47 protein-coding genes and 3 pseudogenes are annotated in these 57,086 nt (G+C 57.7%); 14 read left to right on the top strand and 36 right to left on the bottom strand.

The window, feature by feature from the left end; genetic code table 11:
• Positions 1–150 precede the first annotated feature (150 nt).
• The 5 genes and pseudogenes from FBX99_RS29560 to FBX99_RS12175 form a co-directional block, all read right to left on the bottom strand.
• Positions 151–666: pseudogene (locus FBX99_RS29560) on the bottom strand (methyl-accepting chemotaxis protein); the annotation flags it as partial.
• A 342-nt stretch (positions 667–1,008) separates the two neighbouring features.
• Positions 1,009–1,794: pseudogene (locus FBX99_RS29555) on the bottom strand (HAMP domain-containing protein); the annotation flags it as partial.
• A gap of 635 nt (positions 1,795–2,429) precedes the next feature.
• Complete coding sequence (locus FBX99_RS12185) at positions 2,430–3,854, bottom strand: gamma-aminobutyraldehyde dehydrogenase (RefSeq protein WP_145131702.1); 1,425 nt, start codon at positions 3,852–3,854, stop codon at positions 2,430–2,432.
• Between the two features lie 165 nt (positions 3,855–4,019).
• Entirely contained in the window at positions 4,020–5,360 is a 1,341-nt protein-coding gene (locus tag FBX99_RS12180; RefSeq protein ID WP_110625310.1) for an APC family permease, read from the bottom strand.
• Between the two features lie 393 nt (positions 5,361–5,753).
• Positions 5,754–8,108, bottom strand: coding sequence for a N,N-dimethylformamidase beta subunit family domain-containing protein (locus tag FBX99_RS12175; RefSeq protein ID WP_144931576.1), 2,355 nt, complete (start codon positions 8,106–8,108; stop codon positions 5,754–5,756).
• A gap of 852 nt (positions 8,109–8,960) precedes the next feature.
• Between FBX99_RS12175 and FBX99_RS12170 the strand changes: the two genes are divergently transcribed.
• Positions 8,961–9,929 carry an AraC family transcriptional regulator gene (locus tag FBX99_RS12170; protein ID WP_124388881.1) on the top strand — a complete coding sequence of 323 codons (969 nt, stop codon included), beginning with the start codon at positions 8,961–8,963 and terminating at the stop codon, positions 9,927–9,929.
• 125 nt (positions 9,930–10,054) lie between these two features.
• On the opposite strand, the pseudogene FBX99_RS12165 reads toward FBX99_RS12170, so the two are convergent.
• Positions 10,055–10,385: pseudogene (locus FBX99_RS12165) on the bottom strand (SDR family NAD(P)-dependent oxidoreductase); the annotation flags it as partial.
• Between the two features lie 279 nt (positions 10,386–10,664).
• Between FBX99_RS12165 and FBX99_RS12160 the strand changes: the two are divergent.
• On the top strand, positions 10,665–11,030 hold the full coding sequence (locus FBX99_RS12160) for an XRE family transcriptional regulator (RefSeq protein ID WP_144931578.1): 366 nt from the start codon (positions 10,665–10,667) through the stop codon (positions 11,028–11,030).
• An 85-nt stretch (positions 11,031–11,115) separates the two neighbouring features.
• On the opposite strand, the gene FBX99_RS12155 is transcribed toward FBX99_RS12160, so the two are convergent.
• The 22 genes from FBX99_RS12155 to rpmH all read right to left on the bottom strand — a co-directional run bounded on the left by FBX99_RS12155 (position 11,116) and on the right by rpmH (position 32,636).
• Positions 11,116–12,219, bottom strand: coding sequence for a TniQ family protein (locus tag FBX99_RS12155; protein ID WP_144931579.1), 1,104 nt, complete (start codon positions 12,217–12,219; stop codon positions 11,116–11,118).
• Between the two features lie 160 nt (positions 12,220–12,379).
• Positions 12,380–14,212 carry a glutamine--fructose-6-phosphate transaminase (isomerizing) gene (gene glmS, locus FBX99_RS12150; protein WP_144930045.1) on the bottom strand — a complete coding sequence of 611 codons (1,833 nt, stop codon included), beginning with the start codon at positions 14,210–14,212 and terminating at the stop codon, positions 12,380–12,382.
• A 1-nt stretch (position 14,213) separates the two neighbouring features.
• Entirely contained in the window at positions 14,214–14,990 is a 777-nt protein-coding gene (locus FBX99_RS12145; RefSeq protein ID WP_144930044.1) for a DeoR/GlpR family DNA-binding transcription regulator, read from the bottom strand.
• A 210-nt stretch (positions 14,991–15,200) separates the two neighbouring features.
• Positions 15,201–16,568: a bifunctional UDP-N-acetylglucosamine diphosphorylase/glucosamine-1-phosphate N-acetyltransferase GlmU gene (gene glmU, locus FBX99_RS12140; protein ID WP_144930043.1), complete on the bottom strand. Its 1,368-nt coding sequence runs from the start codon at positions 16,566–16,568 to the stop codon at positions 15,201–15,203.
• Between the two features lie 114 nt (positions 16,569–16,682).
• Entirely contained in the window at positions 16,683–17,108 is a 426-nt protein-coding gene (locus FBX99_RS12135) for a F0F1 ATP synthase subunit epsilon (RefSeq protein WP_024777790.1), read from the bottom strand.
• A gap of 45 nt (positions 17,109–17,153) precedes the next feature.
• Positions 17,154–18,530 (bottom strand): F0F1 ATP synthase subunit beta, encoded by a 1,377-nt coding sequence (gene atpD / locus FBX99_RS12130; RefSeq protein ID WP_042727805.1) that lies wholly within the window; start codon positions 18,528–18,530, stop codon positions 17,154–17,156.
• Positions 18,531–18,557: 27 nt separating this feature from the next.
• Complete coding sequence (gene atpG, locus FBX99_RS12125) at positions 18,558–19,418, bottom strand: F0F1 ATP synthase subunit gamma (protein WP_030139034.1); 861 nt, start codon at positions 19,416–19,418, stop codon at positions 18,558–18,560.
• Positions 19,419–19,468: 50 nt separating this feature from the next.
• Positions 19,469–21,013 carry a F0F1 ATP synthase subunit alpha gene (atpA, locus tag FBX99_RS12120; RefSeq protein ID WP_024777788.1) on the bottom strand — a complete coding sequence of 515 codons (1,545 nt, stop codon included), beginning with the start codon at positions 21,011–21,013 and terminating at the stop codon, positions 19,469–19,471.
• 21 nt (positions 21,014–21,034) lie between these two features.
• The gene (locus FBX99_RS12115) at positions 21,035–21,571 is read right to left on the bottom strand and encodes a F0F1 ATP synthase subunit delta (RefSeq protein ID WP_144930042.1); all 537 of its coding nucleotides are present in this window, start codon (positions 21,569–21,571) and stop codon (positions 21,035–21,037) included.
• A 12-nt stretch (positions 21,572–21,583) separates the two neighbouring features.
• The gene (locus FBX99_RS12110) at positions 21,584–22,054 is read right to left on the bottom strand and encodes a F0F1 ATP synthase subunit B (protein WP_144930041.1); all 471 of its coding nucleotides are present in this window, start codon (positions 22,052–22,054) and stop codon (positions 21,584–21,586) included.
• Positions 22,055–22,112: 58 nt separating this feature from the next.
• Complete coding sequence (atpE, locus tag FBX99_RS12105; protein WP_003097235.1) at positions 22,113–22,370, bottom strand: F0F1 ATP synthase subunit C; 258 nt, start codon at positions 22,368–22,370, stop codon at positions 22,113–22,115.
• A 134-nt stretch (positions 22,371–22,504) separates the two neighbouring features.
• Positions 22,505–23,374 (bottom strand): F0F1 ATP synthase subunit A, encoded by an 870-nt coding sequence (gene atpB, locus FBX99_RS12100; RefSeq protein WP_047703951.1) that lies wholly within the window; start codon positions 23,372–23,374, stop codon positions 22,505–22,507.
• Positions 23,375–23,390: 16 nt separating this feature from the next.
• Positions 23,391–23,798, bottom strand: a complete 408-nt coding sequence (locus FBX99_RS12095) for a F0F1 ATP synthase subunit I (protein ID WP_041023020.1) — start codon at positions 23,796–23,798, stop codon at positions 23,391–23,393.
• Between the two features lie 148 nt (positions 23,799–23,946).
• Entirely contained in the window at positions 23,947–24,819 is an 873-nt protein-coding gene (locus FBX99_RS12090) for a ParB/RepB/Spo0J family partition protein (RefSeq protein WP_144930040.1), read from the bottom strand.
• A 9-nt stretch (positions 24,820–24,828) separates the two neighbouring features.
• Complete coding sequence (locus FBX99_RS12085; protein WP_024777783.1) at positions 24,829–25,626, bottom strand: ParA family protein; 798 nt, start codon at positions 25,624–25,626, stop codon at positions 24,829–24,831.
• 18 nt (positions 25,627–25,644) lie between these two features.
• Positions 25,645–26,280, bottom strand: a complete 636-nt coding sequence (gene rsmG, locus FBX99_RS12080; RefSeq protein WP_178111922.1) for a 16S rRNA (guanine(527)-N(7))-methyltransferase RsmG — start codon at positions 26,278–26,280, stop codon at positions 25,645–25,647.
• Between the two features lie 5 nt (positions 26,281–26,285).
• On the bottom strand, positions 26,286–28,184 hold the full coding sequence (gene mnmG / locus FBX99_RS12075) for a tRNA uridine-5-carboxymethylaminomethyl(34) synthesis enzyme MnmG (protein WP_145131699.1): 1,899 nt from the start codon (positions 28,182–28,184) through the stop codon (positions 26,286–26,288).
• 526 nt (positions 28,185–28,710) lie between these two features.
• A complete protein-coding gene (gene mnmE, locus FBX99_RS12065) occupies positions 28,711–30,081 on the bottom strand; it encodes a tRNA uridine-5-carboxymethylaminomethyl(34) synthesis GTPase MnmE (RefSeq protein WP_144930037.1) in 1,371 nt (456 codons plus the stop codon).
• A gap of 79 nt (positions 30,082–30,160) precedes the next feature.
• Entirely contained in the window at positions 30,161–31,843 is a 1,683-nt protein-coding gene (gene yidC, locus FBX99_RS12060; RefSeq protein WP_144930036.1) for a membrane protein insertase YidC, read from the bottom strand.
• A gap of 2 nt (positions 31,844–31,845) precedes the next feature.
• The gene (gene yidD / locus FBX99_RS12055; RefSeq protein WP_010465488.1) at positions 31,846–32,091 is read right to left on the bottom strand and encodes a membrane protein insertion efficiency factor YidD; all 246 of its coding nucleotides are present in this window, start codon (positions 32,089–32,091) and stop codon (positions 31,846–31,848) included.
• Entirely contained in the window at positions 32,084–32,485 is a 402-nt protein-coding gene (gene rnpA, locus FBX99_RS12050) for a ribonuclease P protein component (protein WP_218570580.1), read from the bottom strand. The genes yidD and rnpA overlap by 8 nt, the downstream gene beginning before the upstream one ends.
• Before the next feature lie 16 nt (positions 32,486–32,501).
• A complete protein-coding gene (rpmH, locus tag FBX99_RS12045; protein WP_003213577.1) occupies positions 32,502–32,636 on the bottom strand; it encodes a 50S ribosomal protein L34 in 135 nt (44 codons plus the stop codon).
• Positions 32,637–33,200: 564 nt separating this feature from the next.
• On the opposite strand from rpmH, the gene dnaA reads away from it, so the two are divergent.
• The 5 genes from dnaA (at position 33,201) to gabP (ending at position 41,095) form a co-directional block, all read left to right on the top strand.
• On the top strand, positions 33,201–34,718 hold the full coding sequence (gene dnaA, locus FBX99_RS12040; protein ID WP_144930034.1) for a chromosomal replication initiator protein DnaA: 1,518 nt from the start codon (positions 33,201–33,203) through the stop codon (positions 34,716–34,718).
• A 39-nt stretch (positions 34,719–34,757) separates the two neighbouring features.
• Positions 34,758–35,861, top strand: coding sequence for a DNA polymerase III subunit beta (gene dnaN, locus FBX99_RS12035; RefSeq protein WP_145131697.1), 1,104 nt, complete (start codon positions 34,758–34,760; stop codon positions 35,859–35,861).
• Positions 35,862–35,878: 17 nt separating this feature from the next.
• Complete coding sequence (gene recF / locus FBX99_RS12030; RefSeq protein WP_144930033.1) at positions 35,879–36,982, top strand: DNA replication/repair protein RecF; 1,104 nt, start codon at positions 35,879–35,881, stop codon at positions 36,980–36,982.
• A gap of 5 nt (positions 36,983–36,987) precedes the next feature.
• Entirely contained in the window at positions 36,988–39,405 is a 2,418-nt protein-coding gene (gene gyrB / locus FBX99_RS12025; protein ID WP_144930032.1) for a DNA topoisomerase (ATP-hydrolyzing) subunit B, read from the top strand.
• Between the two features lie 295 nt (positions 39,406–39,700).
• On the top strand, positions 39,701–41,095 hold the full coding sequence (gene gabP / locus FBX99_RS12020) for a GABA permease (RefSeq protein WP_144930031.1): 1,395 nt from the start codon (positions 39,701–39,703) through the stop codon (positions 41,093–41,095).
• A gap of 53 nt (positions 41,096–41,148) precedes the next feature.
• Here gabP and FBX99_RS12015 read toward each other — a convergent pair whose 3' ends face one another.
• Positions 41,149–41,883, bottom strand: a complete 735-nt coding sequence (locus FBX99_RS12015) for a response regulator transcription factor (RefSeq protein WP_145131695.1) — start codon at positions 41,881–41,883, stop codon at positions 41,149–41,151.
• A gap of 214 nt (positions 41,884–42,097) precedes the next feature.
• Between FBX99_RS12015 and FBX99_RS12010 the strand changes: the two genes are divergently transcribed.
• Positions 42,098–43,636, top strand: coding sequence for a HAMP domain-containing sensor histidine kinase (locus tag FBX99_RS12010; RefSeq protein ID WP_145131693.1), 1,539 nt, complete (start codon positions 42,098–42,100; stop codon positions 43,634–43,636).
• Positions 43,637–43,789: 153 nt separating this feature from the next.
• Here FBX99_RS12010 and FBX99_RS12005 read toward each other — a convergent pair whose 3' ends face one another.
• The 4 genes from FBX99_RS12005 to glyQ all read right to left on the bottom strand — a co-directional run bounded on the left by FBX99_RS12005 (position 43,790) and on the right by glyQ (position 48,191).
• Complete coding sequence (locus FBX99_RS12005; RefSeq protein WP_144930028.1) at positions 43,790–44,569, bottom strand: 1-acyl-sn-glycerol-3-phosphate acyltransferase; 780 nt, start codon at positions 44,567–44,569, stop codon at positions 43,790–43,792.
• An 80-nt stretch (positions 44,570–44,649) separates the two neighbouring features.
• The gene (gene gmhB, locus FBX99_RS12000; protein ID WP_144930027.1) at positions 44,650–45,183 is read right to left on the bottom strand and encodes a D-glycero-beta-D-manno-heptose 1,7-bisphosphate 7-phosphatase; all 534 of its coding nucleotides are present in this window, start codon (positions 45,181–45,183) and stop codon (positions 44,650–44,652) included.
• A gap of 3 nt (positions 45,184–45,186) precedes the next feature.
• The gene (gene glyS / locus FBX99_RS11995; protein WP_145131691.1) at positions 45,187–47,241 is read right to left on the bottom strand and encodes a glycine--tRNA ligase subunit beta; all 2,055 of its coding nucleotides are present in this window, start codon (positions 47,239–47,241) and stop codon (positions 45,187–45,189) included.
• Positions 47,238–48,191 (bottom strand): glycine--tRNA ligase subunit alpha, encoded by a 954-nt coding sequence (gene glyQ, locus FBX99_RS11990; protein ID WP_144930025.1) that lies wholly within the window; start codon positions 48,189–48,191, stop codon positions 47,238–47,240. The genes glyS and glyQ overlap by 4 nt, the downstream gene beginning before the upstream one ends.
• A gap of 81 nt (positions 48,192–48,272) precedes the next feature.
• On the opposite strand from glyQ, the gene FBX99_RS11985 reads away from it, so the two are divergent.
• From FBX99_RS11985 to FBX99_RS11965, 5 genes are all read left to right on the top strand, one after another.
• Positions 48,273–48,830, top strand: a complete 558-nt coding sequence (locus FBX99_RS11985; RefSeq protein WP_144930024.1) for a DNA-3-methyladenine glycosylase I — start codon at positions 48,273–48,275, stop codon at positions 48,828–48,830.
• 43 nt (positions 48,831–48,873) lie between these two features.
• Positions 48,874–49,761, top strand: coding sequence for a lysophospholipid acyltransferase (locus tag FBX99_RS11980; protein ID WP_144930023.1), 888 nt, complete (start codon positions 48,874–48,876; stop codon positions 49,759–49,761).
• A gap of 595 nt (positions 49,762–50,356) precedes the next feature.
• Positions 50,357–50,713 (top strand): DUF6124 family protein, encoded by a 357-nt coding sequence (locus tag FBX99_RS11975; protein ID WP_145131689.1) that lies wholly within the window; start codon positions 50,357–50,359, stop codon positions 50,711–50,713.
• Between the two features lie 166 nt (positions 50,714–50,879).
• Positions 50,880–51,668: an SDR family NAD(P)-dependent oxidoreductase gene (locus tag FBX99_RS11970; protein ID WP_144930021.1), complete on the top strand. Its 789-nt coding sequence runs from the start codon at positions 50,880–50,882 to the stop codon at positions 51,666–51,668.
• Between the two features lie 322 nt (positions 51,669–51,990).
• The gene (locus FBX99_RS11965) at positions 51,991–52,698 is read left to right on the top strand and encodes an NYN domain-containing protein (RefSeq protein WP_144930020.1); all 708 of its coding nucleotides are present in this window, start codon (positions 51,991–51,993) and stop codon (positions 52,696–52,698) included.
• Between the two features lie 494 nt (positions 52,699–53,192).
• Here FBX99_RS11965 and FBX99_RS11960 read toward each other — a convergent pair whose 3' ends face one another.
• Positions 53,193–53,939, bottom strand: coding sequence for an SDR family oxidoreductase (locus tag FBX99_RS11960; RefSeq protein ID WP_145131687.1), 747 nt, complete (start codon positions 53,937–53,939; stop codon positions 53,193–53,195).
• 121 nt (positions 53,940–54,060) lie between these two features.
• On the opposite strand from FBX99_RS11960, the gene FBX99_RS11955 reads away from it, so the two are divergent.
• A complete protein-coding gene (locus tag FBX99_RS11955; protein ID WP_144930064.1) occupies positions 54,061–54,963 on the top strand; it encodes a LysR family transcriptional regulator in 903 nt (300 codons plus the stop codon).
• A 329-nt stretch (positions 54,964–55,292) separates the two neighbouring features.
• Here FBX99_RS11955 and FBX99_RS11945 read toward each other — a convergent pair whose 3' ends face one another.
• On the bottom strand, positions 55,293–56,420 hold the full coding sequence (locus tag FBX99_RS11945; protein WP_144930063.1) for a diguanylate cyclase: 1,128 nt from the start codon (positions 56,418–56,420) through the stop codon (positions 55,293–55,295).
• 268 nt (positions 56,421–56,688) lie between these two features.
• Positions 56,689–57,063 carry a lysozyme inhibitor LprI family protein gene (locus FBX99_RS11940; protein WP_144930017.1) on the bottom strand — a complete coding sequence of 125 codons (375 nt, stop codon included), beginning with the start codon at positions 57,061–57,063 and terminating at the stop codon, positions 56,689–56,691.
• Between the last annotated feature and the right edge of the window lie 23 nt (positions 57,064–57,086).

Below are 57,086 nucleotides of genomic sequence, written 5' to 3'. Positions count from 1 at the left end.
CCCGTTGAGTATCGTGAGAGCCTGGGCTTCGCGGCATAACCAGTCCAAGTTTTTGTCCGCATCCCCACTGGGTCAGTTTTCGGTCAGCGGCAACAACACTATATGGCTGCGAGACGGCTTATCAAACGCAAAGGGTGCCTTAGGGTGGAGCTACACCCTGAACTGTTCCATCAATTTCATCTGTTGAGTGGTCAGGCTATGTAGCTCGCTGGCAACCTGCGCCGATTCGGTGGCTTGCTCGGTCAGGGTTTCGGTCACACTGCGAATTGCCGAGATATTGCGATTGACCTCTTCGGCGACTGCACTCTGCTCTTCCGCCGCGCTGGCGATCTGCAGATTCATGTCGCTGATGACCGTGACCGCGTCACTGATCTTGCCCAGCGCCTGAAGTGCCTTTTGGACTTGTCCTACATTACTGTGAGCCTTGGTTTGGCTCACGTGCATCGCCACCACGACACCGCGAGTACCGTTCTGGATGCGCTCGATGACCTGGCGGATTTCCTCAACGGAATCCTGGGTTCGTCTCGCCAAGTTGCGCACTTCGTCGGCGACCACCGCGAAACCACGCCCGCTTTCGCCCGCACGGGCGGCTTCGATAGCCGCGTTGAGGGCAAGCAGATTGGTCTGTTCAGCAATGCTGCGGATGACTTCCAGGACCGTGCCGATCTGTTCGCTATCGACCGCCAGCGCTTCGACTTCGGCCACTGCCTTGCTGACGTCCTCGGCTAGGATGCCAATGTCACGGGTACTGCGCTCAATTATGCCGACTCCGTCCCTGGCCGATTGGTCGGCCGCGCGGGCAGCCTGAGCGGCATTTGACGCGCTGTTGGCAACATCATGGGCGGTCGCGCTCATTTCGTTTGAAGCCGTGGCCACCTGATCGATCTCACGAAACTGAACCTGCATGCTTTCGCTGGTCTGCCTAGCAATTAACGAAGACTGATCGGCGGTGCCGCGGGCATCGAGGGTGTTTTGCTTTATCCGGGTGATGGTTGGTTGCAACTTGTCGAGAAAGCGGTTGAACCAGTTGACCAGTTCGCCCAACTCGTCTTTCTTGCTGTATTGCAAACGTTGGGTCAGGTCGCCATCGCCGCTGGCAATTGCCTTGAGCATACCTGCTACGCAAGTGATCGGCTGGGTCACGCTTGAGGCGGACATCCAGATCAGTAAGCACCCCAGCAGGCAAGCCCCAGTGGCCATCAACAGGGCTTGGAGGGTGCCGCTGGATTGGGCTTTATCGAACACCCTTTGAAGTTTATCCGCATCGGCCAGCAATACTTGGTGCGGTACGTCGATGGCCACGCCCCAGGCTTTTGCATCAGCAATCGGTTTGACCGGATAGACCGCCCGGATCAGCCCCCCTTGGTGAAGGATCTTCGGCGTATCACCGTCCAGCGACGCAATGATTTGTTTACCCTCCGCGCCAAGCGCTTTCCCCATATTTGCGCCAACCTGGGTGGCGTCGAAGCTGAAGGCGGCGAGTATGCCCGTGTCGGAGAGAATCAGCATACGACCCGAGCCATTAAACAAGCTGCTCTGCGCGGCACTGGCAGCTGCCTGCAGTGAGTCCAGCGCGATGTCCAGGCCCACTACACCTATGACCTTGTCGCCGACGATCAAAGGCAGGGAGATGGTCGTCATCAATATTCGCTTACCGTCGACGATGTCTGCGAAAGGAGCCATAAGACAAGGTCGCTTGCTGTCCCGAGGGCATGTGTACCAGCTGTTATAGGGAGCACCACTGATGCTGAGCGCCGTGCTGCCAAGGTCGCTCTCGTTGATCTGCAGACTCATCACCTGACCGGTGCCACGGTTCCAGGCACTGGCGAAGCGCCCCGACTCATTCGACGCACGGGCCGTATCATGGGCGAACTCGGCGTCCTTTCCATCTAAGGCATTACGTTCATAGACCAGCCATACACCCAGCACTCCGGGATTGCGCTCGAATGTGGTCTTGATGCTTTGATTGAGTTCTTCCCGCAGTGCTGCGGCTGTTAGTCCACGATGGTTTGCCATATTGCGCAAATCGTTCGCCTCGTCGGCCAGAGCAGTGATGACGGTCAGGCCGGTACCGAAGGTCTTCTGTAAATTCGCAGCCTGCTCAGCAGCTTTTGCCAGTAGCAGGTTCTCGCCACTGCCGGTCAGCATCTGGCTGCTGGATTGACTGATCATCTGCTTGTTCAGATTGCTTTGATAAAGATTCATGCCGACGATCAGGCCCATTACCCCGAGCAGGCAGAGCCCGGATAAAAGCACGATCTTCAAGCGAATAGACATGGGACTGCCTCATGGATGAACAATATGTTTTGTCAGTCAGATAAGTGCTTCCACCTACTCGGCGTTGGCACTACGCGCAGCCTGCAAAAGCAAGACTGCGCGCTTGTGCGTTTCAGCATTCGTGTGGCCGCAGAGTCGGCGCCACTGTTCGGTCAGTGCTTGACCATCACGTGGCGAATCACGGTGTAATCCTCCAATCCGTACATCGACATGTCTTTGCCGTAGCCGGATTGCTTTACACCACCGTGTGGCATCTCGCTCATCAGCATGAAATGGGTATTGACCCAAGTGCAGCCGTACTGCAGGCGCGCCGCAAGACGGTGAGCTCGCCCTACGTCTGAGGTCCACACCGATGATGCCAGGCCATAATCAGAGTCGTTTGCCCAAGACAGTGCCTGCCCCTCGTCTTCAAATTCGGTCACGGAAACCACCGGGCCGAAAATCTCCCGGCGCACCACTTCGTCGTCTTGTCGCGCGCCGGCAAGTACCGTGGGTTCGAAGAAGTAACCGGGACCTTCCACGCGTTTCCCGCCCGTCACGACTTCTATGTGTGGCAGTAACCGTGCTCGATCCACGAAGCCGACAACACGGTCCAAGTGCTGTTGGGTGATCAGAGGCCCCAGCTCAGTCTCAGGATCATCCTGAAGACCAAACTTGATACTGGATACGGCGATGCCGAGCTTTTCAACGAGGCGAGCGTAAATGCCTTTTTGCGCATAGATCCGGCAGGCTGCGGTGCAATCCTGGCCGGCGTTATAGAAACCGAAACTACGTATGCCCTCTACAGCCGCATCGATGTCTGCGTCGTCGAAAATGATGACGGGGGCTTTGCCTCCCAATTCCATATGCATACGCTTAACGGTGTCAGCGGTGCCGGCGATGATATGACTGCCGGTGGCCACTGACCCCGTCAGTGAGACCATCCGCACTTTCTCGTGGGTAGTGAGCGGCTTGCCTACATTGGGCCCTCGTCCGAACACAACATTGACCACGCCAGCAGGGAAAACCGTGACCATTAACGAGGCTAACTTAAGCGCCGTCAGCGGTGTCTGTTCGGAAGGTTTGAGGACAACGGTATTGCCGGCCGCCAAGGCGGGAGCCAGCTTCCACGCGGCCATCATCAGTGGATAGTTCCAAGGCGCGATCGAGGCGATGACACCCACGGGATCGCGCCGAATCATCGAAGTATGGCCTAGCAAATACTCGCCCGCCGCAGAGCCTTGCAAACACCTACTCGCACCCGCGAAGAAACGAAACACATCGGACACTCCAGGCAGTTCGTCGCCCAAGACGGCCGCGTAAGGCTTGCCACAATTATTCGATTCCAGCCGGGCCAGTTCTACGGCATGGCTATCGATGAGGTCAGCCAGTTTGAGCAACAACAGCGAGCGATCCTTTGGCGTGGTCTGGGACCAGCTTTCGAAGGCGGCGTCAGCGGCTTGCACTGCGCAATCAACCTGCGCGGGCGTAGCCTCAGCAATGTCCACTAGTGCGGTCCCCAGAGAAGGGTTCATTACCGCGAGTCGCTCGCCTTCGCCTGCGACCAATTCGCCGTTGATGAGCATTTTAATGTGCATAGGCGTCTCCAATGAGTGCAGGCGCCAGATGCCTGCACTCAGAAAGAATTTAGATTTAACGGACAATAAGTTGCTGACTAAGTCAGCCGTCCAGTTGGGGAGTCACGACAGGTTTGCGTATCGGCCACATGGTTTTTCATGCAGCCTTAAAGTCACAGAGGGGCTCTATACGGGTATGTCCAACGAGTTCTTGCCTTTCAGAATCCACGCGACGATGCCACCGAGTACGAGCCATGCGACACCGACGAGTTGGGCGTTCGAGTTCGCGCTGAACAGTGCGTAGCAGAGGACGGCCGCACCCAGTACAGGGGAAACGAGATGTCTGAAGAAAGAGCGATCAGTCTTACCCCTGAAAAAAGCGATGACAGAAGCATGCAACATCACATAGGCACACAATGCGCCGAACGTGACCATCGTTACGATGGTTTCAATCTGGTCTTTGCCGACAATGGCAATCACCAGCGAGAGCGCAGCGACCAGGTATAACGCGGTCGTTGGTGCTTCATTTTTATTAAGTTTGGCGAGCACACGAGGCAGCTTTTTATCGCGTGCCATGCAGTAGATGACTTTTGTCGTGGTGGCCTGGGAGATAAGTGCATTAGCCAGCAAAGCTATCAGTGCATTCGTCAACGTGATGACCGGCAGGAACCACGTCCCCACCACTTGGGTGCTGACCGTGTAAAAGGCAACATCAACGGCGCCGTCCTGATATTTCGACCCCAGGGGAACGAACACAGACGCCAGGTAGACTTGCGCAACGAACAGCACGGTCACGATCACCAGCAACAACATCGTCGCCCGCGATACGGTTTTACCGCCCCCCTCGGCCTCCTCGTTCAGCGTCGAAACAGCATCAAAACCGATAAAGCTCAGAGCGGCGATTGGTACGGCGCCAAACACGGCGGACATACTGAATTGCGACGGGTTATAGAAAGGCGCTAACAGTTGCTCCTTGGAAACCGTTCCTCCGGCGATAAGGCCAACCGCAAACACGACGAAAATCGAGAGGACAACCAGCTGGATGACCAGCAGCACCTTTCCCACATTCACATTAACGGTGATACCGAACAGATTAACGATCATGGGCACAGCGACGAAAATCCCTAACCAAACCACCTTGTCGATGCCGGGAAACAAAGGTTGCAAGGCCGCTGCACCTAGAACCGCCAGCAACGCGGGAAGCAACAGATAGTCCAGCAAGATGGCCCATCCCGCCATAAAGCCGAATGTGGCATTGGTGCCCTTTGTCACATAGGAATAGACCGATCCCGAAAGAGGAATTCGTTTCGCCATTTCACTGTAGCTGATCGCACTGAACACCATCGCGATGGCGGCCAGCGTATAGGTCAGCGCGGTCAGTCCATTGGACGTGTTATGAATCGCTCCAAAGACAGAGACAGGAGCAATCGGAACGAAGTAAAGCAACCCGTAGACAAGGACGTCCGTCAGCGAAAGTTTCTTGCTGAGTTGACCATTATCACTGGGTACGACCAAGGTATCGCTCATTTTTGTTGCCCCTTGACGATTGGCCCGGATTTTCACCCGGACATTATTTAGGTACGGTTGCCGCGTGTCGCCAGCATTTGCTGTGGAACCGCGTACCGCTTTTGTTATTTGCACATCGGGACTGGAAAGGACCTATTCACTCAAACACCAAGATGGGTCTTTTGACGTTCGATGAATTCAGTTTAGGAGCCCCTCTTACTGTCGACTATCGAACCAGCGAACCGCGCTTTTCGTGTGAGTGCACGGCGCCTTTATTGCCATGAACTTGTCGCGCCCAAAGAGCAGCCGGGCGTGGCTGCCCCTTGGGTCCGATCAATGTATGCACCGCAGCATGGTCCGCTCCCCGAAGCCAAGCATCGGCCGGGCTCCGCACTCATGCATCTGAATGGACGGTCAATTGCAATCGATGATGACGTCCAGCGCTTCAGGGTGCAGGAACCGCTTGAGCACATTGCCGGTGAGTCGCGCGACATTGTTGTCGTAACGGTTGTGGGAAAGTGAACCGGTGTAGGCAATTGATCCCACTGAGAACACGCCGCCCCCTCCTGGCAATGGACACAGAACGATGTCCGCGCGAACGCGAGACTGCTCGGTCCCGCCAATGCCAGGGATTGATTCGTAGACGTCCTCGGCGGCGAGAAGATAGGCATCCGACAATGGCCCGGAAGTCGCCAGGACAAGCGCACCCGGTGGGGCCCCTAATGACGGATCGTACCGGTCGATCTCCGCGCCGGCGGCACCACCGCCCATGATTCCAAAGTCGCCAATGCGCTCGTCACTGCCAATCCCTTCAAACGCAAATGCGGCGAGTGGGTCGTAGCTGTCGGTGAGGCGTTCGTAATACGTGCAGCGGTCGAAGCCTTGCGCGGCGAACCCCACGCCTAGCAGTCGCTGCGGCGCCTTACCCTTGTTGCGCCATAAGCCGGCCATTTCACCGGAGGTCTGGTGGCGGCGATCGCCAAACGGCGACTCGTGGGGGCGTGTACCCGCATCTGACCTGCGCAACTCCATGACATGCCGCTCTTCCGGATCAAATGAAACAGTTGCGAAAAAACCGTTTCCGCCCAAGTACATCAAGCGTCCGCCGTTCCCGGTGAAAGCCTCGATCGCGTTGAGTTCGTTGCGTGTCACATATTCTGGATGACTGCCCGTGATTAGAACCTTGTAGTCCTTGAGCAGGTCGACGCCTTCGCGATCGAGGTCTTCATCCGTCAGCGCGTCGAATTCACAACCGATTGTGTCGAGCCAATGAGCGATGCAGAGATCAGCAGGAAGCCCCCATACGCCCTCTGCCTGGAACCAGGCGCGGTGTTTGGGGTTGAGCGTCAGGATGGGGCGCCGAGTGCTGCCGAAGACGACGCCAGAGCCATCGTTATGGATTTCATAACAGGAACGACCGAATTCAGGATGGTCTTGAAGCGTCAGATCTTGACGATCAATGATCGGTGTCCGACTGACGATGATTTCCGCGCCATTGGCTTCAAAGGCTATTCGGTCGTTGGCGTACGCCAGATAAGTCGCCGTAGAGAAAAGCACCGCCACTTCGCGTTTCTGACGTCCCGGCCTGACGAAAAACGGGATGTATTGTTCAACGCCTGCACTGCTCAGTTTCGCGGCGTATACACCACTCGCGAGATCGTCCGGGACCTGAATCTTGAACGCCGTTGGCCACTGGGCGTCGGTGATGTCATCGTCGTGAAAATGGATCGCATCAAACTCGTCAGGTGCCCGCCGAAAGTCGTCGCTCAACCCCTTAAACCTATGGCCCGCCACTCCCCGTGTCGGCGCGTTGAAGCAGCGTCCATGCAAACCGTTTCCGGACACGTCTACAACATCGCTGAGTAACAGGCCATCGTCACGAAGGCTCTTGCCAAAGTGCCAGGCGGCCAGCTCGGAAACAGCCGCATCGCCGAGAGAGGGACGCAGAATGCGGACTCCACCGATTTTTCCGTTGTAGGCGGCATTCGCCAGCCATCGACCGTCTTGCTGACAGGCCAGCGCCCCGATCCTGAAGGGGGGTTGGCTTTCAGTCAGTCTCGTGCCGAACCTGAAGGGGGCTTGGCTTTCAGTCAGTCTCGCGCCGAACGGGACAGTACGTGATTCTGCGCGCAAGGCACTGGCACTCGCTGAGAGACGGTTCATGATGTTGTCGATTGGTGTCTGCTCCAGGCAGACCGTCCCGGCATCCGATTTGACACTGACTATGACGCGATACCACTGGTGTGCAATAAGTGGCGTTGCCAATGAAACTTTCTTTGTCTCACCATCTGCCACCCATATAAACGTTGGCCGCCCTTCCTCCAGTACAAGGGCGTAGCCAGAACAACTTGCCACGGACCAGTTTCCCAAAATGGCCTGTAGACTCGAATCACTCTCAAATGAGTTCTGCGTTACGTGGTAGGCCCCGAAGTTGCCCGAGCGTGTGCCTTGCGGCAGTGTCGGATAGACATGGGCTTCAATAACCAAACCGTTAGGGGATCGCAGAAGTCCTTGCGTGTCAGTGATTTCCACATAAGAGCCCGGCTGGCACACATGCTGGATACCCTCGTAGCTTCCTTCGAACGACGACTCAACAGGCGTCTCAAGGAAACCGGGGCCCGACTCCCCCGTAAACCCGTGTCGAAGCTTCACAAGCGAGGCGTCATATCGCGCGACCCCTTCGCAACTTACCTTGAAAGAAAGACTTTCACCCGGCGACACAGAGAATCCGTCGCTATAGCCGAAAATTTGCTGACTGACCTGGTTCATTCTCATTTCATCCGTTATGCGACTGAGAATCCGTTTCGCGCGACTCGGCAGCGAAAAGGGCTCGGCATCGAAGCGAAAAAACGTGACGCAATGCGTCGTCGTAAGTCAGGAAAATGCCTGGACTTCGAACGAAGTTGCCTGGCTCTCCAATCACAATGTTCCCGACGCCCCATGGCCCGTCGATACCCAGCGAAATGACAATCGCCTTGCCGGCTATAGACGCCCCGCCTAGCCCACGCACGACCCTTCGAGTCTTGTCATCATGTGGCCCGAGCGGAGACCGTTCGTAGGCGCCGATCACGCCAGAGTCGCAGTCGTCACGCAGGCGTTCAAAAAACCGAGCCTGGAACAAAGCGGCCAATTCAGCTTCGCGATCTGAGGAGGTACGCATGGTCATTCCCTCAGTGCGGTAGTTATTGTTGTGTTCATACTTTTCTCTTGCTTGTCAGTCGATTGCGCAGATATCCAAAAATGCGCCTGGCCGCGTTGCGGAGCGCTGGTCCGGAGGAGATACGCTGACCCCCCTGTACCGGTAGCGATATCGTCCGATGGACCGCGCCCCGCGATCTATCGCATGAGAGAACCAAGATTTTCGTCAGCGTGCACGGTGCGCAGAGTGGGTGCACGAGTCTGGTCTTTGCTCGCAACCGGCTCACCTACAGAGCAACGGCTCATGGCATACCTTTGCTTCCGCACCATTGGTCCGCTTTAACTGGACTTATGCATCCACCGGTTATTATCGAAATATGACACGGCGCTTCCGATGGCTGACTAGGCTGACTAGGCTTGCCTGGAAGTCATGGCATAGGGCTTGCTTGAGCTTCTAAGGCAGTGATTTTTTCAGGAGGGCGTGTGGATTCGTTACATTTGATAACCCGGTTCTCGACGGGCGAGGTTCATCCACAAAGACGTCTTGCTGCCTGGCAGGATTTCATGAGCGATGTCTACTACCCGATAGATGTGGCGGCCTACAACCCGGCATCGTTCTGCGGAGTCATTGAATCCACCCAGATCGGCGCGGTCGGAATTACTCGCTTTGCCGCTGATGCGCAACGGGCTGTGCGCCGCAAAGTACATGCCGGACGCGATGATTCGGATTTTTTCGCGCTAGTCATGCCGACCATGCAAACTGAGCAGTTCACTCACCTGGGTCGATTTGGAGACGTTGCGCCAGGCCAGGTCTCTGTCTTCAATTCCGCAGAAACCTATCAGCTGGATATCCCCAACGGCACGAGAAACGTCACAGTAAAAATACCGGCCGACCAATTCAGGGCGATGTGTCCGAAAATTGATGCGCGTTGTGGCCGCGTCGACGTCGCCAATTCGCGTTTCGTGCCACTGCTAACGCAATTCGCGTTGCAAGCATTGGAAAACGCCTCCTGCCTTTCCCCCGAGCATGTCAGAAGCTTGGAGAGAGGATTGCTGGAATTGGCTTTCTTGATGATGGATGTACCGGAGACCGATGCAGCGGGGGATTCACGAACGGTCATCGATCACTTCTTTCACCGTGTCATGGCGTATATCGCGGCAAACTTTCACGACCCGGATCTTGCACCTGAGCGAGCAGCTCAAGCTCACCGCGTTTCCATCCGCTATGTCCACAAGGTTTTCCAGGCTCACGATACGACGTTCGGGCGAGAACTTCGTCTTGCTCGGCTCAGGCACGCTCAAAAGCTTCTGCGCGAGAATGCGCTGCACAAGGCTCGGCCCACGACCATTGCGGAAGTGGCCTACAACTGTGGTTTTTCCAGCCAGGCGCTTTTTTCCGTCCGGTTCAAGGAAGCTTTTGGGTACTCACCTCGAGACGAAAAAAGCCATTAGTTCCACGCTATCTCCCATCAAATGGATGGCACTCATCGTAAAGTGTCTTTTTTGGCGCCTTCTGCGCCATGCCCTCTATGTTTCGTCGCATTAGGGTGAGGCAATGAACTGCGTCAGCACATGTGCGCGGCTTCCAGCGCCAAGCTCATGTTCATCCCCACGAGCCCGGCTTTTGGCGCCGCATAGGCTGCCTCACCCAGGTTGCTGACGCGGGTGCCGGTCGTAGAGCTGATATGGACGATGCGTCCATAACGACGATTCTGCATCCCCGGCAACACTGCTCGGGTCAGCAAAAATGCAGTGGTCAGATTACAAGCAATAGAGTTGTTCCAGACATCGACGCTCGTATTGGCTACGTCGGAGAACACCTCGGCCTCACCCCTTAATCGCCATACCCGCGTTGTTCACGAGCACATCGATTTGCCCCCATAGCGATTCAGACCATTTCACCAGTTCGACGCCTTTACCAGTATCGTTGAAGGTGGGACGGACTATCTATAGTGGGTCGTTTTCTGCCTCTCGCGACGGGCAGAAAACGTACAGAAGCCTTCATTCACTTTCCATGTAAAGCCTCGCATGGCCTAGCCGATGATCATCACAATGCAGTTCATTCATGTCGCAGTGATCTGGGGATTCAACATAGGCGGCAAGTAGATAAATGTTCTTTCCTATTATGTCTAGAATTCCTGACGTAAAATGCATTTTGGCCAGTTAATGTCTAGGAAATTAGATGCTATGCGACTCAACATTCAATCGGATCAAGTGCTCGCCGCCACAGTAGGAGCACATCTTCAAACGCTGCGGTTGAAGAGGAACATCAGCCTTGAGACCGTAGCGGAGAACGCGGCGATCAGCCGGCAGACCCTGCACCTGATGCTAAATCAAGGCAAAGGCACCTTGATCAATCTGATCGCCGTTTTGCGCGCCCTCGGCGAGTTGGAGCGCCTGAGTTCGTTGTTGGAGGAGGTGCGGCCCAGTCCGCTTCAAATCATGCGCATGGAAGGCAAAAAGCGACAGCGCGCCTCCGGCTCTCGTTTTACCTCCGAGGAAGCCAGGGCGGAAGTTGTTCACTCCAGCAAGCACAAAAACCGCGATTGGTGATGAAAAAGCGTGCAGTCCATCTCTGACTTTTTGATGATAGTGAGTCGTGCATCTTGCCAAAATCAACGTGGCTGATCTCGTAAACCTATTGCCGCCTGTAGATACCCGGCGGTGCATTCTTAACGCGTTGAGGTTGGGGTTGAGGACCTTTTTTCTTTGGTCGCTCAAAATTACAGCAGGGATAATACACCGGCCGCCAATCCCACATCCCCCAAACTTCTTTAGCGGGGAAAGGGCAACTCCAATATCCCACACCAAATTCATAGTTCTCTTCAACGAAATGTGTTGATTCCTGTTGGCCTGCGATATAAGTCGACCACAGAGACTCGATCGGCCGAATTTCGTCCCCGTAAGCTTTCACATCAGAGACGAAGTCAGCAAAACTTTCATAGGTTTCGACTATCGCTTTAATTATAAAATCAGTGGGTTCATCAAGAGGGAGCCTGTTTTTAGACCTAGATTTTTTGACAACTCCAAGCCGCCTTTCAATATTATCTCCAATATTCCTGTCGGATAAAAAATTCCAGATTTTTTGCTCAAATACTCCGTCTTGATGGATTTTTTCATTTAAGACCGCGAGAACCGCCTCCTCCGAAAGGTGATGGGTGAATGACAGAATCTCCTGAAAAATCTGCGCTTTCTTCAACTCAAATGGGTCTGTGTTCAGCGTCACAGGGCTATCTTTTAGATGTCGTCCCTCACAGGTCTTCCACATCACCCCCAGACTATGACCTCCATGGGAGAACTGTTTGTCACAAGCCGGGCAGCGTTTGACTAGCTCTACATTGTGCTCCGCACAGACTTTAAGCTCACAACAGTGAGCACGCCGCCAGAAAGAAAATCCTAAGCGTTCAATATCTTCTGCAACACAAACCGGACAAAAACCTGAAGGTTTTCTAATTGACTCATAGCAACGTGAATAGCTTATATATTCGTTCCTTGAGTAAGAGACATCTTGAGTATTTTTAAAAACTGCCGTGAAAGGATAGTTAGTATGCGTGTGCAGAATTTTGTTCAAGCCGTAACAGCCAGACCATCCCAGCAATTCGGCAAGTGTCAAAATATCTGCCCGTGAGGGACTATTTGGAAACGTCCGAAATACGTCCTCGGAAGAACGTTTTCCTTTAATAAAAAGAGTCCGCTCCACAAAGGAACGCACAGTCTCCTCTGGCTGAATCGCTAGGATCATTTTGGGCTTTCAAACGTTGAGCTTCGCCCAGAGTAGGGAGGAGCGGAGGAAAGCGTCGCTAGCTACCGAACCCGTGGGGCACAGGCGCTAGCGACAGACTTTATTTAATTCCGACAGACTTTATTTCGTAGGATCAGGTCCTGTTCGACAGCTGCACTCTTTACTCCACCGTCACAGACTTCGCCAGGTTCCGCGGCTGGTCCACGTCAGTACCCTTGAGCACAGCCACGTAGTACGACAGCAACTGCAGTGGAATGGTGTAGAGAATCGGCGCCAGGCTGTCATGGATGTGCGGCATGTGCACCACGTGATTCCCTTCGCCATTGGTCATGCCGGCCTTTTCGTCGGCGAAGACGATCAACTGGCCGCCACGGGCGCGCACTTCCTGGAGGTTGGACTTGAGCTTTTCCAACAGCTCGTTGTTCGGCGCCACGGTGACCACCGGCATGTCGTTGTCCACCAGGGCCAGCGGGCCGTGCTTGAGTTCGCCGGCCGGGTAGGCTTCGGCGTGGATGTAGGAGATTTCCTTAAGCTTCAGGGCGCCTTCCATCGCCACCGGGAATTGCGCGCCACGGCCCAAGAACAGCGTGTGGTTCTTCTCGGCGAACAGTTCGGCGATTTTTTCCACAGTGCTATCCATCGCCAGGGCTTCACCCAAACGAGCCGGCAGACGACGCAGTTCTTCCACCAGTTTCGCCTCTACGCCCTCGGCCAAAGTCCCACGCACCTGGCCCAACGACAAGGTCAACAACAACAGGGCGACCAACTGGGTGGTGAAGGCCTTGGTCGAAGCCACGCCGATTTCACGGCCGGCCTGGGTCAACAGGGTCAGGTCGGATTCGCGCACCAGCGAGCTGATGCCGACGTTGCAGATCGCCAGGCTGGCAAGGAAACCCAGGGCCTTGGCATTGCGCAGGGCCGCCAGGGTGTCGGCGGTTTCACCGGACTGGGAGATCGTGACGAACAGCGTATCCGGTTGCACCACCACCTTGCGGTAACGGAACTCACTGGCAACTTCCACCTGGCACGGGATACCAGCCAATTCCTCCAGCCAGTAACGGGCGACCATGCCGGCGTGATAACTGGTGCCGCAGGCGACGATCTGCACATTGCGCACCTTGGCAAACAATTCGGCGGCCTGTGGGCCGAAGGCCTGGACCAATACCTGGTTCTGGCTCATGCGGCCTTCCAGGGTACGTTGCACCACAGCCGGTTGTTCGTGGATTTCTTTGAGCATGAAGTGACGGAACTCGCCTTTGTCGGCGGCTTCGGCACCGTCCTGGTACTGCACCGTCTCGCGCTCTACCGCTTTGCCATCAAGATCCCAGATCTGCACGCTGTCGCGGCGAATTTCAGCGATGTCGCCTTCTTCCAGGTACATGAAACGGTCGGTGACCTGACGTAGCGCCAACTGGTCCGACGCGAGGAAGTTCTCCCCAAGACCCAGGCCGATCACCAGCGGGCTGCCACTGCGGGCCGCCACCAGGCGATCCGGTTGTTTCGCACTGATCACCGCCAGGCCATAGGCACCGTGGAGCTCCTTGACGGTCGCTTTGAGGGCCAGCGTCAGGTCTATCAGCTCCTTGAGCTTGTGATTGAGCAGATGGGCGATGACCTCAGTGTCGGTGTCCGAGGTGAAGACGTAGCCCGAGGCCTTGAGCTGCTCGCGCAGGGCTTCGTGATTCTCGATGATGCCGTTGTGCACCACCGCCAGGTCGCCGGAGAAATGCGGGTGGGCATTGCGCTCGCACGGCGCACCGTGGGTGGCCCAACGGGTGTGGGCAATGCCCAGGCGACCGATCAGCGGCTCGGCTTCCAGTGCCTGTTCCAACTCACTGACCTTGCCCGGCCGACGCATGCGTGCAAGCTGCCCGTCGTGGGTGAGCACCGCCACACCCGCGCTGTCATAGCCACGGTATTCCAGGCGCTTGAGGCCTTCGAGCAGGATGGCTGTGATGTTGCGTTCAGCAACGGCGCCGACAATTCCACACATGTTATTTCTCCTGGCTGACAGATGCGCAGATCACCTGGATGCCACGCGCCTGAATCTGATCGCGGGCCTCCACGGGCAGGCGATCATCGGTAATGAGGGTATGGACGCTGCTCCACGGCAGTTCCAGGTTGGGGATCTTGCGGCCGACCTTGTCGGCCTCCACCATCACGATCACTTCGCGGGCAACTTCAGCCATGACACGGCTCAGCCCCAGCAGTTCGTTGAAGGTGGTCGTGCCACGAACCAGATCGATGCCGTCGGCACCGATGAACAACTGGTCGAAGTCATAGGAACGCAGGACCTGTTCGGCGACCTGACCCTGGAAGGATTCGGAATGCGGGTCCCAGGTACCGCCAGTCATCAACAATACCGGTTCGTGTTCCAGTTCGTTCAAGGCACTGGCAACGTGCAGCGAATTGGTCATGACCACCAATCCCGGTTGCAGGCCGAGTTCGGGAATCATGGCGGCGGTGGTGCTGCCGCTGTCGATGATGATCCGTGCGTGTTCGCGAATCCGCTTCACTGCAGCCCGGGCAATGGCTTGCTTGTACTTCGAGACGGTCAGTGCGTTATCGGCGACCAACTCCTGCGGCATTGGTATCGCGCCACCGTAGCGACGTAATAGCAGGCCATTGGTTTCCAGGGCGGCCAGGTCCTTGCGAATCGTAACTTCCGAGGTTTCGAAGCGCTTGGCCAGCTCGTCCACACTCACTTCACCCTGGTCCTGGAGCAAGGCTAGGATGTTGTGGCGGCGTTGGGGAGTGTTGCGCTTCGACATGACGGTTTAAGTTTCGATTCGAAAGATAACGTAAGCAATCAAAACCTATTGTGCTGCGATCGTCAAGGCCGAGGGAGAAAAATTCAGAAATGATCGAGTACATGTGGGAGCGGGCTTGCTCGCGAAAGCGGTGGGTCAGCTTGCATCTAATTCGAATGTGCCGACGCCTTCGCGAGCAAGCCCGCTCCCACAGGGTGACTGTGGATAACTTTAAGGTTTCTTGATTTTTTCCGGACGTTTCCAGCCGTCGATATTCTTCTGGCGCGCACGCCCCACAGCCAGTTGTTGGTTATCCACATTCTGCGTAATGGTCGAACCAGCCGCCGTGGTCGCACCGCTGGAAATATCCACAGGCGCCACCAGGGAGTTGTTGGAGCCGATGAACACGTCCTCGCCCAGCACCGTCCTCCACTTGTTCGCGCCATCGTAGTTGCAGGTGATGGTGCCGGCACCAATGTTGGTGCGGGCGCCGATTTCAGCGTCACCCAGGTAGGTCAGGTGACCGGCCTTGGCGCCTTCACCCAGATGGGCGTTCTTCAGTTCGACAAAGTTCCCCACATGGGCGCGGGCTTCCAGCACGGAGCCAGGACGCAAACGGGCAAACGGGCCAGCATCGCTGCCCTCACCCATCACCGCACCGTCCAGGTGACTGTTGGCCTTGATCACCACGCCTTTGCGCAGGGTGCTGTCCTTGATCACGCAGTTCGGACCGATGACCACGTCGTCTTCGATAACCACCTTGCCCTCGAGGATCACGTTGATGTCGATGACCACGTCGCGGCCGACGCTGACATCACCTCGAACATCGAAACGGGCCGGGTCACGCAGGGTTACGCCCTGGGCCATCAGGCGGCGAGCGGCGCGCAACTGATAGTGGCGTTCCAGCTCGGCCAGCTGCCGACGGTCATTGGCACCCTGCACTTCCATCGCATCCAGCGGTTGCTCAGTGGCAACCACCAGGCCGTCTGCCACCGCCATGGCGATGACGTCGGTCAGGTAGTACTCGCCTTGGGCGTTGTTGTTCGACAGGCGACTCATCCAGTCACCCAGGTGCCCGGCCGGCAGCGTCAGGATCCCGGTATTGCACTCGGTAATGGCGCGTTGGGCTTCGTTGGCATCCTTCTGCTCGACGATGGCAGTGACCTGGCCGTCGGCGTCGCGCACGATGCGACCGTAGCCGGTAGGGTCGTCCAGCTCGACGGTCAACAGGCCCAGTTGCTGCGGGCCTACATGCTTGAGCAGGCGCAGCAAGGAGTCGACTTCGATCAGCGGCACATCACCGTAAAGAACCAGCACCGTGTCAGCGGTAATGAACGGCACCGCCTGGGCCACCGCGTGACCTGTCCCGAGTTGTTTATCCTGCAGGACAAAATTCAAGTCATCGGCGGCCAGCCGTTCACGCACGGCATCGGCACCGTGGCCGATCACCACGTGAATGCGCTGTGGATCGAGTTGGCGAGCGCTGTGGATAACATGACCGAGCATGGAGTTGCCAGCGATCGGATGCAGTACCTTGGGCAGCGCCGAACGCATGCGAGTGCCTTGGCCGGCCGCGAGGATAACGATTTCGAGAGACATGACTGGTACCAATCCTGGGTGGTCAACGACTGCGACCAGATGATGAGAGTCGTGAAAAGAAAAAAGGGTAGCCGAGGCTACCCTTTTTAATCAATCGCACAGAAAGCAGACGGCTTAGCCGCCGAACTTCTTGCGGATCTGCTGGACGGTGCGCAGCTGGGCTGCGGCCTCGGCCAGACGTGCAGCAGCAGAACCGTAGTCGAAGTCTGCGCCTTTTTCATGCAGGGCCTTCTCGGCAGCCTTGACGGCTTCCTGAGCGGAGGCTTCGTCCAGGTCGGCAGCACGTTGCACGGTGTCGGCAAGGACCTTGACCATGTTCGGCTGAACCTCGAGGAAACCACCAGAGATGTAGAACACCTCTTTTTCCCCGCCCTGCTTGGTCAGACTAATCGGACCTGGCTTCAAGCTGGTGATCAGCGGTGCGTGCCCCAGAGCGATACCAAGATCCCCCAGCTCACCATGCGCAACCACAAACTCGACCAGACCGGAGAAAATTTCCCCTTCCGCACTGACGATATCGCAATGGACTGTCATAGCCATCTGATTGCCTCAACCTAAATTAGCGCCCGTTGCCGGGCGCCGGGATTACAGTTTCTTGGCTTTCTCGATCGCTTCTTCGATGCCGCCGACCATGTAGAACGCTTGTTCTGGCAGGTGGTCGTAGTCACCGTTGAGGATGCCTTTGAAGCCAGCAATGGTGTCTTTCAGGGAAACGTATTTACCCGAAGCACCGGTGAAGACTTCAGCCACGAAGAACGGCTGCGACAAGAAGCGCTGGATCTTACGAGCACGGGCTACCAACTGCTTGTCGGTTTCCGACAGCTCGTCCATGCCCAGGATCGCGATGATGTCCTTCAGCTCTTTGTAGCGCTGCAGCACGTACTGAACGCCACGAGCGGTCTCGTAGTGCTCGGTGCCGATCACGTTCGGATCCAGCTGACGGGAAGTCGAGTCCAGTGGGTCTACCGCTGGGTAGATACCCAGGGAAGCGATGTCACGGGACAGTACGACGGTGGCGTCCAAGTGGGCGAAGGTGGTCGCTGGCGACGGGTCGGTCAAGTCGTCCGCTGGTACGTATACCGCCTGGATCGAGGTGATCGAGCCTTGCTTGGTCGAAGTGATGCGCTCTTGCAGCACGCCCATCTCTTCAGCCAGGGTCGGCTGGTAACCTACTGCCGAAGGCATACGGCCCAGCAGTGCGGATACTTCGGTACCGGCCAGGGTGTAACGGTAGATGTTGTCGACGAACAGCAGAACGTCGTTACCTTCGTCACGGAACTTCTCGGCCATGGTCAGGCCGGTCAGGGCTACGCGCAGACGGTTTCCCGGCGGCTCGTTCATCTGGCCATAGACCAGTGCCACTTTGTCCAGAACGTTGGAATCCTTCATCTCGTGGTAGAAGTCGTTACCCTCACGAGTACGCTCACCCACACCGGCGAACACGGAATAACCGCTGTGCTCGATGGCGATGTTACGGATCAGTTCCATCATGTTTACGGTCTTGCCTACACCGGCACCACCGAACAGACCGACTTTACCGCCCTTGGCAAACGGGCAAACCAGGTCGATAACCTTGATGCCGGTTTCCAGCAGGTCGTTGCCGCCCGCTTGCTCAGCGAAGGACGGCGCAGGACGGTGAATGCCCCAACGCTCTTCTTCGCCGATCGGACCCGCTTCGTCGATCGGGTTGCCCAGTACGTCCATGATCCGGCCCAGGGTCGCTTTACCGACCGGTACGGAGATGGCTGCGCCAGTGTTGTTGACGTCCAGACCGCGCTTCAAGCCCTCGGTGGAGCCCATCGCAATGGTACGAACCACGCCGTCGCCCAGCTGCTGCTGAACTTCGAGGGTGGTTTCGGCGCCTTGAACCTTCAAGGCGTCGTAGATGCTCGGTACGCTGTCGCGTGGGAATTCCACGTCGATAACGGCGCCGATGATTTGAACGATACGTCCGCTACTCATAGCTGGATCCTCTGAATATTTGAACCGTTAAACCGCGGCAGCGCCGCCGACGATTTCCGAGATCTCTTGGGTGATCGCAGCCTGACGCGCCTTGTTGTAGATCAGCTGCAAATCGCTGATCAAATCACCGGCGTTGTCGGTAGCGTTCTTCATCGCGATCATCCGCGCGGCTTGTTCAGCTGCGTTGTTCTCGACCACCGCCTGGTACACCTGCGACTCCACGTAGCGGACCATCAAGCCGTCGAGCAGCTCCTTGGCATCCGGTTCGTAGAGGTAGTCCCAGTGGTGCTTGAGTTCCTGTTCCGGGGTTGCAACCAATGGAATCAACTGCTCCACGGTCGGCTGTTGCGTCATGGTATTGATGAATTTGTTGGATACCACGGACAGGCGGTCGATCCGGCCTTCCAGGTAAGCATCCAGCATCACCTTGACGCTGCCGATCAGGTCATTGATCGACGGTTCTTCACCCAGGTGGCTGATAGCGGCGACGACGTTACCGCCGAAGTTACGGAAAAAAGCCGCACCCTTGCTACCTACCACGCACAGATCGATCTCGACGCCTTGTTCGCGGTTTACCGCCATGTCCTTGACCAGGGCCTTGAACAGGTTGGTGTTCAAGCCACCGCACAGACCACGGTCACTGCTCACCACAACGTAACCGACGCGCTTGACGGCGCGGTCGATCATGAAGGGGTGGCGATATTCCGGGTTGGCGTTGGCCAGATGACCAATCACCTGGCGGATGCGCTCCGCATAAGGACGGCTAGCAGCCATGCGCATTTGTGCCTTGCGCATTTTGCTGACCGCCACTTTTTCCATGGCGCTGGTAATCTTTTGCGTGCTTTTGATGCTCGCAATCTTACTGCGAATCTCTTTTGCGCCTGCCATGTAACACCTATCAGGTTAGCAAGCGGGAGCCTTGCGGCTCCCGCTGCGGCTTACCAGGTTTGGGTGGCCTTGAACTTCTCGATACCGGCTTTGAGGCCAGCGTCGATTTCGTCATTGAAGTCACCCTTCACGTTGATCTTGGCCATCAAATCGGCGTGATCGCGGTTGAAGAAAGCAATCAGCGCTTGTTCGAAGCTGCCGATCTTGGCGATTTCAATGTCAGTCAGGAACCCACGCTCAGCGGCATACAGCGACAGCGCCATGTCAGCGATCGACATCGGTGCGTATTGCTTCTGCTTCATCAGCTCGGTAACGCGCTGACCATGCTCAAGTTGCTTACGGGTCGCTTCGTCCAGGTCAGAAGCGAACTGGGCGAATGCCGCCAGTTCACGGTACTGGGCCAGGGCGGTACGGATACCACCGGACAGCTTCTTGATGATCTTGGTCTGAGCGGCACCACCTACACGGGATACCGAAACACCGGCGTTCACAGCAGGACGGATGCCCGAGTTGAACATGGCCGATTCCAGGAAGATCTGACCGTCGGTGATGGAAATCACGTTGGTCGGAACGAACGCGGAAACGTCGCCAGCCTGGGTTTCGATGATTGGCAGAGCGGTCAGGGAACCGGTCTTGCCAGTCACGGCGCCGTTGGTGAACTTCTCGACGTACTCTTCCGAAACGCGGGATGCGCGCTCCAGCAGACGGGAGTGGAGATAGAACACGTCGCCTGGGTAGGCTTCACGTCCTGGCGGACGGCGCAGCAGCAGGGAAATCTGGCGGTAAGCCACTGCTTGCTTGGACAGATCGTCATAAACGATCAGCGCGTCTTCACCGCGGTCGCGGAAGTATTCGCCCATGGTGCAACCGGAGTACGGTGCCAGGAACTGCAGCGCGGCCGATTCGGACGCACTGGCAGCAACGATAATGGTGTTAGCCAGTGCACCGTTCTCTTCCAGCTTGCGAACCACGTTGGCGATGGTCGATTGCTTCTGACCGATTGCCACGTATACGCAGAAGATGCCGCTGTTTTTCTGGTTGATGATCGCGTCGATCGCCAGAGCGGTCTTACCGATCTGACGGTCACCGATGATCAGCTCACGCTGGCCACGGCCGACAGGGATCATGGCATCGACAGCCTTGTAGCCAGTCTGTACAGGCTGGTCTACCGACTTACGCCAGATCACGCCTGGAGCAACTTTCTCGACCGCGTCGGTCTCGGTGTTGTTCAGCGGACCTTTGCCGTCAACAGGGTTACCCAGTGCATCGACTACGCGACCCAGCAGTTCCTTACCAACCGGAACTTCGAGGATGCGGCCGGTGCACTTGGCGCTCATGCCTTCAGCCAGAGTCGTGTAAGCGCCCAGTACAACGGCACCTACGGAGTCTTGCTCCAGGTTGAGGGCCATACCGTAGACGCCGCCCGGAAACTCGATCATCTCGCCGTACATGACGTCGGCCAGACCGTGAATCCGCACGATACCGTCAGATACGCTGACGACAGTGCCTTCGTTACGGGCTTGGGAGGTCACATCGAGCTTTTCGATGCGGCCCTTGATGATTTCACTTATTTCGGAAGGATTGAGTTGCTGCATTGCTCTGCTGCCCCTTCAAACTCAAGATTTCAATGCTTCGGCAAGTTTCGCGATTTTGCCGCGAATCGAGCCATCGATAACCAGGTCGCCGGCGCGGATGACAACGCCCCCAATAAGGGATTTGTCTTCCTCGACTTGCAGGCGCACTTCCCGGTTGAGTCGTGCACTGAGAACCTTGGCGAGTTTGTCTTGCTGTTCTTGGTTCAATGCAAAAGCACTGGTCACTTCCACGTCTACCGACTTCTCTTGCTCGGCCTTGTACAGGTCGAACAGGGCGGCGATCTCCGGCAGAAGCGGGAGACGGTCGTTTTCAGCAACGACATGGATGAAATTCTGTGCCTTGGCATCGAACTTGTCGCCGCACACGTCAATGAACGTGGCGGCCTTTTGTGCGCTCGTCAGTCGCGGGGCCTTGAGCACGCGCTGCATGGTGTCGTCTTGCGACACCGCTGCTGCCAGGCCGAGCATGGCTGACCAATTGGCCAGTTGCTGGTGGGCCTGAGCGTGCTCGAAGGCCGCCTTAGCGTAAGGTCGGGCCAACGTGGTCAGTTCTGCCATGATCGCCCTCGCTTAGATTTCAGCAGCCAGTTGGTTAACCAGCTCTGCGTGCGCGCTTGGATCGATTGTGGCACCCAGGATCTTCGAAGCACCGCCAACGGCCAGGCTACCCACTTGGGCGCGCAGGGCGTCTTTGACACTGTTCAGTTCCTGTTCGATCTCGGCTTGAGCCTGAGCCTTCACACGGTCAGCTTCGACGCGAGCCTGTTCACGGGCTTCGTCGACAATCTGGGTACCGCGTTTCTTGGCTTGCTCGATGATTTCAGCTGCCTGGGCTTTCGCTTCGCGCAGTTGCTGACCCACTTTTTCATGGGCCAACTCCAGGTCGCGAGCTGCACGGCTGGCAGCGTCCAGACCATCTGCGATCTTCTTTTGACGTTCGTGCAGAGCCGCGATGACCGGAGGCCATACGAACTTCATGCAGAACAATACAAAAATCAGGAACGCAACGGACTGGCCAATCAGGGTCGCATTAATGTTCACGCCAACACCTCGCAGTTACGTTGTCCATCACATCAAACTACTCGAGAAATCCGAGTAATTAGCCAGCGATCTGACCAACGAACGGGTTCGCAAAGGTGAAGAACAGAGCGATACCAACACCGATCATGGTTACGGCGTCGAGCAGACCGGCAACGATGAACATTTTGACTTGCAGCATTGGAACCATTTCTGGCTGACGCGCAGCGCCTTCCAGGAACTTGCCGCCCAGCAGGCCGAAACCAATTGCGGTACCCAGTGCGCCCAGGCCGATCAACAGTGCAACAGCGATAGCGGTTAGACCAACTACAGTTTCCATCTTTCCTCCCGACTTTTACGTCGTATGGTTTAGGTTTTTTTAATTTAAAGCGGTAAAACAAATCGTTTCATCATGGCCTGTTCGGCCCCCTTCCCGTTTGACCGGGAAGGACATCAGACTAGTCGAGACTGGCCTTAATGGTTTTCTTCGTGCGCCATCGACAGGTAGACGATGGTCAGCATCATGAAGATGAACGCCTGCAGGGTGATGATCAGGATGTGGAACACAGCCCACGCCCATTGCAGTGCGACGCCCAGGCCGCTGAGCCAGAGCAGGCCGCTGCCGAACATCACGGCGATCAGGATGAACACCAGCTCGCCGGCATACATGTTGCCGAACAGACGCAGAGCCAGAGAGATCGGCTTGGCGATCAGAGTCACGAATTCCAGCAGGAAGTTCACCGGGATCAGCAGGGCCTGAACGAGGATGTTCTTGCTGCCGAACGGGTGCAGGGTCAGTTCGCCGATGAAGCCGCCGATGCCCTTGACCTTGATGCTATAGAAAATGATCAGTGCGAAAACCGAGAACGCCATACCCAGGGTCGCATTCGGGTCGGTGGTCGACACGGCGCGGAACGGGATGTGGTGGTCACCGGAGATCAGGATGGCCAGTTGAGGAATCCAGTCGACCGGTACCAGGTCGACGGCGTTCATCAGGAACACCCAGACGAAGATGGTCAGGGCCAGCGGTGCGATCACCGGGCTGCGACCATGGAAGCTGTCCTTCACACTACCGTCGACGAACTCGACCAGGACTTCAACGAAGTTCTGCAAGGCACCTGGCTGGCCCGAAGTCGCCTTCTTGGCTGCCATGCGGAAAAGGAAAACGAAGATCAGACCCAGCGCGACCGACCAGCCGAGGGTATCGACGTGGAAAGCCCAGAAACCCATTTCCTTGGCTTCTGCTGCGGAGTGGGCAAAGCCCCAGCCGCCGTTGGGTAGCTGACCGAAGGTCAGGTTCTGCAAGTGGTGCTGGATATAGCCCGAAGCGGTTGTCTCTGCCATGGTTGCCTCAAACGCCCTAAGGTCTCGAAAGTCTTGTTCTCATTAGCAGGGGAGCGAACCAGCTGACCATCTGGGTCAACAGGAAGACACCGAATACAGCCAGTGGTGCCAACGGCTTCACACCTGCGAACGTCAATGCAAACAGCACTGCCGTCAAAATCAGTTTCCCCGCCTCACCGGCATAAAAAGACCGGACGATGGCTTGGGCTGCTCGGGCGCCGGAAAACCGAAATGCCCTGTGAGCGAAATAAATATTGGGAAGCAAGGCTATCAGGCCTCCGCAAAGACCCGAGTATCCGGCGACGACTCCTTTCCATTGCCAGAGCGCCAATGAGGCGATCAGTACAACGACCAACTGAGTCATCAACACCGGGAAAACAGCCAGACGATGGAATGGCAGGCGGTTTGGCGTGCGGGTTTCCATCGCTTTTGCTCTCCAATGGTCGGCTGCCTGAAATCAATAACTTGGCATAATTTGTGCCGACAAAATGCGCGCAGAGTATAGGGGCGGTTCTGCCCCTATTCAACTGCCGGGTAGTGATTTCCGATCGCGCGCTACAAGAGCAATTGTTTCAGCGAATGTGCGCAAGGACGCCTTGCAGCTCATCGAGGGAGTTGTAACCGATTACCAATTGCCCCTTGCCCTTCTTGCCGTGGCGAATCTGCACCGTAGAGCCCAGCCGCTCGGCCAGGCGCTGTTCCAGGCGGGCGATATCCGGGTCCGGTTTGGGGGCTTCGACGGGGGCCGGTTTACCGCTCAGCCACTGACGAACCAGTGCCTCGGTCTGGCGCACGGTCAGGCCTCGTGCGACAACATGTCGCGCCCCTTCAACCTGTTGATTTTCCGGCAATCCGAGCAAGGCCCGGGCATGACCCATTTCCAGGTCGCCATGGGACAGCATGGTCTTGATGACTTCCGGCAACGCAATCAAGCGCAACAGGTTGGCCACGGTGACGCGGGACTTGCCCACCGCTTCGGCGACTTGTTGCTGGGTCAGCTGGAATTCCTGCTGCAGACGTTGCAGCGCGACCGCTTCCTCGATCGGGTTGAGGTCTTCGCGCTGGATGTTCTCGATCAGCGCCATGGCGATGGCGGTTTCATCCGATACGTCACGCACCATCGCCGGAATGGTTTCCTGGCCGGCCTGCTGGCTGGCGCGCCAGCGGCGTTCTCCGGCAATGATCTCGAAGCGCCCATTACCGATCGAACGAACCACGATCGGCTGCATCACGCCCTGGGCCCTGATCGACTGAGCCAGTTCTTCCAACGCCTGCGGGTCCATGTCCCGGCGTGGCTGGTACTTGCCGCGCTGGATCAGATCCAGCGGCAAGTGTTGCAGCTCGCGCTGGTCGGCCTGTACGGCCTGCTCTTCCAGCGCACTGACGGTGGGACCGCTGAGCAGCGCGTCCAGTCCACGTCCGAGACCACGTTTCTTGATGGCCATGGGGTTTCCTTAAGTTGGCTGGGCGGCAGCGGTGCGTGGGTTGCGGCGCTGGCGGCGAACCATTTCGCCCGCCAGGGCCAGGTAAGCCAGCGCACCACGGGATTGTTTGTCGTAGGCCAGGGCGGGCATGCCATAGCTCGGTGCTTCGGCCAAGCGGATGTTACGTGGAATGACCGTGTCGTAGAGTTGCTCGCCGAAGTGCTCCTTGAGCTGCACCGATACGTCGTTCATCAGGCTCAGGCGCGGGTCGTACATGGTTCGCAACAGACCTTCGACCTTCAGGTCCGGATTCAGCAATTCGGAGATGCGTTTGATGTTATCCACAAGGTCGCTCAAGCCTTCCAGGGCAAAGTACTCACACTGCATGGGGATAATGACCCCATCGGCGGCCACCAGGGCGTTAAGGGTCAGCATCGACAGCGACGGCGGGCAGTCGATCAGGATGTAATCGTAGTTTTCCCGGATCGGCGCCAATGCGCTGCGCAGACGGCTTTCCTTCATCTGCATTTCCAGCAGCACCACTTCGGCCGCCGTCAGGTCACGGTTGGCCGGCAGCAGTTGATAACCGCCGTGTTCGGAGAAATGCATGGCCTGGCCCAGATCGCATTCACCGATCAGGACGTCATAGATGGAGTTTTCCAGGCCATGTTTATCCACACCACTGCCCATGGTGGCGTTGCCCTGTGGATCAAGGTCGATCAACAGCACCCGTCGCTTGGTCGCGACCAGGGATGCTGCGAGGTTGATGCAGGTGGTGGTCTTGCCCACACCACCCTTCTGGTTCGCTATCGCGAATACCTTAGCCATTCTTGCTTGTGTTCCCAATCATGCCGTGCGGCGCAGTATCAGCAGATGGCGTTGGCCTTGGCAACCGGGTACGGCCAGGGCGTGTTCGCTATCGAGGTGGAAATCCGACGGCAATGCTACCAGCTCATCGGCCGGATGGACGCCCTTCATTGCCAGCCAGCGTGTTTCGACATCGCCCAGGTGGCGAGTCCAGTTGCTGAAGTTCTCCATGCTGCTGAAGGCCCGGGAGATGATCCCGTTGAACGGCTGTGCAGGTTGGAACGCTTCGACCCGGCTGTGGATAACTTGCAGGTTGTCCAGCTTGAGCTCGAGTTTGACTTGGGTCAGGAAGCGGGTTTTCTTGCCGTTGCTGTCCAGGCAGGTCACTTGCGAAGCCGGAAACAGGATCGCCAGCGGTATTCCTGGCATGCCACCGCCGCTGCCGACATCGAGCCAGCGACCGTTTTCGATGAAAGACATCACGCTGAGACTGTCAAGCAGATGTCTCGAGACCATTTCATCCGGATCCCGCACGGCGGTCAGGTTGTAGGCCTTGTTCCATTTGATCAACAACGCCAGGTAACCCAGCAGTTGCGCATGCTGGGCTTCGCTCAGGCTGACCCCGAGTTGACGGGCACCTGTGGATAATTCTTCGGCGTGTTGTGAGGTGACCATCGAACTCAAGCGCTTTGCTCCAACTGACGGCCCGCGCCGCGTTTTTTCAAATGAATCATCAACAGGGAAATCGCCGCTGGGGTTACGCCGGGGATGCGCGATGCCTGGCCCAGGGTCTCTGGACGGGTCGCACCGAGCTTGCTCTGGATTTCTTTCGACAACCCGGAAATACCGGTGTAATCGATATCCACAGGCAGTTTCGTGTCTTCGCTGGCGCGCAGCCGGGCGATCTCGTCCTGCTGGCGGTCGATGTAGCCTGCGTACTTGGTCTTGATCTCGACCTGTTCGGCGACCTGCGGATCTTCCGCGCCCTGGCCCGTTACTTCCACCAGCCCGGCGTAGTCGATTTCCGGCCGGCTCAACAGGTTGAGCAGATTGTATTCGTGCGTCAGCGGCGTGCCGAATTTCGCCGCGATGGCGTCGCCCTGTTCGGTACCGGGACGTACCCAGGTGCTTTTCAGCCGCTGTTCTTCCAGTTCGATCCCTTCGCGTTTCTTGCAGAACGCAGCCCAACGCACATCATCTACCAGCCCCAACTCGCGACCTTTCTCGGTCAGGCGCAGATCGGCGTTGTCTTCACGCAGGATCAGGCGATATTCGGCACGGGACGTGAACATCCGATACGGTTCCTGGGTACCCAGGGTAATCAGGTCGTCCACCAGCACACCGATGTATGCCTCATCGCGGCGCGGGCACCAGCTGTCTTTGCCCTGGGCGCGCAGTGCCGCGTTGGCACCGGCCAACAACCCTTGGGCGCCAGCCTCTTCGTAACCGGTAGTGCCGTTGATCTGCCCGGCGAAGAACAGGCCGCCGATGACCTTGGTTTCCAGGCTGTACTTCAGATCACACGGGTCGAAATAGTCGTATTCGATGGCGTAGCCGGGGCGAACGATGTGGGCGTTTTCCATGCCGCGAATCGATTGCACGATCTGCAATTGCACATCGAACGGCAGGGAGGTGGAGATCCCGTTCGGGTACAGCTCGTGTGTGGTCAGGCCTTCCGGCTCGATGAAGACCTGGTGGCTTTCCTTGTCGGCAAAGCGATGGATCTTGTCTTCGATCGACGGGCAATAACGCGGGCCAATGCCTTCAATTTCACCGGCAGCGGAATACATCGGTGAACGATCGAGGTTCGCCGCAATGATTTCATGGGTGCGGGCATTGGTGTGGGTGATCCAGCAACTGACTTGCCGTGGATGCTGTTCCTTGTTGCCCATGAACGACATTACCGGGATCGGCGTATCACCAGGCTGCTCGGTCATCACCGAGAAATCCACAGACCGGCCGTCGATACGCGGTGGCGTACCGGTTTTCAAGCGCCCGACACGCAATGGCAACTCGCGCAAACGGTGAGCCAGCGCGATTGACGGCGGATCACCCGCGCGACCGCCGGAAAAGTTCTGCAAACCAATGTGGATAAGTCCGCCAAGGAATGTCCCAGTGGTCAGCACTACGGAATCGGCGAAGAAACGCAGGCCCATCTGCGTCACGACACCGCGTACCTGATCCTGTTCGACGATCAGGTCATCAGCCGCTTGTTGAAATATCCACAGGTTCGGCTGGTTTTCCAGGATTTCGCGGACAGCGGCCTTGTACAGGACCCGGTCGGCCTGGGCACGAGTGGCCCGTACCGCGGGGCCCTTGCGGCTGTTCAATACGCGAAACTGGATACCGCCCTTATCGGTAGCCATCGCCATCGCGCCGCCGAGGGCATCGATTTCCTTGACCAGATGGCTTTTGCCAATACCACCGATGGCTGGGTTACAGCTCATGGCGCCGAGGGTTTCCACGTTATGCGTCAACAGCAGGGTTTTTACACCCATGCGCGCTGATGCAAGTGCTGCCTCGGTACCGGCATGACCGCCGCCGATGACGATCACTTCAAAACGGGAAGGGAAATCCACCACGCACCTCGTGCCTGCTTAATTCAGGTAATTCGGAAATAGGTTATGAGCCTGGTCCGAATGTTTTATGGACCAGGTCGGCAAGTATAGGGACTTCCCCTTTCCTAAAGAACCCTTTGCACAAAATTTAACCAGCTGTGGAGAACTCGCGGTTAAAAAAATAAAAAAGAAAGAAATTTATAAAACCTTTGTTTTTATGTTTATTCTTACAGCCCAAGCATTCTGTGGATAAAACCCTACAGGCCTTTAAATTCAATATGTACAGAGATCCTGAACCCTGTGATCATCTGGCGCTGAGGGGCTTGGATAAGCGGTGTAAGCCTGTGGATTAAGTGAATGGTTATCCACAGGGCAGGTTATCTTCACTTTTCGAGGGGGTTTATCAACTGAGCTCAACGTCAGTTACCCACAGGGCTTAATCCACAAGCGAACCCCATGGGCGAGCCGCCATGAAGGGCAATCGAGAGAAGGAAAAGGGACGCCGGGCCGCAGGGAACAGATCTGCAGCCCGCTTTGAGGGAAGGTGTTACTTGCCGATGCAGAAGCTAGAGAAAATCCGCCCCAACAAGTCATCGGAGCTGAAGGCGCCGGTGATTTCTCCCAGGAATTGCTGGGCTTGGCGCAAATCTTCGGCCAGTAACTCACCGGCACCCGCCAGCGTCAACTGTGCACGACCGTGTTCCAGCGCGGCGCTGGCATGACGCAAGGCTTCGAGGTGACGACGCCGGGCGCTGAAGCTGCTTTCCGAGGTTTGCTCGTAGCCCATGCAGGCCTTGAGATGTTCACGCAGCAGTTCCAGGCCCTCTCCTGCGGCTTTTGCGCTCAGGCTGATGGTCACGTGACCGTCGGTGCTGACCTCAAGGGCGATTGCTTCGCCGGTCAGGTCGGCCTTGTTACGGATCAAGGTGACTTTCGCCGGGTCCGGGCGCACTTCGAGGAACTCAGGCCACAACGCAAAAGGATCATCCGCTTCCGGTGCCGTCGCATCGACCACCAGCAATACACGATCGGCCTCGCCAATAGCCTTCAGTGCCCGTTCAACGCCAATCTTTTCCACATGATCATCGGTATCTCGCAGACCCGCAGTGTCCACCACGTGCAGCGGCATGCCATCGATGTGGATATGTTCGCGCAGGATGTCTCGGGTGGTACCGGCGATCTCTGTGACAATCGCTGCCTCACGACCAGCCAGGGCATTCAGCAGGCTGGATTTACCTGCGTTTGGCCGTCCAGCGATCACCACCGTCATACCGTCACGCAACAGGGCACCCTGCCCCGCTTCGCGCAATACTGTGGATAATTCATCGCGAACCTTATCAAGCATGCTAAGCACATGGCCATCGGCGAGGAAGTCGATTTCTTCTTCCGGGAAGTCGATCGCCGCTTCAACGTAGATACGCAAGCCGATCAATTGTTCGGTGAGGTTATGCACACGCTGCGAGAAAGCACCTTGCAACGAACGTAAGGCATTGCGCGCTGCCTGGGCCGAACTGGCTTCGATGAGGTCGGCAATCGCTTCGGCCTGGGCCAGGTCGAGTTTGTCGTTGAGGAAGGCCCGTTCACTGAATTCCCCCGGCCGGGCCAGCCGACAACCCAGTTCAAGGCAACGCTTGAGTAGCATGTCCAGCACGATGGGCCCGCCATGGCCCTGCAGTTCCAGTACGTCTTCACCGGTGAATGAATTCGGCCCCGGGAAATACAGAGCGAGGCCTTCGTCGAGCACCTGCTTGTCGTCACTGAAGAATGGGCCGTAATGAGCAAACCGTGGCTTGAGCTCACGACCGCTGATGGCCTGGGCCGCGACACTGGCCAGAGGCCCCGAAATACGGACGATGCCGACGCCACCGCGACCTTGGGCGGTGGCAACGGCGGCGATGGTTTCACGAGGTGTGCTCATAAACCGGTATCCAGACAAAAGTGACAGATAGCAAAACGCCCCACTAGGGGGCGTTCTGTGTGGTTATCCACAGTGCAAGTTACGCCTCGGCTTTCTTCGTAGCCGATTCGATCTTACGCGTGATGTACCACTGTTGAGTAATGGACAACACGTTGTTCACAACCCAGTACAGCACCAGACCGGCCGGGAACCACAGGAAGAAGAAGGTGAAGATGATCGGCATCATTTTCATGACCTTCGCCTGCATAGGGTCCGGAGGCGTCGGGTTCAGCTGCTGCTGGATGAACATAGTGGCGCCCATGATGATCGGCAGGATGAAGAACGGATCCTTGATCGACAGGTCGGTAATCCACAGCATGAAAGGCGCCTGGCGCATTTCCACGCTTTCCAGCAGAACCCAGTACAGCGACAGGAACACAGGCATCTGTACGAGAATCGGCAAGCAACCGCCCAGCGGGTTGATCTTCTCTTTCTTGTACAGCTCCATCATGGCCTGGGACATTTTCTGCCGGTCATCGCCATGCTGTTCTTTCAGAGCGGCCAGTTTCGGAGCCACGGCGCGCATGCGAGCCATGGATTTGTAGCTGGCAGCCGACAATGGGAAGAACAAGCCCTTGATCAGCATGGTCAAGAAGATGATTGACCAGCCCCAGTTACCGACGATGCTGTGGATATGTTGCAACAGCCAGAAGATCGGTTGGGCAATGAACCACAGGAAACCGTAGTCCACGGTCAATTCCAGACCTGGGGACAACTGTTTCAGTACGGCCTGGCTTTTCGGACCGGCATACAACGTAGCGCTGGTTTCAGCCTTGGCACCCGGCGCAGCAGTCAATGCAGGACCGGTGTAGCCAATGATGTAATTGCCTTTGCTGTCCTTGCGGGTCTGGACGATGTTGTTTTCGCCCTTCTGCGGGATCCAGGCGGTTACAAAATAGTGCTGCAGCCACGCTACCCAGCCCCCTTGAACGGTTTCCTTGAGCTGCGCCTTGTCCATGTCCTTCATGGACACTTTCTTGTACGGCTCAGAACTTGTCCACAGGGCTGCCCCCAGGTAGGTCGCGGTGCCGGTGGCGGTACTGGAGGAAGGATCGGCGCTGGCATCGCGCTTCAATTGCGCGAACATCGCACCGGACCAGGGCTGCGCGCTCTGGTTGTCGATCAGGTAGGACACCACCACGTCATACAGGCCACGTTTCAAGGTGAAACGCTTGATGTAGTTGACGCCATCCTTGCTGAACTTCAGGTCCACGACCAGTTGGTCCTGACCGTCGGCCAGTTGATAACTTTTCTTCTCCGAGGCGTAGACCGGGCGACCGGCCGGATTGGCATCCGGGCCATTGGCGCCAATCAGGCCGCTCTGGGCCAGATAGGTCCGCTCGTTACCGTTATCGAACAGTTGGAAAGGAATGTCCGGATGATCCTGGCGACGCGGGTAAAGCGGCAGCGTCAACTGGGCGATGTCACCACCCTGTGGATCGATTGCCAGCTGGAGCACATCGGTCTTGATCTGGATCAGATCCTTGCTTGCAGCCACCGGGGCTTCGGCAGGCGCACTGGTATCGCTTGCCGCGCGTGGAATGTCGTCACTGCTGGTAGCGTTGGTGCCGGAAGTGGTGTCCGGCAGGCTCGGTGCGGTATTGCTGGCTGCAACATTCTGAGTCGGCAGGGCAGCCTGGCCATAGTCCTGGTTCCATTTAAGAACCATGACGTAAGACACGATTGCCAGGGCGACGATCAGGATCGTGCGTTTGATATCCATGATTACTCGGCCATCGAAGAAGAACGGGAGGTAGGGATAGGCGGAACCGGGTCATAACCGCCGGGATTCCACGGATGACAGCGACCTAAACGACGAAAGGTCAGCCAGCCACCGCGCAGAAGGCCATGATTTTCTATGGCTTCGTACGCGTAGCAGGAGCAGCTGGGGTAGAAACGACAGTGACTGGCCATCAGGGGACTAATGGCGTAGCGGTAAAACTGGATCGGAACGAGTGCCAGTTTACGCATCGGGACTGTCTACCCCTGCAGTTTCGGTGTTGACTGGCGATGTTGGCTTGTTACGGGCCAGACGCTTCCAGAGTTTGCCGAAATGCTGAATCAGTTCAGGGTTTTCTACGTCCCCCAAACCTTTGCGCGCGACGATAACTATGTCCCATCCGACCAGTGAATCCTGGTTCAGGCGGAACGATTCGCGCATCAGACGTTTGAGACGGTTGCGCTGCACGGAGAGCTTGACGCTCTTTTTCCCGATAACCAGCCCTAGGCGGGGGTGATCGAGATCGTTACTGCGCGCAAGGAGCAGGAGATTTTTCCCCGGAACCTTGCCGGTAGGGGAGTCAAAGACTGCCTTGAAATGCCGGGGTGTAAGCAGACGCTTTTCCCGACTGAAGTCCTGACTCACCTCCAGTGCCGGGTTATCAAACTGCCAGACGCGCACGACCTTTGGCGCGACGACGCGACAGGACGGCACGACCGTTCTTGGTAGCCATGCGAGCACGGAAACCGTGGGTACGAGCGCGTTTGATAGTGCTTGGTTGGAAAGTACGTTTCATGTCGTGTTACCTGGTTCGTCCACAACGGGCCGGAATGGCCCCCGTTTTAAGAGACCGGGGATTCTAGAGAAAGCAAGTCCATAGGTCAATTTCCAACCAACGTTTCCTTTAAATAGATGTTCAGGCGTCCGGCCAGTGATCACGCTGTGCCAGATATAGAAATAAAGAAGGGAATTATTTAAAGCTTTTCTGTGAAGCTTATAAAGACTAGGCCGCCGTCTATCTGTGGATAACCACCTCAAGCCCTTGTGGTTCACCATGTACAGAGAAGGACAACTACACGGGAAAACAGTGCCCAGCCTGTGCTGGAGGGGCGGATAAGCTGTGTGTGGAAAGGGTGGTTATCCACAGGGCGTTTATCCACCGAGTTTCGCCGTCACTTGTACAACGACCTCAGGCCTGGTTATCCACAGAGCTTATCCACTGACCGACTGTCGCCTTTTTGTGAGTTAACACATTGATAAATCGTGGGTGAGGGTGAAGCTGCGTGTGGATAAGTGAACGTCTGCTCGCTACAATGGCCGCTTGTTTTTGCCTCACCGGCTTTCAACTTAGGGGATATCCGTGTCAGTGGAACTTTGGCAGCAGTGCGTGGAGCTTTTGCGCGATGAGCTGCCTGCCCAACAATTCAACACTTGGATCCGCCCACTACAGGTCGAAGCCGAAGGCGACGAGTTGCGCGTCTACGCACCGAACCGTTTCGTTCTCGACTGGGTCAACGAAAAGTACCTGGGTCGGGTCATGGAACTGCTCGACGAGCATGGCAATGGCATGGCGCCTGCGCTGTCCTTATTAATAGGTAGCAAGCGCAGCTCGGCCCCGCGGGCGGCTCCGAATGCGCCGCTGGCTGCCGCGGCCTCCCAGGCCCAGGCTGCCGTGGCACCACCGGCAAGCCCGATCGCCCCCCCTCCTGCACCGAGCAAAAGAAACTCACAAAAGGTGCCCGAGGCCAGTGAAGAGCCTTCCCGGGACAGCTTTGACCCCATGGCGGGTGCCAGCACCCAACAGGCACCAGTGCGCGCAGAGCAGCGCACCGTGCAGGTCGAGGGCGCGCTCAAGCACACCAGTTATCTGAACCGCACCTTTACCTTCGAGAACTTCGTCGAAGGCAAGTCCAACCAGTTGGCCCGGGCGGCAGCCTGGCAGGTGGCGGACAACCCCAAGCATGGCTACAACCCGCTGTTCCTGTATGGCGGTGTGGGCCTGGGTAAGACCCACTTGATGCATGCCGTGGGTAACCACTTATTAAAGAAGAATCCGAATGCCAAGGTCGTGTACCTGCATTCCGAGCGTTTCGTCGCCGATATGGTCAAGGCGCTGCAGCTGAACGCCATCAATGAGTTCAAGCGTTTCTACCGTTCGGTGGATGCGCTGCTGATCGACGACATTCAGTTCTTTGCCCGCAAGGAACGTTCCCAGGAAGAATTTTTCCACACCTTCAACGCCTTGCTTGAAGGCGGACAGCAGGTCATTCTCACCAGCGACCGTTATCCGAAGGAAATCGAAGGCCTGGAAGAGCGCCTGAAATCCCGTTTCGGCTGGGGCCTGACGGTCGCCGTCGAGCCGCCGGAGCTGGAAACCCGGGTGGCGATCCTGATGAAGAAGGCCGATCAGGCCAAGGTCGAGCTGCCGCACGATGCCGCATTCTTTATCGCCCAGCGTATCCGTTCGAACGTGCGTGAGCTCGAAGGTGCACTCAAGCGGGTGATCGCGCACTCCCACTTCATGGGCCGCGACATCACCATCGAGCTGATTCGCGAGTCCTTGAAGGATCTCCTGGCGCTTCAGGACAAGCTTGTTTCTGTGGATAACATTCAGCGAACTGTTGCTGAATACTACAAAATCAAGATATCCGATCTGCTCTCCAAACGCCGTTCGCGTTCGGTGGCCCGGCCGCGCCAGGTGGCCATGGCCTTGTCCAAGGAGCTGACCAACCACAGCCTGCCGGAAATCGGCGATGTGTTTGGCGGACGCGACCACACGACAGTGTTGCACGCCTGCCGCAAGATCAATGAACTTAAGGAATCCGACGCGGACATCCGCGAGGACTACAAGAACCTGCTGCGTACACTGACCACTTGATGACCACCAGCGCAGCTTATTAAGGCAAGGGACTAGACCATGCATTTCACCATTCAACGCGAAGCCCTGTTGAAACCCCTGCAACTGGTCGCAGGCGTCGTCGAACGCCGCCAGACCTTGCCGGTACTTTCCAACGTGCTGCTGGTTGTCGAAGGCCAGCAACTGTCGCTGACCGGTACCGACCTGGAAGTCGAGCTGGTCGGTCGTGTGCAGCTTGAAGAGCCAGCCGATCCGGGGTCCATCACGGTGCCGGCGCGCAAGCTGATGGACATCTGCAAGAGCCTGCCCAACGATGCGCTGATCGACATCAAGGTCGATGAGCAAAAGCTCGTGGTCAAGGCCGGGCGCAGCCGTTTCACCTTGTCGACCCTGCCTGCCAACGACTTCCCGACCGTTGAAGAAGGCCCGGGCTCGCTGACCTGCAGCCTCGAGCAAAGCAGGCTTCGCCGCTTGATCGAGCGCACCAGCTTCGCCATGGCCCAGCAGGATGTGCGTTACTACCTCAACGGCATGCTGCTGGAAGTGTCCGCTGGCATTATCCGTGCCGTCGCCACCGACGGTCACCGCCTGGCGATGTGTTCGATGCAGGCCGATATCGGTCAGCCGGATCGCCATCAGGTGATCGTGCCCCGCAAAGGTATCCTGGAGTTGGCGCGCCTGCTGACCGAACCGGACGGCAACGTCAGCATCGTATTGGGTCAGCACCACATCCGCGCTACCACCGGGGAGTTCACCTTCACCTCGAAGCTGGTAGACGGCAAGTTCCCCGACTACGAGCGTGTGCTGCCCAAAGGTGGCGACAAACTGGTGCTGGGTGACCGCCAGGCGCTGCGTGAGGCTTTCAGCCGTACCGCGATCCTTTCCAACGAGAAGTACCGCGGCATCCGCCTGCAACTGGCCAGCGGCCAGTTGAAGATCCAGGCGAACAACCCTGAACAGGAAGAAGCGGAAGAAGAAGTAGGCGTTGACTACAACGGCGGCTCCCTGGAAATCGGCTTCAACGTCAGCTATCTGCTCGACGTGCTGGGCGTGATGACTACTGAGCAGGTACGTCTGATCCTGTCGGACTCCAACAGCAGTGCGTTGGTGCAGGAATCCGATAACGACGATTCGGCCTACGTTGTCATGCCGATGCGTCTGTAATAATCAGCAGAAGCTAGATGTCCTTAAGTCGCGTCTCGGTCACCGCGGTGCGCAATCTGCACCCGGTGACCTTCTCCCCCTCCCCCCGCATCAATATTCTTTACGGCGCCAACGGCAGCGGCAAAACCAGCGTTCTGGAAGCCTTGCACCTGCTGGGGCTTGCCCGTTCGTTTCGCAGCACCCGCCTGTTACCGGTCATCCAGCACGATCAATTGGCCTGTACGGTGTTCGGACAAGTGGAGTTGGCGGAAGGGGGTCATAGCGCGTTAGGCATATCACGGGACCGGCAAGGCGAGTTCCAGATTCGCATCGACGGCCAGAACGCCCGCAGTGCCGCACAATTGGCAGAAATCCTGCCGTTGCAGTTGATCAATCCAGACAGTTTCCGCTTGCTGGAAGGCGCACCGAAAATTCGCCGGCAGTTCCTGGATTGGGGCGTATTTCACGTGGAGCCGCGTTTCATGGCGACTTGGCAACGCTTGCAGAAGGCGCTGCGCCAGAGAAACTCTTGGCTGCGACATGGTACACTTGACGCCGTTTCGCAAGCGGTTTGGGACAGGGAACTGTGCCAGGCCAGCGCTGAAATCGATGAATACCGCCGCGCTTACATCAAAGCCTTGAAACCGGTCTTCGAGCAGACCTTGAGCGAACTGGTTGAGCTCGAGGGCCTGACGCTCAGCTATTACCGAGGCTGGGACAAGGATCGGGAATTGAGCGCCGTACTGGCTGGCTCGCTGCAACGGGACCAGCAGATGGGCCATACCCAGGCTGGACCTCAACGCGCTGACTTGCGCCTCAGATTGGGCGCTCATAATGCCGCGGACATTTTGTCCCGGGGGCAGCAGAAGTTGGTGGTGTGTGCCTTGCGTATTGCCCAGGGACACCTGGTCAGCCAGGCCCGTCGCGGTCAGTGTATTTATCTGGTGGATGACCTGCCGTCCGAGCTGGATGAGGCCCACCGTCGAGCGCTTTGCCGTTTGCTGGAAGACTTACGCTGCCAGGTTTTCATCACCTGTGTAGATCACGAATTATTGAGGGAAGGCTGGCAGACGGAAACGCCAGTCGCTCTGTTCCACGTGGAACAGGGCCGTATCACCCAGACCCACGACCATCGGGAGTGAAGGCATTGAGCGAAGAAAATACGTACGACTCAACGAGCATTAAAGTGCTGAAAGGCCTGGATGCCGTACGCAAACGTCCCGGTATGTACATTGGTGACACCGACGATGGCAGCGGTCTGCATCACATGGTGTTCGAGGTGGTCGACAACTCCATCGACGAAGCCCTCGCTGGCTACTGCGACGACATCAGCATCATCATTCACCCGGATGAATCCATCACCGTTCGTGACAACGGTCGAGGCATCCCGGTCGACGTGCATAAGGAAGAAGGTGTTTCCGCGGCCGAGGTCATCATGACCGTGCTGCACGCCGGCGGTAAGTTTGATGACAACTCCTACAAGGTTTCCGGCGGGCTGCACGGCGTAGGTGTCTCTGTGGTGAACGCGCTGTCCGAGGAGCTGGTGCTTACCGTGCGCCGCAGCGGCAAGATCTGGGAACAGACCTACGTCCATGGTGTGCCCCAGGCACCGATGGCCATCGTTGGCGACAGCGAAACCACCGGTACCCAGATCCACTTCAAGGCTTCCAGTGAAACCTTCAAGAACATCCACTTCAGCTGGGACATCCTGGCCAAACGGATTCGTGAGCTGTCCTTCCTCAACTCCGGTGTCGGCATCGTTCTCAAGGACGAGCGCAGCGGCAAGGAAGAGCTGTTCAAGTACGAAGGTGGCCTGCGTGCATTCGTTGAATACCTGAACACCAATAAGACCGCGGTCAACCAGGTGTTCCACTTCAACATCCAGCGCGAAGACGGCATTGGTGTGGAAATCGCTCTGCAGTGGAACGACAGCTTCAACGAGAACCTGTTGTGCTTCACCAACAACATCCCGCAGCGCGATGGCGGCACCCACCTGGTGGGTTTCCGTTCGGCGTTGACGCGTAACCTGAATAACTACATCGAACAGGAAGGCCTGGCGAAGAAGCATAAAGTCGCCACCACCGGTGACGATGCCCGCGAAGGCCTGACGGCGATCATCTCGGTAAAGGTGCCGGATCCGAAGTTCAGCTCTCAGACCAAGGACAAGCTGGTGTCTTCCGAAGTGAAGACCGCAGTCGAGCAGGAAATGGGCAAGTACTTCTCCGATTTCCTGCTGGAGAACCCGAACGAAGCCAAGCTGGTGGTCGGCAAGATGATCGACGCTGCGCGTGCCCGTGAAGCGGCGCGCAAGGCCCGAGAGATGACCCGCCGCAAAGGTGCGTTGGACATCGCCGGCCTGCCGGGCAAGCTGGCTGACTGCCAGGAAAAGGACCCTGCCCTGTCCGAACTGTACCTTGTGGAAGGTGACTCTGCTGGTGGCTCCGCCAAGCAGGGACGCAACCGCCGGACCCAGGCCATCCTGCCCCTTAAAGGCAAGATCCTGAACGTCGAGAAGGCGCGCTTCGACAAGATGATCTCCTCCGCCGAAGTCGGCACGCTCATCACCGCGTTGGGCTGTGGCATCGGCCGCGAAGAGTACAACATCGACAAGCTGCGCTATCACAACATCATCATCATGACCGACGCCGACGTCGACGGTTCGCACATCCGCACCCTGCTGCTGACGTTCTTCTTCCGTCAGTTGCCGGAGCTGATCGAGCGCGGCTACATCTACATCGCCCAGCCGCCGCTGTACAAGGTCAAGAAAGGCAAGCAGGAGCAATACATCAAAGACGACGACGCCATGGAAGAGTACATGACGCAGTCGGCCCTGGAAGATGCGAGCCTGCACCTGAACGAAGACGCCCCGGGTATTTCCGGTGAGGCCCTCGAGCGCCTGGTCAACGACTTCCGCCTGGTGATGAAAACCCTCAAGCGCCTGTCGCGCCTGTACCCACAGGAACTGACCGAACACTTCATCTACCTGCCGGCCGTCAGCATGGAGCAGTTGTCCGATCACGCAGCGATGCAGGATTGGCTGGCCCAGTACGAAGTGCGCCTGCGCACCGTCGAGAAGTCCGGCCTGGTCTATAAAGCCAGCCTGCGTGAAGACCGCGAGCGCAACGTCTGGCTGCCGGAGGTCGAACTGATCTCCCACGGCCTGTCGAACTACGTCACCTTCAACCGCGACTTCTTCAGCAGCAATGATTACAAGACGGTCGTATCCCTCGGCGCGCAACTGAGCACGCTGCTGGACGAAGGCGCCTACATCCAGCGTGGCGAGCGCAAGAAAGCCGTGACCGAGTTCAAGGAAGCCCTTGAATGGCTGATGGCTGAAAGCACCAAGCGCCACACCATCCAGCGATACAAAGGGCTGGGCGAGATGAACCCGGATCAGTTGTGGGAAACCACCATGGACCCGGGCTCGCGCCGGATGCTGAAGGTGACCATCGAAGACGCCATTGGCGCGGACCAGATCTTCAACACCCTGATGGGTGATGCGGTCGAGCCTCGTCGTGACTTCATCGAGAGCAACGCGCTGGCGGTGTCCAACCTGGATTTCTGATCCTCGCAGTGCAATCACGAAAAGCCAATGCTCACGCGTTGGCTTTTTTTTACGCTTGAAAAATGTTCCCCCTTCAGATTGCACAGTCGAAAAACCGGGTAACGCAGTAACACTTAGGAACAAACCTTTCATTCTCAAGCACTTGGATATCGCCCCTGAGCCCGGTACCACGGGGCCTCAGGTTTTCTGGCGCAAAACTTGCGTGTTAAATAAACAACACCTCGTTTCTTTAAATTTACAAAGACACGGTGGTACGAGGCGGTACGAATAAATTCAAGACCCAAAGGTAGTCTCAATGAGTGGTACGCAAACTTCCAACAATCTGGAGCAAGGGCTCAAACCCCGTCATGTGACGATGCTTTCCATCGCTGGCGTGATTGGTGCCGGGCTTTTCGTAGGTTCCGGTCACGCTATCGCGGCAGCCGGTCCGGCGGTGCTGTTGGCCTACGCCGCCGCTGGGGCGTTGGTGGTGTTGGTGATGCGGATGCTAGGCGAAATGGCGGTGGCTTCGCCGGACACCGGTTCGTTCTCGACTTACGCTGATCGTGCGATTGGTCATTGGGCCGGGTTCACCATCGGTTGGCTCTACTGGTGGTTCTGGGTGCTGGTGATCCCCCTGGAGGCCAACGCCGCCGCGACCATCCTTCATGCCTGGTTTCCAAACGTGGCCATCTGGGTGTTCACCCTGGTCATCACGTTGCTGCTGACCATCACCAATCTGTTCAGCGTGAAGAACTATGGGGAGTTCGAGTTCTGGTTCGCCCTGGTCAAGGTCATCGCAATCATTGGCTTCATTGCCCTTGGTACGTTGGCAATTTTCGGTCTTTTGCCCACCAGCCAAGTCAGCGGCGTTTCGCACTTGTTCGACACCCAAGGCTTCCTGCCCAACGGCATGGGCGCGGTACTGGGCGCGATCCTCACCACCATGTTCTCGTTCATGGGCACCGAGATCGTGACCATTGCGGCTGCCGAATCGAAGAACCCCGGCCAGCAGATCTCCAAGGCCACCAACTCGGTGATCTGGCGAATCGGCCTGTTCTATCTCGTGTCGATTTTCATGGTCGTTTCCTTGGTGCCATGGAACGACCCGCTGCTCGCCAGCGTGGGTTCCTACCAGACCGTGCTGGAACGCATGGGCATTCCGAATGCCAAGCTGATCGTCGATATCGTGGTGCTGGTGGCGGTGACCAGTTGCCTGAACTCGGCGCTCTACACGGCATCGCGCATGATGTTCTCGCTGGGTAAACGCGGCGATGCGCCGGCCGTATCCCAACGCACCAACAAGAGCGGTACACCTTACTGGGCGGTGGTGCTGTCGACCGCTGCTGCGTTCCTGGCAGTGTTCGCCAACTATGTGGCCCCGGCTGCGGTGTTCGAATTCCTGTTGGCCAGCTCCGGCGCCATCGCACTGCTGGTGTATCTGGTGATCGCGTTCTCGCAACTGCGCATGCGCAAGCAACGTATGGCACGTGGGGAAAAAATCGCCTTCAGCATGTGGCTGTTCCCTGGCCTGACCTACGCGGTGATCATTTTCATTGTCGCGGCCCTGACTATCATGCTGTTCCAGGAGGCCCACCGTGTGGAGATCCTGGCGACGGGCCTGCTTAGCATCCTGGTGGTGGCGTGCGGATTGCTGTTGCAGCGTCGTCGGAGCGCGGAAACCGGACGCTTGGCGCAGACGATCGGTTGATACCCTGTTGTGGCGAGGGGATAAATCCCCTCGCCACGGATGTGATCCAATACCTAACTCGCAACAGATGCTTCGCTTCCCGTCGCCACACTCTCCAACCGATACCCATACCCATAAATCGTCAACAATTGCCAGCCTCGATCCGCCGTCAGGCCAAGCTTGTTGCGCAGGCGATAGATATGAGTGTCGAGCGGGCGGGACGAGGTCATTTCCTCATGGCTCCAGAAGCGTTCGTAGAAATACTCCCGGGACAATGGACGACCCAGGTTGGCGAACAGACAACGGGCCAGGCGGTATTCCCGTTCGGTCAGGCTGATGGGGATACCGGCGCGGGTGACGGTCAGCTCGGCGTCGTCGAAGGCCAAGTCGTTGAACACCAACGTTTCACTGGCCGGAGCACGTTGCAGGTTATGGCGACGCAATACTGCAGTCACCCTGGCCTTGAGCTCGTTGGGCCTGAAGGGTTTGCTCACGTAATCATCGGCGCCGGTATTGAGTGCCTGGACGATGTCGTGTTCACCGTCGCGGCTGGTGAGCATGATGGCGGCCGGTGGCGCGTCCATGTGCTCGCGAGTCCAGCGCAGCAGCGCCAAGCCGCTGATATCGGGCAGTTGCCAATCGAGGATCAGCAGGTCGAAGGTCTCCCGACGCAGTTGTCGCAACAGGTCCTCGCCGCGTTCGAAACTGTGCAGGGTCCAGGCCTGCTCGCCCCTGCCGGCGATCTGGTGCAGTGTCTGTTCCACCCGGCGCAACTCGGCCGGTTCGTCATCCAGTATGGCGACACGCATGGGCGCGATTCCTTGATCTCGAAGGTAACGGACATCATCAGGGGGAGTGCGCAAACTTTCAGTTCCGTTGCGGTTCCCCTGTCGCAGGCTGCGACAATACCGGCTCACGGCGTAGAGGGAAAGGCAGCAGCACACCACCCATCGAGTCCGCTATAGTCTTGCGCTTCGCATCAACCATGAAGCCAATCCTCTCTCGTGTTCGGTCAGGACATCTATGAGTCATCCGCGTCGCAGTGAAAGCCGTGAACCCACCCAGGCCCAGCGATTGTTTCGACAATTGGTGCGTGAATGGTTGTGGATAAGTCTGTTGCTGTTACCGGTGACGGCGCTGCTGTCGTTCAGTGCCCAATCGGCCCGCCATGGATCGAGCGCCGTGTTATCGGTGGGCCTGGTGGCCTGTGTATTGGGATTGTTGTTGCTGCGCCCTCACCTGGCTCTGTGGACGATGATGGGCGGTATGGCGGCGGCGTTGTCGATCAGTGCTGTGCTGGCGTTGGAGGGCTGGTGGTGGTCGCCGATGGCGGGTGTGATAGGAATGCTGTTCGGCTACCTGATCTGGAACTGGCGACGCCTGAGCGTGGTGTTGGCCTATTTCGGCTGGGAACTGGCGCGCCTGGACGCCGAGCCGAAAGTATTTCCGGAGCGCCGACGCACACCCTACACCGGCAGTGACCGCCTGCAGGGTCAGATCATGGCCCTGGAACAAGCCATGGGCAGGACCCGCGACACCCGCCGCTTCATTGCCGATGGCCTGGAATACCTGCCCGTCGCGACCATGATCAGCGATCCGCAAGGCCGGATCTTGCTCGGCAACCGCAGGGCCCGGGATCTTTTCGGTCATGTGCTGGCAGGCGGTGATGTGCTGGAACAGCTTGTGCTGCTGGGGTACCCAGCGCTGGAGCGTGAACCCCATCACCGGTTATCCACACTGCCCTTGGTGGAGTTTCGCGACACTCGCGAGCGCAGCCTGCGCCTGGAGCGTGCCCCGCTCATGCCGGTGGACGGCGATACGCCCATTGGCTGGTTGCTGAGCCTGATCGACCTGAGTGCCGAGCGCGAAGCCGAAGAGCAGCGCAGCGTGATGTTGCGTTTTCTCTCCCATGATTTGCGTGCGCCCCACTCGGCGATCCTGGCGTTACTCGACGTGCAGCGGCATCAGGTCGGGGGGAATGACTTGCTGTTCGATCAAATCGAGCGCCAGGTCCGTCGAGCCTTGGACTTGACGGAAGGCTTCGTGCAGTTGGCCAAGGCAGAATCCGAGGCGTACCAATTCCAGCCGACCCTGTTCGCCATGCTGATCCTGGATGTGCTGGACCAGGCGTTACCCATCGCCCAGGTCAAGCGCATCCAACTGACCCATGTCGTGGATGATGAAGAAGCCATGGTGAAGGCGGACCAATCCCTGCTGACCCGTGCGCTGTTCAATCTGCTGGAAAATGCCATCAAGTACAGCTCGCCTGGCAGCTGCATTTCACTGACGGTTCGTTGCGCGGAGGGCTGGTTGATCTGTGAGGTCGGCGATCAGGGTAAAGGCATTACTGCCGAGGAACTGCCCGATCTGTTCAGCCAATATCGGCGGTTTTCGTCGGCCCACGGCGTTGACGGGATTGGCTTGGGATTGTCGATGGTCAAAGCCGTGGTTGACCGCCATGGCGGGCACATTGAATGTCAAAGCGTGGTCGGTGAAGGCACGACGTTCAGTTTGCGTTTCCCCTTGCTGGGGGAAGAGTCGAAAGATCGCAGCGTTCTATAAAACCGCCTCAGGTAACAAACCGACCGAACGCTATAAAAACTTATGCACGTCCCGGTCGGTTTTATGTTCTTAAGAAATATGTATTAAAAACATGAGGTTACAAGATAAAAGCTGTGTTTTCGGAGAAAACGGTACACAGCTTATCCACAGATATCAGACAGCGAGTTGGTCGGTAGCCGCCGGCGTTGTGGGAGTCGGCGGAAGCGAGCCCATGTCCCGCTGGGTCTGTTCGTTCCAGGCCTGGACCCGGTCGTTGAGCTCGGCAATGGCACGGGGCCCGCTGCCTTGGGGATACATCGGCTCACCGATCACCACCGTGATCACGCCAGGGGTCCGGATCCAGCCTGCCTTGGGCCAGAATTTGCCGGCATTGTGTGCAATCGGCAGTACAGGCAGATCGGCGTTCACCGCCAATGCAGAACCGCTGCGGGAAAACTTGCCGACCGTGCCATAGGGGACGCGGGTGCCTTCGGGAAAGATCAGCACCCAGACGTTGTCCTTGAGCAGTTCGTCGCCCTTCTGTGCCACCTGCTTGAGCGCAGCCTTGGGGTTGTCGCGATCGATGGCAATCGGTCGCAGCATCGCCATGGCCCAACCGAAGAACGGCACGAACAGCAGTTCACGCTTGAGCACCTGGCTCAGCGGCTCGAAATAGGCCGACAGGAAGAAGGTTTCCCAGGTGCTCTGATGGTTGGACTGGATCACGCAGGGCCGGTCCGGCACGTTCTCGGCGCCCTTCACTTCATAACGAATGCCTAGGAACACTTTGCTCAACCACAGTGCACAACGGCACCAGTACACGTTGATGAAGCGGTAGCGCGCCTTGAACGACATGAAGGGCGCGACAAAAAAACTCAGGGAGCACCACAACAAGGAACTGGTGCCCAACAGCAGGTAAAAGAGAAAAGATCTGATGGCCTGCAATATCGACATAGCGGCATTTACCGTTGCGGGCAATGCCCGCCTGTTCAAGCGCTTCCCGAACAATCCTTGATCAGGATGTCTAGGGAGCTCTAATTGTGGATAAGTTCAGCGGCAATCGCCGCCAGGTCGTCAAAAATCAAAGTGCCTACCGGTAGGGTCTTGCCCAGAGTCTTTTCGCCTTTCCCGGTCTTTACCAAAACTGGCTGACAATCGACGGCCTTGGCCGCCTCCAGGTCACCGAGGCTGTCTCCGACGAACCAGACGCCCGCCAGCGGAACAGCATAATGCTCGGCAATGGCCTTCAACATGCCCGGTTTGGGTTTGCGGCAATCGCAACCCTCATCCGGCCCATGGGGACAATAGACGATCAGCCCGACTTCACCGCCCTGCTCGGCCACCAGGGCGCGCAAGCGCTCATGCATGGCGTCGAGGATTGCGAGGTCATAGTAACCGCGGGCAATGCCCGACTGGTTGGTGGCAACCGCCACCGTCCAGCCGGACTTGCTCAACTGCGCGATGGCTTCGATCGAGCCGGGGATCGGCAGCCACTCCTCCACCGATTTGATGTAAGCGTCGGAGTCGTGATTGATCACCCCGTCCCGATCGAGAATCAGCAGTTTCAAGGCTTACCCCAGCAGCGAAATGTCGGCGACGCCGAGGAACAGACCACGCAAACGCGCCAGCAGCGCGTAGCGGTTGGCCCGCACGCTGGCGTCTTCGGCATTGACCATCACCGCTTCGAAGAACGCATCCACCGGTTCGCGCAGTGCCGCCAGGCGTGCCAGGGTTTCGCTGTACTGACGTGCCGCAGCCATCGGCTGGACGGCCTGGTCTGCCTGCTGGATAGCCGAATACAGGGAGAACTCGTTGGCGTTGTCGAAGTACTTGGCTTCGACGGTGGCCGCGATATTGCCTTCGGCCTTGCTCAACAGGTTCGACACACGCTTGTTCACCGCCGCCAATGCTGCCGCTTCCGGCAGTTTGCGGAAAGCCTGGACGGCTTGCACGCGCTGGTCGAAGTCCAGGGCCGAACCCGGCTTGAGGGCACGCACCGACAGGTAGGTCGCGACATCGACGCCTTCATCTTCATAACGCGCACGCAGGCGGTCGAAGATGAACTCCAGCACCGCATCGGCCAGGCCGGCGGCCTTGACCTTACTGCCGAACGCGTTGACGGCGAAGGCCACGGCGTCGTTCAGGTCCAGGTCCAGTTGCTTGTCGATCAGAATCCGCAACACACCCAGCGCCGCACGACGCAGGGCATATGGGTCCTTGCTGCCGGTGGGCAGCATGCCGATGCCGAAGATACCGACCAGGGTGTCGAGCTTGTCGGCGATCGCCACGGCCGCACCGGTGAGGGTGGTCGGCAGCTCGGCGCCGGCGCCACGGGGCATGTACTGTTCGTTCAGCGCCAGGGCGACGTCTTGCGGCTCACCGTCGTTGAGCGCGTAGTAGTAACCGGCGATGCCTTGCATCTCCGGGAACTCACCGACCATCTCAGTGGACAGGTCGCACTTGGACAGGATGCCGGCACGGGCCGCGCGCTGGGCGTCGCCGCCGATGCGTGGGGCGATGAAGGCCGCCAATTTCGAAACGCGCTCGGCCTTGTCGTAGACGCTGCCGAGTTTTTCCTGGAACACCACGTTCTGCAGGCGTTCGTTGAAGCTCTCCAGCGGTTGCTTCTTGTCTTGCTTGAAGAAGAACTCGGCATCGGTCAGGCGCGGGCGAACGACTTTTTCGTTACCGGCGATGATCTGCTGCGGGTCCTTGCTTTCGATGTTGGCGACCGTGATGAAGCGCGGCAGCAACTTGCCGTCGGCGTCCAGCAGGCAGAAATACTTCTGGTTGTCCTGCATGGTGGTGATCAGCGCTTCCTGTGGCACTTCAAGGAAACGTTCCTCGAATGAGCACACCAGCGGCACCGGCCACTCCACCAGTGCGGTCACTTCGTCCAGCAGGTTTGGCGGCACGATGGCGGTGCCTTCCTGGCGGGTGGCCAGCTCTTCGGTGCGCTTGCTGATCAGCTCGCGACGCTCGTTGGCGTCGGCCAGCACGTAGGCGGCACGCAGGTCGGCCAGGTAGTTGGCCGGCGAGGTGATGCGCACGCTTTGCGGATGATGGAAGCGGTGACCGCGGGAATCGCGACCGGCTTTCTGGGCCAGAATCGTGCAGTCGATGACCTGGTCGCCAAGCAGCATGACCAGCCATTGGGTCGGACGCACGAACTCTTCCTTGCGCGCAGCCCAGCGCATGCGCTTGGGAATCGGCAAGTCATTGAGGGAGTCTTCGACGATGGTCGGCAGCAGGCTGGCGGTCGGCTTGCCCTTGATGCTCTGGCTATAGCGCAGTTTCGGGCCGCTCTGGTCGATTTCGCTCAGGTCCACGCCACACTTCTTGGCGAAGCCCAGGGCTGCCTGGGTCGGATTGCCGTCAGCATCGAACGCGGCCTGGCGTGGCGGGCCGTCGAGGTTGATGCTGCGGTCCGGCTGTTGGGTCGCCAGGCCGGTGATCAACACGGCCAGGCGGCGCGGCGCGGCGTAGACGTGCTTGGTTTCGAAGTTCAGGCCGGCGGTTTGCAGGCCTTTTTCGATACCGGCCAGGAATGCATCGGCCAGGGTATTCAGGGCTTTGGGTGGCAGTTCTTCGGTGCCCAGTTCAACCAGAAAATCTTGAGCACTCATTGTGCAGCCTCCAGCTTAGCCAACACTTCATCACGCAGGTCCGGGGTCGCCATCGGGAAGCCTAGCTTGGCACGGGCCAGCAGGTAGGCTTGCGCGACGGAACGCGCCAGGGTGCGCACACGCAGGATGTATTGCTGGCGCGCGGTCACGGAAATCGCCCGGCGTGCGTCCAGCAGGTTGAAGGTATGGGACGCCTTCAACACCATTTCATAGCTCGGCAACGGCAGCGGCTGGTCCAGCTCGATCAGGCGTTTGGCCTCGCTTTCGTAGAAATCGAACAGTTCGAACAGCTTGTCGACGTTGGCGTGTTCGAAGTTGTAGGTCGACTGCTCCACTTCGTTCTGGTGGAACACGTCGCCGTAGGTCACTTTGCCGAACGGGCCGTCGGCCCACACCAGGTCGTAGACCGAGTCCACGCCTTGCAGGTACATCGCCAAGCGTTCCAGACCGTAGGTGATCTCGCCGGTCACCGGGTAGCACTCGATGCCGCCCGCCTGCTGGAAGTAGGTGAACTGGGTCACTTCCATACCGTTGAGCCAGACCTCCCAGCCCAGGCCCCAGGCGCCCAGGGTCGGCGATTCCCAGTTGTCCTCGACGAAACGGATGTCATGCACCAGCGGGTCGAGGCCCACGCGCTTGAGGGAGCCCAGGTACAGTTCCTGGAAATTTTCCGGGTTCGGCTTCAGGACCACCTGGAACTGGTAGTAGTGCTGCAGACGGTTCGGGTTTTCGCCGTAGCGGCCGTCAGTCGGACGGCGACTGGGTTGCACGTAGGCGGCGTTCCAGGTTTCCGGGCCGATGGCACGCAGAAACGTGGCAGTGTGGAAAGTGCCGGCGCCTACTTCCATATCGTAGGGCTGAAGTACCACGCAACCTTGCTCGGCCCAGTATTGCTGGAGGGCGAGGATCAAGTCTTGGAAGGTACGCACGGCTGGCGTAGGCTGGCTCACGAAATTCACCTGTTTCTTGGGCTGCGATTTAAAGAGCGGGAGTATACCCGATTCGTTCGTGCGCACGCCCCCTGGAGCCTTATGCCACGCTGCTTTTGGTGTTCCGAAGATCCTTTGTACATGGCCTATCACGATCAGGAGTGGGGGACGCCGCTGCGCGATGCGCAGGGTTTGTTCGAGTTGCTTTTGCTCGAAGGGTTCCAGGCCGGGCTGTCCTGGATCACCGTGCTGCGCAAACGCGCCCATTACCGCGAGGTGCTGTACAACTTCGACGTACAGCGGGTGGCGCAGATGAGCGATGCCGAAATCGAGGACCTGATGCAGGACCCCGGCATCATCCGCAACCGCCTCAAGCTCAAGGCCGCGCGCCGTAACGCCCAGGCCTGGCTGGCCCTGGAGGACCCGGTGGCCTTCCTCTGGTCTTTTGTCGGCGACAGACCTCTCATCAACCATTTCAGGGACCGCACCGAAGTGCCAGCCATCACCCCCGAAGCCGTGCAGATGAGCAAAGGCCTGAAAAAGGCCGGCTTCACTTTCGTCGGGCCGACCATTTGCTACGCCTTCATGCAGGCCTCGGGCATGGTCATGGATCACACCCAGGACTGCGACCGCTACGCCGAGCTGGCAAACGGCGGTTAGAATAGCCGGCTCGCAACACGGCCCATGAATTCAGGAGTGACCTGTGGATAAGTTGAAAGGCGCCTTGCTGGTCGGCGCTCTGCGGTTGTTTGCGCTACTGCCTTGGCGGGCCGTGCAGGCGGTGGGCTCGGCCATCGGCTGGCTCATGTGGAAACTGCCCAACCGCTCCCGCGACGTGGTGCGGATCAACCTCGCCAAATGCTTTCCCGATATGGACCCGGCCGAGCGCGAGCGCCTGGTGGGCCAGAGTCTCAAGGACATCGGCAAATCCCTGACCGAAAGCGCCTGCGCCTGGATCTGGCCGGCCCAGCGCTCCATCGAACTGGTGCGTGAAGTCGAGGGCCTGGAAATATTGAAAGAAGCCTTGGCGTCCGGCAAGGGCGTGGTGGGCATCACCAGCCACCTGGGCAACTGGGAAGTGCTCAACCACTTCTATTGCAGCCAGTGCAAACCGATCATTTTCTACCGCCCACCCAAGCTCAAGGCGGTGGATGAATTGCTGCAGAAGCAGCGCGTACAGCTAGGTAACAAAGTCGCGGCGTCCACCAAGGAAGGCATCCTCAGCGTCATCAAGGAAGTGCGCAAGGGCGGCCAGGTGGGTATCCCCGCCGACCCGGAACCGGCCGAGTCCGCCGGCATCTTCGTGCCCTTCTTCGCCACCCAGGCCCTGACCAGCAAGTTCGTGCCGAACATGCTCGCCGGTGGTAAAGCAGTGGGTGTGTTCCTTCATGCCCTGCGCCTGCCGGACGGCTCCGGCTACAAAGTCATCCTCGAAGCCGCGCCAGAAGCCATGTACAGCACCGACACCGCAACCGCCTGCGCCGCCATGAGCCAAGTCGTGGAGCGCTACGTGCGGGCGTACCCGAGCCAATACATGTGGAGCATGAAACGCTTCAAGAAACGCCCGCCGGGCGAAGCCCGCTGGTATTGAAGGCCTGCTACTTCTTCATAAGATCGTTCCCACTGGGGTTGGTGGCCAATAATCCTGTGGGAGCTGAGCTTGCTCGCGATGGCGCCCTCACAGCCGCCGCTGAATTAACTGACTCCACCTTCCTGTGGCAAGGGGATTCATCCCCGCTGGGCTGCGGAGCAGCCCCAACTTCCTACAGACGATCCGCACCAGCCCTGCTTTCCAACCAAGCAGAGGCGGCCCCCTAGCCCGCGACTTCCAGGCCTTCCCGTCGCCTGTTTATTCCCCGACCGCCACCCTTCCCCCAACCCACGCATCCTTGCGCCTTTGCCTACAACTACGCCAGAATCCGCCCGCTTGTGCGCCTTGTCCCCGGGTTCTATTGTCTTCCTGCCACTGCCCATCAGTGGTCGGGTTTAGTAGCCCGTGGTTTCCCGCAAGATGCATGAGTTCTCCACTCAGGCAGGTATCCTAATTCCTGTCCTTTGATGGTGGCTGTGCGCAGGGCGCTTCGGCGCGCCGGCAATGCTGGAATCCCCGGTCTACTAACCTGCGTACAGCCGCCACCCTTCTTTTAGTAGGGAAGAGGTCGCGGCCTCACTGAGGATTCCAGCTTATGTTCAAAGTAACTCCAAACCCTCCGGAAACGGAGCAAGCATCCCCGCGCACAAAATCCGGGACCAAAAAGCTCGATGAAGCTGCAGAGCGCGCCCTGGATTTCTATCTCTCTCCCAAAGCAACAAAACCCGACGATCCCCAACCGGGCCAGATATTCACAATCGTAAAAGACATCGACAACGAATCCCTGCTCGCCAACCTCACCGAAACCCTGGCCTCGGCTGACGCCATGGTCAACGACCTCGCCTTCGAACTGGAAGGTTCACGCCGTCATGTGGCGCTCGGTATTCAGCAACTGATCGAGCTGGGGTCGTTGCTGGCAAATCGGGTGCTGGATAACGTTGAGCCGCGATAGCAGGTAAACATTCGCTCAATCAATAAAGCAAACCCGACACCGCATGTCGGGTTTGCATCACTTTGCTGGATTGTCGCTATCTTCAATCGTTGTACGACGAATTCGTAAATACCGCCTCGCCAACATCGCACAGCCCTCTGGTCCATTAATTCAAGGAGTCCTTCCCATGAAAATCGACTTCACCGGCCGTCACGTCTTGGTCACCGGTTCCACCAGCGGCATCGGTTTTGCCACAGCCAAAGGCTTCCTCGAAGCCGGCGCCCACGTGGTCATCAACGGTCGCAGCGACAGCAGCGTAGAGGACGCATTGCAGCGCTTGGGCGACCTTGCTTCCAAAGCCGAAGGCTTTGTGGGCGACCTCAGCAACGCCTCAGGCTGCCAGGCCTTGGTCGCCAAGTACCCGCGCTTCGATGTGGTCATCAACAACCTGGGCATTTTCAAGCTGGAAGACTTTTTCGAAACCCCGGACAGCGAATGGCAGCGCTTCTTCGAAACCAACGTGATGTCCGGCGTGCGTGTTTCCAGGGCCTATGCGCAGGGCATGGTCGAGCGTGGTTGGGGGCGGATTGTGTTTGTTTCGTCCGAGTCGGGCGTGAATATTCCGGCCGACATGATTCATTACGGCTTCACTAAAACCGCCCAGCTTTCCATTGCTCGCGGCTTGGCCAAGCGCCTTGCCGGCACGGGCGTTACGGTGAACTCAGTGCTGCCTGGGCCGACGCTTTCCGAAGGGGTTGCGCAGATGCTCCAGGCGGATGTCGAGCGCACTGGGGAAAGCCTGGAGAAGGTGGGGGCGGATTTCGTCAAACAGCACCGTAGTACCTCGATCATTCAACGGGCGGCGCGTGTTGAGGAAGTTGCCAATATGATTATTTATGCCAGTTCGGAGCAGGCTTCGGCTACGACGGGTGCGGCGTTGCGTGTTGATGGCGGGGTGGTGGATAGCATTGTCTAGCGAGCATGGAAAAACTAAACAAAATGTGGGTGTGCGCCCCGGATACGTACAGCTGATCACCTTGTCGTAAAGCATATGGTGATAGCCAAAATCATGACGTAAATTGGTCGCGGGTGCCTCATTGACAAAAAAATGGCTGTAGGTAGGCTAAGGCATCAGCCGCTTTGCGGCTGATGCCTTAGCCTACCTACAGCGAGAGATTGCCAGTTGACGGCGCCGTCGACTGGATCTATTCTTCGCGCATCCCGCCCAAGGCTGTACGCCGTCCAAACTATCCAGGACGTGCCGACCCCTTGGGCGTTTTGCTATCTGGAGGAAAGTCATGCCCACAGCGGTGTTGGTTGACGGCGCCTATTTTATAAAGCGCTTTCGAAAGATCGAGCCTCAGAATGCTTACAACGCGGAGCGAGCTGCGGACCTTGTGCATCGATGGGCAACGGCTCATTTAAGCAAGGTTGCTCCTCGTCCGAATGGCCAAGCGCAGGAGCAGCAGCAACGTCATAGGAAAGAGCTTTATCGAATTTTTTTCTATGACTGCCCCCCGCTAGATACCAAACAGCACAATCCTATTTCTAAAAAAGCTGTGGATTTTTCCAAATCCAAGGAAGCGCTATTTAGGAAAGAACTCCACGCTAGGTTGCGAAGTAAGCGTAAGGTGGCGTTGCGGCTCGGACACCTTTCTAAAGATGTGAAGTGGACGATCAAGCCAGCGAAAATTGCCGACCTTCTCAAAGGTAAAATTCAAATTGCTGACTTAACAGAGAATGATGTCAGCATGGAAACGAGGCAAAAAGGCGTCGACATGCGGATCGGAGTTGATGTAGCGTCGCTATCATTCAAAAAGCAGGTGGATCAGATCGTTCTTTTTGCAGGTGATGCGGACTTTGTACCCGCTGCAAAAATGGCTCGCCGGGAGGGTATAGATTTTATCCTTGACCCAATGTGGCAGAGTATTCCGGATGGTTTAATGGAGCATATTGACGGTTTACGTTCCACTTGCCCGAAACCCCCTAGAATCAATGGCGATTGAGTTTTGTCGGGGCGTCTTGCAAAAGCGCACGAGATTGAAATTTTGGGGGTAGCGCTGGCCCACAATCCAACGGCACCACATCGTGGCGTACGACGCCTAACATGACCCCCAATTCCTCCGAGGTTTTCCATGAAGCCTTCCAAGCGCACTCCAAAGCCCTTACTTGCCGCTCAGTACGAAGCCGACGCCCGCCGTCTGGCGGGTTGCGCGACCCGTATGGAACGCCACTTCTTGTCGGTTAGCCTCGCTAAAGGCAAGGAGCTTGAGCCTATTGGCCGAATGGCTGGCTCTAAAGCCTGAGCGTTGTCGACATAAAACATAGCCGAACGGAACAGTGCCCGATCAGCCAAGCCGTAAATCTGCGGGAGCATAGCTTGCACGCGATTGAGGCAGGCCAGTCGACAACGGTGTTGCTGATCTACCGCTACCGCTAGCAAGCTATGCTCCTACGGGTTTTGCGCCGTTTGGTCTTTAACTGATCGGCAAAAGCGGTATCAATCGTTCAACAACCGCCCCCCATCCACGACAATCTCGCTTCCCATCGTCCACCGCGATTCATCCGAAGCCAGGTACAACACTGCCTTGGCGACCTCTTCCGGCGTGCCAAACCGTCCCGCAGGGATGCTCTTGATGATGTCGGCGTTGAGCTGCTGGCGATAGGCATCCGCAATACCCATCTTGTCATACAGTGGCGTATTCACCGGCCCTGGGCTAACGGCGTTGACGCGGATTCCGCGCTGCATCAGTTCGCTCGACAATGTTTTCGACAGGCTGAGGAAGGCAGCCTTGGTGGCGGCGTAAACCGAGGAGCGTGTCGAGCCTACGTGGGCGCTGATCGAGGTGTTCAACACCACCGAGGCGGGATTGGCGAACACGGGAAGAAGCGCCTGGATCAGGAAGTAAGGCCCTTTGACGTCGAAGGAACGGTCGAACATTTCTTCCGACCAATCCTCAATCGGTTGCCAAACGGAAACACCGGCATTGAGGAAGACAGCGTCGACCTTTCCGTAATGCCTCTCTACGGCCTGGGCCAGTTCCTTTTGTGCGCTAACGCTGGCCGAGTCGGCGCGCAGCACCAGCACGTCGCTGCCGAACTCGGCTTTGGCCGCTGCGATAGAGTCAGGATTGACACCGGTAACGATAACGCGGGCACCTTCGGCGAGGAACTGTTTGGCGGTTTCCAGTCCAATGCCACTGGTGCCGCCAGTGATGAGGGTGCGTTTATTGAGTAAGCGAGACATGAGTGAACTCCAGATCATGAGAGCGGGATGCGGCGCTCATGATCCGTCTATGCCGTTTAGTTGATAAGATCACGGACTTGCATATCTTTAATGCTGAATGTGCATGAATTTGGGGCTTCAAGTGGATCGCTTTCTACTCATGACCTGTTTCAAACGCACCGTCGAGACGGGCAGTTTCTCAGCGGCGGCGCGGGACTTGGGCATGGGCCAACCCAACGTCAGCCGATACGTGGCCGCGCTGGAGGACCATCTGGGTACCCGATTGCTCCAGCGCACCACACGACGGCTGGTGCTGACGCCGGAAGGCGAACGCTACTACGCGGACGTCAGCCGGATCCTCGATGCCGTTGCGGAGTCGGAGTCGTCCTTGAGCGATGAGTCCGAGCCGACCGGACTGCTGCGCGTGGCCTGCCCGACCGCATTGGCTCATGCCTTCCTGATGCCGCACGTTCCCGCTTTTCTGGCGCGCTACCCCGGCTTGTCACTGGATTTGCAGCTCAGTGATCGTCTCGTGGATCTGGTGGAGGAAGGCGCCGAGCTGGCCATCCGCATCGGCCATCCGACCGACAGCGCACTGCGCGCCCGCCGGATTGGCCATTACACACGGGTCTATGTCGCGTCGACAGACTACCTGGAACGCCGTGGCATCCCGCAGACACCGGAAGACCTGCACAACCATGACTGCATTCTGTACTCGTTGTTGAGCACCGGTAATACCTGGCATTTCCGCGATACCGTCATCAACGTCTCGGGGCGATTGCGGGTCAACTCGCCCCAGGCCATACAAGAAGCCGTCACCGCCGGCCTCGGGATCGCCAGCGGGCCAAGGTGGTTGTACGAGCAAGGGTTGGAGAGCGGCCGGTTGTGTCAGGTACTTTGCGACTACGAAGCGCCGCCGGTGCCGGTCCAGTTTCTCTACGTCGCCAATCGGTTGTTGCCCAAGCGGGCGATTGTGTTTATGGATTTTATTGCCGAAGCGTTTTCCAAGGTGCCTGGGCTTAACACTGGGTATGATCAACACTAGTTCGCAACGCTGCGGCCAATTCCACTGCTCCATGTCTCAGTTTGGACTCAGTAGGATCTTCAAGCGTTTTTCGGCCTTGGAAGTCGTTAACCTCGAGCGCGCTTGCGGTAGGTTTGTCGGCTGTCACGGCCTCGAACTTGCTGTTCGCTTGCAGCAGATATGGGACGGCCTGTTGATAGAAGCTTTCACCCTGAGGGTCTTTGTGCAACATGCTGGCCATACACAGTTGGGGTAACAGGCACGCCCCACCGTGTAGCACCAATGGTTCAGCGACATGGATTGGCCTTTTGCATTAACTAGTCACCCCTATATGACGCCTAAACGAAGTCTTACTGGGCAACCGCAACCTGATTGCGCCCCAACGCCTTCGCCCGATACAACGCCTTATCCGCATTATTCATCAAGCTATGAAGATCCTTGTGCCCAGCCTCCGTGAACGCTACTCCAAGGCTGGCGGTAATGCGATGGACAGGCTCGATCATCAATTCGCCAATCGTTTGAATAAGCTCTTCTGCAATCTCGATGGCGGCGTCGAGGGAGGTGTCCGGAAGCAGAATCGCGAACTCCTCTCCCCCCAACCGGCCGTGGACATCGGTGGCCCGGAAGGATGAGCTGATGACCAGGCCCATCTGCCGCAGGACCTGATCTCCAACCTGATGACCGTAGGTGTCGTTGATGTGCTTGAAGTGATCCATGTCCAGCATGAACACGCACAATCCCAGCCGGTTGGCTTCACATTCGTCATAAAGCTGTTGGGCATGCTCGAAGAAGGCGCGTCGGCTCATCAGTCCTGTCAGTTCATCGGTCTGGGCTGCGCGGGTGGAAACGCTATTGGCCTGCTCCATTTCACGGGTGAGTCGGAAAGCGGTTTCCAGTGCCTGGGACATTTTGTGTGTGGCGCGGGCAGCGAATACGGCAAATACGATGATCGAGAGGGCGATACCGAGTTGAATTCTGGTCGGTTGAAACAGTAGCCAGGCGGTGGACGGCAACAGGACCAGGCCGATGGAGAGCAATGTCATGTCGCGGTAGGCGGAGTAGCAGGACACCGCACTGACGGACATGCCGACGGTAAAGAGCATGACCAGCGCTTGCGACAGAAGATCGTCTGCCGGCATGACCACGAATGCGCCAACGCCCCAGATACTGGCGGATAGCACCAGGGTGATCCAGTACTTGCGCTCCCACCGTTGGGGCGTGCGCTGGCTTTCATCACTGCAGAAATAGGCCACGAACATCGAGATGCGTATCAGCGTCGATCCGGTCAGTATCGCCAGCCACCAAAGAACGAGGTCGTGGTCGAAACGATCCCAACACAATCCACACAGCATGATAGCGGCGAGGTAACTCCCCAATACCGCTGAAACGGATTGGCGGAACAGTTGCTGCAGTCGGTCAGTTCGCACCTGCTCGGCTATGAAGAAATCCTGGTCACTTCGTGATCCTGAGCCATGCATGTGATCCACCTGATCGTGATGCAACTAAAAAAGCGATTGTGGCATCCTGCCAGCAACGCGAACAACTGAATTACACCCACGGCCTTGATTGAACCAAAACCCCGTGGGGAGGAAGTTTGCTCCCGCTGGGTTGCGAAGCGGCCCTAACCACCCCTATAGGCAGCCTGCCAAAGAAAAACCCGACGCATGATGTCGGGTTTTTCGGTACGGCTTTTCGCTTGTCCCATCGCTTCTTCTCAGCGATAGATATCAGCTGCCCTTGGCCGGATCACTCGACTTGCGACAGCTTGGCATCGTCGCAACCGGCAGCACGGCATTCGCGCTCGATGGCTTTGAGTATGACGATACGCGACTCGGTCTTCTCGTTGGCACAGTCCAGGTAGAGCAGGCCGTCGTTGGAACAGGCGTTGTCGCGAATTTTGATCCACTGGATCTGAGCCGCTTTCACTTTTTTCTTTTGTTCCGGGTTCAGCGCACTCATGGTCTTCTTGTATTGATCATTGATTTCCTGATCCGACTGAACCATTTTCAGCGACGCGCAATAGGTTCTGTCATAGGCGTTTCTAGGATTATCGCAACTCATCGCAGATGCCGATGCGGATGCCATTGCCAGCAATGCCCCAACCAACAAAGACTTGATCACTTACTTCTCTCCCTGAATGCCCT

Origin of the sequence: Pseudomonas sp. SJZ074, assembly GCF_007828215.1 — a bacterium.
In the GTDB taxonomy this organism is placed as follows: Bacteria; Pseudomonadota; Gammaproteobacteria; order Pseudomonadales; family Pseudomonadaceae; genus Aquipseudomonas.
This window is presented reverse-complemented; position numbering and strand designations above follow the sequence as displayed.

Coding starts and splice junctions, on each gene's coding strand:
- FBX99_RS12185 (WP_145131702.1), bottom strand. CDS start 3,854: ATGCACATTAAAATGCTCATCAACGGCGAATTGGTCGCAGGCGAAGGC.
- FBX99_RS12180 (WP_110625310.1), bottom strand. CDS start 5,360: ATGAGCGATACCTTGGTCGTACCCAGTGATAATGGTCAACTCAGCAAG.
- FBX99_RS12175 (WP_144931576.1), bottom strand. CDS start 8,108: ATGAACCAGGTCAGTCAGCAAATTTTCGGCTATAGCGACGGATTCTCT.
- FBX99_RS12160 (WP_144931578.1), top strand. CDS start 10,665: ATGCGACTCAACATTCAATCGGATCAAGTGCTCGCCGCCACAGTAGGA.
- FBX99_RS12155 (WP_144931579.1), bottom strand. CDS start 12,219: ATGATCCTAGCGATTCAGCCAGAGGAGACTGTGCGTTCCTTTGTGGAG.
- glmS (WP_144930045.1), bottom strand. CDS start 14,212: ATGTGTGGAATTGTCGGCGCCGTTGCTGAACGCAACATCACAGCCATC.
- FBX99_RS12145 (WP_144930044.1), bottom strand. CDS start 14,990: ATGTCGAAGCGCAACACTCCCCAACGCCGCCACAACATCCTAGCCTTG.
- glmU (WP_144930043.1), bottom strand. CDS start 16,568: ATGTCTCTCGAAATCGTTATCCTCGCGGCCGGCCAAGGCACTCGCATG.
- FBX99_RS12135 (WP_024777790.1), bottom strand. CDS start 17,108: ATGGCTATGACAGTCCATTGCGATATCGTCAGTGCGGAAGGGGAAATT.
- atpD (WP_042727805.1), bottom strand. CDS start 18,530: ATGAGTAGCGGACGTATCGTTCAAATCATCGGCGCCGTTATCGACGTG.
- atpG (WP_030139034.1), bottom strand. CDS start 19,418: ATGGCAGGCGCAAAAGAGATTCGCAGTAAGATTGCGAGCATCAAAAGC.
- atpA (WP_024777788.1), bottom strand. CDS start 21,013: ATGCAGCAACTCAATCCTTCCGAAATAAGTGAAATCATCAAGGGCCGC.
- FBX99_RS12115 (WP_144930042.1), bottom strand. CDS start 21,571: ATGGCAGAACTGACCACGTTGGCCCGACCTTACGCTAAGGCGGCCTTC.
- atpE (WP_003097235.1), bottom strand. CDS start 22,370: ATGGAAACTGTAGTTGGTCTAACCGCTATCGCTGTTGCACTGTTGATC.
- atpB (WP_047703951.1), bottom strand. CDS start 23,374: ATGGCAGAGACAACCGCTTCGGGCTATATCCAGCACCACTTGCAGAAC.
- FBX99_RS12095 (WP_041023020.1), bottom strand. CDS start 23,798: ATGGAAACCCGCACGCCAAACCGCCTGCCATTCCATCGTCTGGCTGTT.
- FBX99_RS12090 (WP_144930040.1), bottom strand. CDS start 24,819: ATGGCCATCAAGAAACGTGGTCTCGGACGTGGACTGGACGCGCTGCTC.
- FBX99_RS12085 (WP_024777783.1), bottom strand. CDS start 25,626: ATGGCTAAGGTATTCGCGATAGCGAACCAGAAGGGTGGTGTGGGCAAG.
- rsmG (WP_178111922.1), bottom strand. CDS start 26,280: ATGGTCACCTCACAACACGCCGAAGAATTATCCACAGGTGCCCGTCAA.
- mnmE (WP_144930037.1), bottom strand. CDS start 30,081: ATGAGCACACCTCGTGAAACCATCGCCGCCGTTGCCACCGCCCAAGGT.
- yidC (WP_144930036.1), bottom strand. CDS start 31,843: ATGGATATCAAACGCACGATCCTGATCGTCGCCCTGGCAATCGTGTCT.
- yidD (WP_010465488.1), bottom strand. CDS start 32,091: ATGCGTAAACTGGCACTCGTTCCGATCCAGTTTTACCGCTACGCCATT.
- rpmH (WP_003213577.1), bottom strand. CDS start 32,636: ATGAAACGTACTTTCCAACCAAGCACTATCAAACGCGCTCGTACCCAC.
- dnaN (WP_145131697.1), top strand. CDS start 34,758: ATGCATTTCACCATTCAACGCGAAGCCCTGTTGAAACCCCTGCAACTG.
- recF (WP_144930033.1), top strand. CDS start 35,879: ATGTCCTTAAGTCGCGTCTCGGTCACCGCGGTGCGCAATCTGCACCCG.
- gabP (WP_144930031.1), top strand. CDS start 39,701: ATGAGTGGTACGCAAACTTCCAACAATCTGGAGCAAGGGCTCAAACCC.
- FBX99_RS12015 (WP_145131695.1), bottom strand. CDS start 41,883: ATGCGTGTCGCCATACTGGATGACGAACCGGCCGAGTTGCGCCGGGTG.
- FBX99_RS12010 (WP_145131693.1), top strand. CDS start 42,098: ATGAGTCATCCGCGTCGCAGTGAAAGCCGTGAACCCACCCAGGCCCAG.
- FBX99_RS12005 (WP_144930028.1), bottom strand. CDS start 44,569: ATGTCGATATTGCAGGCCATCAGATCTTTTCTCTTTTACCTGCTGTTG.
- glyS (WP_145131691.1), bottom strand. CDS start 47,241: ATGAGTGCTCAAGATTTTCTGGTTGAACTGGGCACCGAAGAACTGCCA.
- FBX99_RS11985 (WP_144930024.1), top strand. CDS start 48,273: ATGCCACGCTGCTTTTGGTGTTCCGAAGATCCTTTGTACATGGCCTAT.
- FBX99_RS11975 (WP_145131689.1), top strand. CDS start 50,357: ATGTTCAAAGTAACTCCAAACCCTCCGGAAACGGAGCAAGCATCCCCG.
- FBX99_RS11970 (WP_144930021.1), top strand. CDS start 50,880: ATGAAAATCGACTTCACCGGCCGTCACGTCTTGGTCACCGGTTCCACC.
- FBX99_RS11965 (WP_144930020.1), top strand. CDS start 51,991: ATGCCCACAGCGGTGTTGGTTGACGGCGCCTATTTTATAAAGCGCTTT.
- FBX99_RS11960 (WP_145131687.1), bottom strand. CDS start 53,939: ATGTCTCGCTTACTCAATAAACGCACCCTCATCACTGGCGGCACCAGT.
- FBX99_RS11945 (WP_144930063.1), bottom strand. CDS start 56,420: ATGCATGGCTCAGGATCACGAAGTGACCAGGATTTCTTCATAGCCGAG.